Source organism: Streptomyces sp. NPDC093111, assembly GCF_040683955.1.
In the GTDB taxonomy this organism is placed as follows: Bacteria; Actinomycetota; Actinomycetes; order Streptomycetales; family Streptomycetaceae; genus Streptomyces.
The window spans coordinates 1-57,277 of sequence record NZ_JBFBNW010000029.1 but is presented as its reverse complement, the minus strand read 5'-3'; the positions used below and the strand labels follow the sequence as shown (position 1 = coordinate 57,277).

Here is a 57,277-nt window from a genome sequence, read left to right as displayed (position 1 = left end):
AACGCGGGCAAGGAGACCGTCACCGTCCTGCCCGGCGCCTCCTACTTCGACTCCGCTCTCTCCTTCGGCATGATCCGGGGCGGCCACATCGACGTCGCCGTCCTCGGCGCCATGCAGGTCTCCGCCCGCGGCGACCTCGCCAACTGGGCCGTCCCCGGCCGCATGATCACCGGCATCGGCGGCGCGATGGACCTCGTCCACGGCGCCCGCACGGTCATCGTGGTCATGACCCACACCGCCAAGGACGGCTCCCCGAAGATCGTCGAGGAGTGCGACCTGCCGCTCACCGGCCGCGGCTGCGTCGACCGCATCGTCACCGACCTCTGCGTCCTCGACGTCACGGACACGGGCCTCGTCCTCGTCGAGACGGCCCCGGGAGTGACCCCGCAGGAGGTGGCGGAGCGGACGGCGGCGGCGGTACGGGTACCGGATCCGGGATCCGGGGCTGCGGGTCCGGGTGAGGCTGGGCCTACGTCCGGCCCCACGCCCGGGCGCTGACGCGCCGGGCCGGCCCCGCCGTCCGCACCCGCCAGGTCGCGCAGCCCGTCCGCGCCCGCCCGGCCGGCCCCGCCGTCCACACGTGTCCACCCCCACCCCACCCCACCCCCTCCCGCCTACCCCGCCCCATCACCCCAGGAGCCTCCATGGCCGACCTCACCCAGGCGCACATAGACGCCGAGATAGGTGCCCACCAGGACGCCTACGACAAGGCCCTCGCCTCTGGCAGCGCGCCCCGCCATCACCCGCCGCGCGACTACGCCCCGTACCGCAGCTCCCTCCTGCGTCATCCGCGGCAGCCGCTCGTGGCGGTGGGCGGAGTGGGGGACCCCGAGGCCGTCGAGCTGACCGGTCCCGTCTTCGGGGTCACCGACGTCACCGAGACCGACAGCGACCTCACCCGCGCGCCCACCGGCGAGCCCCTCGGTGAGCGGATCACCGTGTCCGGGCGTCTTCTGGACCGCGAGGGCCGCCCCGTGCGCGGCCAGCTGGTCGAGATCTGGCAGGCCAACGCCTCCGGCCGGTACGCCCACCTCCGGGACCAGCACCCCGCCCCGCTGGACCCCCATTTCACCGGCGTGGGACGCACCCTGACGGACGATCAGGGCCGGTACGCCTTCACCACCATCAAGCCCGGCGCCTACCCCTGGCGCAACCACACCAACGCCTGGCGCCCCGCCCACATCCACTTCTCGGTCTTCGGCACGGCGTTCACGCAGCGGCTCGTCACCCAGATGTACTTCCCCGGGGACCCGCTCCTCGCGCTCGACCCGATCATGCGCTCGGTCACCGACGGCGCCGCGCGCGAGCGGCTCGTCGCCCGCTACGAACACGGCCTGTCCGAGCCGGAGTTCTCGCTCGGCTACGCCTGGGACATCGTCCTCGACGGACCCGCCGCCACCTGGACCGAGGAAGGACGCTGACCCATGCCCCTGCCGCTCACCCCCTCCAGCACCGTCGGACCCTTCTACGGCTACGCCCTGCCCTTCCCCGGCGGCGAACGCATCGCGCCCGAGGGCCACCCCGACCGCATCACCCTCCACGGGTACGTCCTCGACGGCGCGGGCGAGCCCGTCCCCGACGCGCTCCTGGAGTTCTGGCAGGCCGCCCCCGACGGCTCCCTCACGGGCGCGCCGGGATCGCTGCGCCGGGACCCGGTCACCGGCGGGTTCCTCGGCCGCAACGGCACGGACTTCACCGGCTTCGGGCGCGTCGCCACCGACGCCGACGGACACTACGCCGTGCACACCCTGGCACCCGGCAACCCCGGCCAACCCCACGTCGCCGTCGTCGTGTTCGCCCGCGGCCTCCTGCACCACCTCCACACCCGCGCCTACCTCGCCGACGGCCCCGACCCGCTGCTCGACCGCCTCCCGGCCGACCGGCGCGCCACCCTCGTCGCCACCGAGGAACCCCACCGCACCCACCGCTTCGACATCCGCCTCCAAGGCGAGGGCGAGACGGTCTTCCTGGAGTTCCCGTGACCGGCGAGACCGGGCCCGCGGCCGCCACCGACCCGGCCGACCTCGACACCGGGCTTCTCGATCCCGTACGGGCGGGCTCGCCCGCCGAGGCCGCGACCGGCGACACCGCGTTCCTGCGGGCCCTCCTGGACGCCGAAGCCGCCCTCGTCCGCGCCCAGGCCACCCTCGGCGCGGCGCCCGCCGAGGCCGCGCGGGCGGTCACGGACGCGGCGGCCGACCCGTACCGCTTCGACGTCCGCTCGATCGCCCTGCGCGCCCGCGCCGGGGGCAACCCTGTGATCCCCCTCGTCGCGGACCTCACCGCGGCGGCAGGGGAGTGGGGCGCGTCCGTGCACCGGGGCGCGACCAGCCAGGACATCCTGGACACGGCCGCCATGCTGGTCGCCGCGCGCACCCTCGGCGAGGTCCTCGCGGATCTCGACCGTACGGAGACGGCGCTGGCCGCCCTCGCCGCCGCGCACCGCGACACACCGATGCCCGGCCGTACGCTCACCCAACACGCCGTCCCCACCACCTTCGGCCTCAAGGCCGCCGGCTGGCGCTCGCTCGTCCTCGACGCGCGGGACCGCCTGCTCGCGGTACGGGACCGGCTGCCGGCCCAACTCGGCGGCGCGGCGGGAACCTTGGCGGCTTTCGTCGACAGCGGAGGCGACAGCGGAAGCGACGGCGGAGGCGACGGCGGAGGCGACAACGGGAGCGTCGACGGGAGCCGCGACGGGAACGACGACGGGAGCGACAACGGCGCCGCGTACGCGGCCGCGCTGCCCGCCGCGTACGCCCGCGAGCTCGGGCTCGCCGCGCCGCTCATCCCGTGGCACACCCTGCGCACCCCGGTCGCCGACCTCGCGGGTGCGCTCGCCCTCGCCACCGGTGCGCTGGGCAAGATCGCCGCCGATGTGCTCACCCTCTCCCGCACCGAGACCGCCGAGCTCGCCGAGGGCGCGGGCGGCGGCTCCTCCGCCATGCCGCACAAGGCGAACCCCGTCCGCGCGACGCTCGTCGCCTCGGCGGCCCGCCGTTCCCCGCACCTCGCGGCGAGCCTCTACGCCTGCCTGCCCGCCGAGGACGAGCGGCCCGCGGGTGCCTGGCACGCCGAATGGGAGCCGCTGCGCGAACTGCTGCGCCTCACCGGCGGCGCCGCCCACCACACCGCCGCCCTCACCGAGGGACTCCGCGTCGACGCGGCGGCGATGCGCGCCCACCTCGACCTCACCGGCGGACTGCTCGTCTCCGAACGGCTCTCCGTCGTCCTCGCCCCGCTCCTCGGACGGGCCCGGGCCCGCGCGCTGCTGACCGGACTCGCCGCCCGCACCCGCACCGAGGGCCGCAGCCTCGCCGCACTCCTCGCCGAGGCGGCCGCCGACCTGCCGGAACTGGCCGGGCTCGACCTGGCCGAGCTCACCGATCCCACCCGTGCCACCGGCCTGGCCGGACACCTCACCGACCGTGCCCTGGAGCGACGTTGACCCCCACCACGAGCCTGTACCACCGTGCCGAGGGCCCGGCCGGCGCGCCCGTCCTGATCCTCGGGCCCTCGCTCGGCACCTCCACCGCCCTGTGGGACGCCGTCGCCCCGGAACTCTCCCTCACCCACCGGGTCGTCCGCTGGGACCTGCCGGGCCACGGCCGCTCACCCGCCGGGCTGATCGGACCCGGGGCGACCGTCGCCGACCTGGCCCGCCTCGTCCTCGACCTCGCCGACGCGCTGGGCGCCGACCGCTTCTCGTACGCCGGGGTCTCCCTCGGCGGCGCGGTCGGACTGCACCTCGCCGCCCACCACCCGGAGCGGATCGAACGCCTCGCGGTCCTCTGCTCCTCCGCCCACTTCGGCGGAGCCGCCCCCTGGGAGGCGCGCGCGGCCACCGTCCGCCGCGAGGGCCTGGCGGAGCTGGCGGCGACGGCCGACGCCCGCTGGTTCACACCGGGGTTCACCGTGCCGCGCCTGGTCGCGGACCACCTGGCCGCCGACCCCGCCGCCTACGCGGCCTGCTGCGACGCCCTCGCCGCCTTCGACCTGCGCGAACGCCTGGCCGACATCACGGCGCCCACCCTCCTGGTCGCCGGCCGCGAGGACCCGGCCACCCCGCCCGCCCATCTGCGCGAGATCGCCGACGCCGTCCCCGGCGCGGCCCTCACCGAACTGCCCGGCGCCTCGCACCTGGCCCCGGCCGAACGGCCCGAGGCCGTCCTCGCCGTCCTGCGCGCCCACTTCGCCGGTACGTCCGCGCGGAGCGGCATGAAGGTGCGCCGGGAGGTGCTCGGCGACGCGCACGTCGACCGGGCCCAGGCGCGGCAGACCCCGTTCACCGCCCGCTTCCAGGACTTCATCTCTCGCTACGCCTGGGGCGAGATCTGGACCGACCCCACCCTCTCCCGCCGCGAACGGAGCCTGGTCACCCTCACCGCCCTGGTCGCCCACGGCCACCACGAGGAACTCGCCCTGCACGTGCGCGCCGCCCGCCGCAACGGCCTCACCCCCGACGAGATCGCCGCCGCCCTGCTCCAGGCCGGCGTCTACTGCGGCGTCCCCGCGGCGAACGCGGCCTTCGCCGTCGCCCAGCGCGTACTGCAGGAACTGGAAGAACAGGGGGAACCGGAGGCATCGAAGGGAGACCTCAGTACGCCGGAACCCGGGCGAACCGCTCCGTGACGTGCAGGTCCGCCTCGATGCCGTCGATCGCCCGCGCCAGCTCCGGCAGCACGTCGGCCACGCACTCCTCGCGCGACCTGCGGGCGCTGTGCAGGGCCACGTTGACCGCCGCGACGACCCGGCCCGCCCGGTCGCGCACCGGCAGGGCGATCGACCGCAGACCGACCTCCAGCTCCTCGTCGACCAGCGCGTACCCCTGTCGCCCCACCTCCTCCAGGAGGGCGGCGAGCTCGGCGCGGCCGGTCACCGTGTACGGGGTGAGGGCGGCCGGCTCGGTGCGCGCGAGGAGCTCCGCGCGTGCCTCGGGGGCGAGCCCGGCGAGCAGGACCCGGCCCATGGAGGTGGCGTACGCGGGGAAGCGCGTGCCGATGGTGATGTGGACGTTCATGATGCGGCTGGTCTCGACCCGGCCCGTGTACTGGACCTCGTCGCCCACGAGCACCGCCAGCGAGGTCGACTCGCGCACCCGCGCGGCGAGCTCGGCGAGGTGCGGCTGGGCGATCCGGGTGAGCGTGGTCCGCGACAGCGGCGGGAAGCCCAGCGACAGCACCCTCGGCGTGAGCCGGAACGCCCGCCCGTCCACCGCCACGCAGCCCAGGTGCTCCAGCGTGATGAGCGCCCGCCGCGCGGTGGCCCGGGCGAGGCCGGTCGCCTCGGCGACCGCCGTCAGGGGCAGCGTCTCCCGGCCCTCGCCGAACGCGGTCAGCACGGTCAGCCCGCGCGCCAGCGACTCGACGAACTCCCGCCCCAGCTCCTGCTTGGACGCCCCGGTCCAGGAGGCGAGCCCGGCCGCCGCGGCCGGAGCCGCCGGCGGTGCGGGGGGCGCCTCCCGCAGCACCCGCTCCATCCCGGCGGCGGCCTCCCGCAGCCGGGGCAGCAGCACCTCGGGCAGCGAGCCGGCGTCGTGCCGACTGCTGTGGCTGACGGCGCTCAGCACGCACACGATCCGCCCCGCCGGCCCGCGCACCGGCACCGAGAGCGCCACGAGCCCGGGTTCGATCAACTGGTCGTCGACGGCCCAGCCGCGCTCCCTCGCCTCCTCGACCCGCCGTTCGAAGTCACCGGACCCCGCCGTCCCCCGGGGCACGGCGGGGAACCCCAGCTCCCCGGGATCGACGGCCCGCCGCTCCCGCCACCGCGCCCACACGCCGTCGTTCCACTCGGAGGCGAACAACGCCCCGGGCGCGGTGCGTTCGGCGGGCAGCAGATCGCCGATGCGGAAGCTCACGGACATCGCCCGCCGCCGGGTCGCCTGGTGCACGAACCGGATGCCGTCCCCGTCCGCCACCGCCAGTGACACCGACTCGTCCAGCGCGTCGGCGAGCCCGTCGGCCAGGCCGCCGAGCAGGTCCGGCAGGCGTACGGAGGCGAGGTAGGCGTTGCCGAGTTCGAGCAGGCGGGGCGCGAGGACGACGTCCCGTCCCTCGACCCGTACGTACCCCATGCGGGACAGCGTCGCGGTGATCCGGTCGACCGTGGACCGCGCGAGCCCGGCGGCCCGCTCCAGCTCGCCCACCGGCATCCGCCCGCCGGCGTCGGTGAGGCGGCGCAGCACGTCGGCCCCGCGCAGCAGCGGGGTGACGGCCTCGGGCGGCGCGGCTGAGCTCGGGTCGTGCGTCGGTGGCATGCGGTCTCCGTCGTGGATCTTCGGTCCACCGTAGTGAACACGACTGCGGCGGGGCGCGGCGGGCCGTTGACACCGGCACCGGGCCCACGCACACTCACTCACAGCATAGTGAAGATCTCTTCACTATGCGAACAAAGCGCGACGACGAGGAGACCCCATGCACACCACCGTCGGCATCATCGGCGGAGGCCCCTCCGGCCTGCTCCTGGCCCGGCTGCTCCACCGGGCGGGCATCGACAGCGTCGTCCTGGAGAGCCGCGACCGCGCCTACGTCGAGCAGCGCCAGCGGGCCGGCATCCTCGAACAGGCCACCGTCGACGCCCTCCGCGCCGCGGGCGCGGGCGGTCGCCTCGACGCCGAGGGCCTCCCGCACGACGGCATAGAACTGCGCCACGACGGGCGCGCCGCCCGCATCGACTTCCCCGAACTCACCGGCGGGCGCCGGGTCTGGGTGTACGCGCAGACCGAGGTCGTCAAGGACCTCATCGCCCTCCAGCTCGCCGAGGGCGGCCCGCTCCTCTTCGAGGCGGAGGTCACCGCCGTCGAGGGCGCCGACACCGACCGGCCGCTCGTCCGCTACACCCACGAGGGCCGCGAGCAGACCCTCACCTGCGACTACGTCGTCGGCTGCGACGGCTTCCACGGCGTCACCCGCACCGCCGTCCCCGAGGGCGAACGGCGCACGTACGAGCGCACCTACCCGTACTCCTGGCTCGGCATCCTGGCGGACGCGCCGCCCGTGTACGACGAGCTGATCTACGCGCACTCCGAGCGCGGCTTCGCCCTCGCCAGCATGCGCTCGCCCTCGGTCAGCCGCCTCTACCTCCAGGTCCCCAACGGGACCGACCCGGCCGACTGGCCCGACGAGCGCGTCTGGGACGAACTCGACGCCCGCCTCTCCCTCCGCGCCGACCCCGCCTGGCGCCTCAAGCGCGGGACCGTCACGCAGAAGTCCGTGCTCCCCATGCGCAGTTCGGTCACCGAGCCGATGCGCTACGGCCGCGTCCTCCTCGCCGGCGACGCGGCGCACATCGTCCCCCCGACCGGTGCGAAGGGCCTCAACCTGGCCGCCGCCGACGTCATCGTCCTCGCCCGCGCCCTCACCCACCTCAAGGAGACCGGCTCGACCGAGCTCCTCGACTCCTACTCCGACACGTGCCTGCGCCGCGTCTGGCGAGCCGAACACTTCTCGTACTTCATGACCACGACCCTCCACACGGACCCGTCCCAGTCCCCCTTCGACACCCGCCTCCAGCAGTCCCAGCTGGACCGGATCGCCGCCTCACACCACGCGGCGGCCGAACTCGCGGAGAACTACACGGGGCTGCCGCTCGACCTGTAGGGCACGAGGCAGCTAGCCGCCCGACCGGGGCGCAGGCACCGGGTCCCCGTCAGGGCCGGGGCCACGGCCGTCCGTCGAGGCGTTCGATGTCGCGGTTGAAGCGCTGGAGGGCGGCGGCGAAGTCGGCGACCTCCTCCGGGGTCCAGTGCTCCAGGACGCGGGCCAGGCCCTCCAGGTTGAAGGTGCGGTCGGCGTCGAGGCGGCGTTCGCCCTCCTCGGTGATGCGGAACTTGCGGGCGATGCCGCCGTCCGGGTCGGGGATGCGTTCGACGACGCCGGCGCGGAGCATCGCGGCCGTCTGCCGGTTGAGGGTGGAGGCGTCCAGGCCGAACGCCTCGGTCAGCTGGCTGATCGACATGGGGCCGGCCATGCGGATCCGGCTGAGCAGCACGTACGCGCTGCGGTCCAGCTGGGCGCCGGCCCCCCGCGAGCGGGGGGCGTACAGGTGGGAGTGGCGTCCGAGGAGCATGGTCTCGAACTCGACCAGGTGCGTGGGCTTGTCCATGGGGTCCGTCGGCTCCGTCGGGTCCGTCGCGTTCATGAGGGCAGCATATGCAGCTTGCATCGGTTGTGCATCATGCACATCGTGTGTACTTTGCACACTGAGGGTCCGGGTGTCTGCCTGCCCCGCCGCGCGCCGATCGAGGAGAGCCCATGTCCACCCCCACCCCAGCCGCCCGCCCCGGAGGCACCGGCGGCATCGTCGGCGTGCTCGCCCTGGCCGGCATCGTCGCCGCCCTCATGCAGACGCTCGTCGTCCCCCTCATCGGCGACCTGCCCGAGCTGCTCCACACCAGCGCCTCCAACGCCTCCTGGGTGATCACCGCCACCCTGCTCGCCTCGGCCGTCGCCACCCCCGTCGCCGGACGCCTCGGCGACATGTACGGCAAGCGGCGTCTGCTCCTCGCCTCCACCGTCCCGCTCGTCGCCGGCTCCGTCGTCTGCGCGCTGGCCGGCTCGGTGGTCCCGATGATCGTCGGGCGCGGGCTCCAGGGCCTCGGGATGGGCGTCGTGCCGCTCGGCATCAGCCTGCTGCGCGACATCCTGCCGATCGAGAAGCTGGGCTCCTCGATCGCCCTCATGAGCGCCTCCATGGGCGTCGGCGGCGCCCTCGGCCTGCCGTTCTCCGCCGCCGTCGCCGAGCACGCCAGCTGGCGCGTGCTGTTCTGGGTCGCCGCCGGCCTCAGCCTGGCCGTCGGCGTCCTCGTCTGGCTGGTCGCCCCGGCCGGCCGGATCGCCCCCGCCGCCGGCCGCTTCGACGTCCTCGGCGCCCTCGGGCTCGGCGGCGGCCTCATCGCCCTGCTCCTCGCCGTGTCGAAGGGCTCCGTCTGGGGCTGGGGCAGCGCCACCACGCTCGGCCTCTTCGCCGCCGCGGCCGTCGTCCTGGGCACCTGGGTGTGGTGGGAGCTGCGGACCCGTGACCCCCTCGTCGACCTGCGCGTCACCGCCCGGCCCCAGGTCCTCATGACCAACGCCGCGTCGATCCTCGTCGGCTTCTCCATGTACGCGCAGTCGCTCGTCATCCCGCAGCTCCTGCAGTTGCCCGAGGCGACCGGTTACGGTCTCGGCCAGTCGATGATGGCCATGGGCCTGTGGATGGCCCCGGCGGGCCTGATGATGATGGCGCTCTCCCCCCTCGGCGCCAAGCTGTCCGCCGCCCGCGGCCCCAAGGTCACCCTCGCCGTCGGCAGCCTCGTCATCGCCGTCGGCTACCTCTCCTCGCTGCTCCTCATGGGCAGCACCTGGGGCCTGCTCGTCGTCACCCTCATCTGCAACACGGGCGTCGGCCTCGCGTACGGAGCCATGCCGGCCCTCATCATGGGAGCCGTGCCGCAGGCCGAGACGGCGTCCGCCAACAGCTTCAACACCCTCATGCGCTCCATCGGCAGCTCCGTGTCGGCCGCCGTCATCGGCGTCGTCCTCGCCCAGCTCACCATCGACCTCGGCGGCCACGCCCTGCCCTCCGAGGCCGGCTTCCGCGTCGCCCTGCTGATCGGCGGAGGCGTGGCCCTCGCCGCCGCGGCGGTCGCCGCCCTCATCCCCGTACGCCCCCTCACCGCCCCGGCGGCGACCCCGCAGCCCGCCCCGGCGGCCGGCACAGCGGCCTGACCGGCCCGGCCTCCCCGAACGGGGAGAACAGCCCAGGAGGAGAGAACAGCCCTTGAACGGAGAGAGCACCCCCATGACCCAGCCCCCGGCCCCGCCCTCCCAGGACTTCGCCGGCCGCACCGTCGTCGTCACCGGAGCCGGCTCCGGCATCGGCCGCGCCACCGCCCTCGCCTTCGCCGAACGCGGCGCCCGGGTCCTCGTCGCCGACCTGAACGCCGAGTCCGCCGCCGAGGTCACCGCCCGGATCGAGGAGACGGGCGGAACAGCAGTCCCGGTCGTCGGCGACCTGAGCGACCAGGCTGTCGTCGACCGCCTGGTCGCCACCGCCCTCGCGCCCGCCCACCCCGACGCCGCCCAGGGCGCCGGCGGCACCAGCGGATCCGGCGGCACGATCGATGTGCTCGTCAACAACGCCGGGATCATGGACAGCATGTCCGCGGTCGCCGACGTGACCGACGCCGAGTGGGAGCGGTTGCTGCGGATCAACCTCACCGCGCCGTTCCTGCTGACCAGGGCCGTCCTGCCGCACATGCTCGCCGCGGGCCGCGGCGCCGTCGTCTTCACCGCCTCCGAGGCGGCGCTGCGCGGTTCCGCCGCGGGCGCCGCCTACACGGCCGCCAAGCACGGCATCGTCGGCCTCACCAAGTCGCTCGCCGTGACCTACCGCCACCGCGGCATCCGCAGCAACGCCGTCGCCCCCGGCGGCACGCTCACCAACATCCGCCTCGACATCGACCCGGAGGCCGCCGGACCGCAGGCCCTCGGCGCCTACATGGGCAACGTCGGGCAGCCCGCCGCGGCCGAGACCCAGGCGGCGGCGATCGTCTTCCTCGCCTCCGACGCGGCGAGCAACATCAACGGCGCGGTGCTGCCCGTGGACGGCGGCTGGTCCGCCGTCTGAGGCATACCCCGACGCCCCGGACGGTCAGGACCGCCGGCGCGGCTTCCCGGAGCGCCCGCTCTTGGGAGCCGCGCCCCCGGGCGCCTTGCGCCGCCCGCCCGCGGCCTGGGGCTTCTGCCCCTGCTTCTGGCCGCCCTGCTTCTGCCCTTGCTTCTGTCCCTGCCGGGGCTTCGCCGCGGCCTTCGGGGCTTTCTCGTCGGGTCGCCGGCCGCGCGAGCTGTTCACGGTCCGGCCGCGCACGATCCCGATGAAGTCCTCCACCAGATCGGTGGTGGCCTCCTCCGGCCACGACAGCGCGATCTGCGACTGCGGCGTCCCGTTCAGCGTCCGGTACGTGAGGTCCTTGCGGTGGTGCAGCCGCGCCAGCGACTGCGGCACCACCAGCAGCCCGATCCCCGCCGCCACCAGCTCGATCGCGTCCGCCGTGGTCGCCGGGCGCTCGAACGCGGGACGCCCGGGCGGCCGCTCCCAGTCGAGCGAGTCGTCCTGCGGGTGCAGCAGGATCTCGTCGGCGAGGTCCTCGACGTCCAGCTCGTCCGCCGCCGCCAGCGCGTGGTCCTTGGGGACCACCACGACCGTCGTCTCGACGTACAGGGGGATCGCGCTCAGGTCCGTACGGTCGACCGGCAGCCGCAGGAAACCCGCGTCGGCCTTCCGCTCGCGCAGCAGCCCGGCCACCTCGGCCGCCTCCACCTGGAGGAGCTCCAGCGGGACGTCGGGCAGGCGCTGCTTCCAGATCCCCACCCACTTCGACGGCGTCACACCCGGCACGTACGCCAGCCGGAAGGACGGGGCCGCGGGGGCGGTGGGAGCGGGGCGAGCGGGGGTGTGGGATACGTCCGAGCCTGTCACCTGGCCAGATTACCGGCCGTGGTCGGCGGCGGCGCACCCGACCGATATTCTTGTCACCATGACGCAGCACCAGACCGCCCAGACGATGAAGCCCGCCACCGCGGCGAAGAAGCTGGGTGTGTACCTCGACGCCACCCCCGCCGACTTCCGCGAGGGCGTCGTATCCCGCGCCGAGCTCAGCGCCCTCCAGACCGACCCGCCGGAGTGGCTCATCGAGCTGCGCCGCACGGGTCCGCACCCGCGCCCCGTCGTGGCCGCCAAGCTGGGCATCTCCATCTCCGGCCTCGCGCGCGGCGGTGTCACGGACGCCCTGACCACCGAGCAGATCGAGGTCCTCAAGGACGAGAACCCGGAGTGGCTGCAGAAGGAGCGCGCCACCCAGTCCGAGGTCCGCAAGGAGACCGTCCGCATCAAGGAGATGCGCGCGGAGAAGGCCGAGAAGGCCGCCAAGGCGCAGGAGGACTGACCCCCTCCCGGCGCTCCGGCCGGCGAGACGCCGGCTCCTCCGCCGGCGCGGTCCGGGCCTCGCTCGGCTCCGCCGGCTACGGCGTCTCCACGTACCGGAACTCCGGGCCGTAGGTCCGCTCGCTGCCGTCGGGCAGCGGGTGCTCCATGAGCCACTGGGCCGGGTCCTTGAGCCCGAACATCGCGACGACGGCCTTGCCGAGCAGCTGGCGGGCGGTGGTGCCGTCCTCGGTCGTCCACGCCTGCTCCAGGAAGCTCAGGAGCCGGCTGTACGCGAGGTTGCCGGCCGTGAGGCGCTGCTGGGCGTCGCTGTCGGGCACGATGGCGCCCGAGGCGGCCCAGCCGCCGGGCGGGACGGTCGTCATCGGGCGGGTGGCGGGGAGGGGAACGGGGGCGCCGGTGAAGTCCCAGCGGGGCGGGTCCTCGGAGACCTTGACCAGCTTGCGGCCGTGGTAGATCTCCCGGAAGACGTAGTAGTGGGCGAGTTCGCCGGCGGCTTCGGGGTGCGGGTTCTCCGGTGAGGCGGTCGTGCCCTCGCCCTGTTCCTTGATCACGCCGATGGCCTTCTCGGCGGCGTTCAGGGAGCCGATCGCCACGATGTCGTTGCCCGCGCCGTGGGCGGCCATCTGGCGGACGAGCTGCCGCTGTCCCGTGATCAGGTCCGCGTGCGCGCGGAACGATTCGAGGATCGCCGTGTAGAACGCGCCGATGGACGTGCCCGGCGAGGCGGCCCTCGCCAGCGGCTCGTCGGGCTCCTCGATCCGGGAGAACAGCTCGGCGGTCTTCAGCGACAGGCCGCTGAGCGACACGTTCAGCCCGGGCCGCACACCGCCGGGCAGTGGCCCGGGGTACTCCGGGGCAGTGCTCGCGTGCGCGAGCCGCGGCGTGCCGCCGATGGTGGTGAGCAGGTTCCCGGCGAGGCCCAGGTGGGACATCTCGTCGAAGACGACCCGCTCCAGCGCGGTGGCGACGTCGTCGCTCTCGTCCCGGATCGACCACAGGGCGCACAAGTACGGCGGCAACGTGGCGAGTTCGAGCAGTACGGCCTGCTGGAGCGACTCCTGGAGCCAGTCGGGCCCACGGCTCGCGGCGGGCTCCCGCATCAACTCGACGATCCTGTTGCTTCGGTATCCCGGAAGCGTGGTCATGAGTCTCTTCCCCTCTGCGCGTGCGCACGCCCGAGAGCGCCGGAGTGGTGCGAGCGATCCGAGAGGTACTTCCCACGGTACGCCGACGCCCCCGGGGCGTCTCCCTCAGCGGACCCGGGCTCGGACCCGGACCCGTGACCCGGACGCGGGGGCCCAAGAGCGGGGGCCCGGGCGGCGTGCCCGGGCCCCCGCGGGTCGCGCTACAGCCAGGTGCCGAAGCGCCGGATGTACCGCGTCTTCACCCACTGGGTGAGGGCGCAGTAGGCGAGCAGCACGCCGATCAGCCACGGGAAGTACGCGGCCGGCAGGGCGACGAAGCCGAGGGCTTCCGCGAGGGGGGAGAAGGGGAGGTAGAGGCCGGTCAGGACCGCGAGGACCGTCATCACCATGACCGGCCAGGAGGCGCGGGACTGGATGAACGGGATCTTGCGGGTGCGGATCATGTGGACGATCAGGGTCTGGGACAGGAGCCCCTCGACGAACCAGCCGGACTGGAAGAGTGCCTGCTCGGCGGGGGTGTTCGCCGCGAACACGTGCCACATCACGAGGAACATGGCGATGTCGAAGACGGAGCTGATCGGGCCGATGGTGAGCATGAAGCGGCCGATGCCCTTGGCGTCCCAGTTCCTCGGCTCGCGCAGGTACTCCTCGTCCATGCGGTCCCAGGGCGTCGCGAGCTGGGCGATGTCGTACACCAGGTTCTGCACGAGCAGCATCACGGCGAGCATCGGCTGGAACGGGATGAACGCGCTGGCGACGAGCACCGAGAAGACGTTGCCGAAGTTCGACGACGCGGTCATCTTGATGTACTTGATCGTGTTGCCGAAGGTCGTACGGCCCTGGATCACGCCCTGTTCGAGGACGGTGAGGTCCTTCTCCAGGAGGATGATGTCGGCGGACTCCTTGGCGATGTCGACGGCGGTGTCCACCGAGATGCCGACATCGGCGTCGCGCAGCGCGGCGGCGTCGTTGATGCCGTCGCCGAGGAAGCCGACCGTGTGCCCGTCCGCCTGCAGCGCCCGCACGATCCGGGCCTTCTGTACGGGGTTGACCTTGGCGAACACGGTGGTGCGGGCGCCCAGTTCGCGCAGCCGGACGTCGTCGAGGGCGTCCAGCTCGGCGCCCGTGACGACCTGGCCGACGTCCAGGCCGACGTCCGCGCAGACCCGCGCCGCCACCAGCTCGTTGTCCCCGGTGATGACCTTGACCGTGACGCCCTTGTCCGCGAGCCCGCGCAGCGCCTCCGCGGCGTCGGCCTTCGGCGGGTCGAGGAAGGCGAGGAAGCCGACCAGGGTGAGGTCCGACTCGTCGGCCACGGTGTAGCCGGCCCGCGGCGACGGCAGCGTGCGGGTGGCCACGGCGAGGACACGCAGTCCCTCGCGGTTGTTGGCCTCCGCGACATGGGTGACGTGCGCCCGCAGCTGCGCGGTGAGGTCGACGGTCCGGCCCCGGTCCCGCACGCGGGTGCACAGGGCGAGGACCTCCTCCACCGCTCCCTTCGTGATCAGGACGTGCTCGGGCTCCCCGGCCGTGCCGAGCAGGCCGTTGCGGTTGAGGACGACGGACATGCGCCGGCGCGCGAAGTCGAAGGGGATCTCGTCGACCATCGAGAACCGTGCGTCGACGACAACCTCCTCGGCCTCGTCGACGCGGTCGACGACCGCCTGGTCCATCAGGTTCCTCAGGCCCGTCTGGAAGTGCGCGTTGAGGTAGCCGTACTCCAGGACCTCCCGGTCCTCGTGCCCGTGCACGTCGAGGTAGCGGTCGAGGACGATCCGGTCCTCGGTGAGCGTGCCCGTCTTGTCCGTGCACAGCACGTCCATCGCGCCCAGGTTCTGGATCGCGTTGAGCCGCTTGACGACGACCTTCCGCTTCGCCATGGCGACCGCCCCGCGCGCCAGGTTGGCGGAGACGACCATCGGCAGCATCTCGGGCGTCAGACCGACCGCGACGGCGACCGCGAACAGGAAGGCCTCGTCCCAGTCGCCCTTGGTCAGACCGTTGATCGCGAAGACGACCGGCACCATCACCAGCATGAACCGGATCAGCAGGAAGCTGACCCTGCGCACCCCGGTGTCGAAGTTGGTCTGCGGACGCTCACCGACCAGCGAGCCGGCCATGGAGCCGAAGTACGTGTCGGAGCCGGTCGCGACGACGACCCCGGTGGCCGTCCCCGAGGTCACCGACGTACCCATCAGGCAGAGGTTGCCGGCCTCGACCGGGTCGCCCGTCGCCCGCTGCCCGTCGTCCACGCCCCGGATGTCGTCCTTGCCGACCGGCAACGACTCGCCCGAGAGGGCGGCCTGGGAGACCATCAGGTCCTTGGCGGCGATCAGCCGCAGATCGGCCGGAACCAGGTCCCCGGCGGCCAGCTTCACCAGGTCGCCGGGGACGACCTGGTCCATACCGACCTCGACGGGCGCCGGCCGGTCGGCGCGGCCGGACCTCCGCAGCACGGCGGTGGTCGTCGTGACCAGCCGCTTCAGGGCGTCCGCGGCACGGCCGGAACGGTACTCCTGCCAGAACCGCAGCGCCCCGCTGATCAGCACCATCGCGGACAGGATGACGACGCCGGGGTCCGCCGGGTCCTGCCAGAACATGACCGCGGCGAGGAACACCAGTACGGCGATGAAGGGGTTCGCGTACGCCTTCGCGAGCTGGACGTACCAGCGCGGCGCGCGTTCCTGGGCCACCGTGTTCGGACCGTGGCGCTCCAGGCGGGCGGCGGCCTCGGCGTGGGTGAGGCCGTTACGGGTGGCGGAGAGGTCCCGCAGGACGAGGTCGCCGGGGCGGGCGGCGATCTCGACGAGCCGCTCGCCGACCCGGCGGGTCCGCGCCTCCAGCTCGGCGGCCTTGCGCTCGCGGCGGGTACGGACGCCCCGGCCGGGCGGAGCCAGCTTCTCAGGGGTGAGCATGGTCATGACGAATCCTCCCTCCGCGTCTCCGGGCACGTCGAAACGACACCGGGAGGCACGGAGCGGTCGTGGACGCACGGGCGGCACGGGGCCCCCGGGCGACGGAAGGGGTGAGGTGGGTCCGCACGCGGACGTCCGACGTGCACGGGTATGCGTTCGAGCACGAGTGCGAGCACCAGGACTAGCGCGAGCACTAGTACGTACGAGTACGAGCACGCGTACGGGTGCCGACACGCGTACCGGTACGGGCACCGGCGCACGCGTCAGCGGCGCACGTCAGAGGGGTTCACGTACGGGAGGCGCGGCAGCGGGGCGGCGCCTGGGAGATGCCGGAACGGGCCGGAAGCGGCGGGCGTCCGGGCGACGTCGGGACGTCGCCGGGGTCAGCCGGCCGGCAGGGTGCGGCAAGGACTTCCTTCGGGACTCATCCCGAACACCTCCTCGCCTCGCACCGACAGAACCGTCACCCACCGCACAGGACGTGCGGCGCGGGAGCCCGAAGGCTCGACCTCGTGGCGACACCCCGACCGTACCCCATTCCGCGCGGTGGACGATCAGGACGAAAGTCCCGTCCGGCGCGGGCCCTAGGTCGGGAGTGACCCTACGGCCCGCGCCTTCGGGCGGGGGGCTCAGTGCTCCGTGAGCATGGGGAGCGAGGACAGGTACTCCTCCGGGACCAGGAAGGCCTCCGTCAACTCCGGGAGGTACGGGGCGAGTCGGGCCGTCAGCTCGCGTACCGTGCCCGGGAGCGCGACGACCTGGCTGGCCGTGAGTGCGCCCTCGGCGAGCAGCGTTCCCGCGCGCGGCTCGATCCGCTCCAGCAGGAACAGCGCGCACAGCTCGCGGAGCACCGCGCGGGTGGCGGTGTGCGGCACGCCCGCGCACGCGGCGGTGAAGGCGTCCGCCGCGCGCCCCACGGCGTGCGCCTCGACCATCCGCAGCGCGGAGGCGGACGCGGCGTTCCACCGTCCGAGCGGGTCGCCGCCCGGCGCGGAACGCAGCTCGTCCCGCGCGCTCGCGTGCCACCGGCGCTCGTCGGCGGCGACCAGGCGGCGCAGGAAGGCCGGATCGGTCAGCGGTTCACGCCCCGTCGCGCGCCCGGCGGCCGGAGCGAGGTCCTGCCCGAACAGCATCGCGGAACCGGCCTTGCACCAGACCGCCAGGTTGTCGCCCTCCGCGGTGATCGCCCCGTCGACGTTCGCCGGGTACTCGGCGAGACCGTTGACCGGGAACATCGCGCGGGCCCCGCAGCGCTCCCGGGCCTCCAGGGTGATCCCGCGCGCCTGCCAGGTGATCCAGCCCTTGGCCACGGCGACCAGCCGCTCGGCCTCGGCCCGCTCCTCCGCCTCGTGCGCCAGCCACCGCTCCGTCACCGCACGGTGCAGGAAGGTCATGGCGTACGCGGTGGCCACGCCCCGCAGCAGCGGGGCCTGGTGGGTCCGGTGCGCGGCCAGGACGACCCGTTCGCCGAGGACCGGGCCGGAGATCGTACGGGTGTGGGCGTAGCGCACGGCCACGGTCAGCGCCGCCCGCGCGCCGCCCAGGGTCGCCGCGCTCATGCACAGCTTGCCGACCGTGACCCGCCCGATCGCGTGCAGGATCCGCCGCCGCGGGCTGCGGACGGCGCCGGTCACCCGGCCGTCGGGGTCCATCCGCCCGTGGGCGCCCTGGAGGAGTGCCGTGCGGGGGAGCCGTACCCGGTCGAAGGAGGTGACGCAGTGGTCCACCGGGCTGCCGACGCGTTCGGGCAGCGCGCTGACGCGGACGCCGGGAAGGAGGCCGTGTGCGTCGCGGAGCGGCACCAGGAAGAGGAACACCCCGTGGTCCTGGGCGTCGACGAGGAGCCGGGCCGCGACGAGCGCGGTCTTCGGGCCGCCGGCGGGCCCGGTGTTCGGCATGAACTTCGCCGCGCCCTCGTGCGGGGTGTCCAGCGTGAACTCCGCGCGCTTGCGGTCGTATCGGGCGACGGTCTCCAGCGCGGCGACGTCGTTGCCGTGCGCGCGTTCCGTGCAGAGGAAGGTGCCGACGTGGTCGAGCGAGAGGTAGGGGCGCAGGTCGCGCGGCGGGGAGACGGTGTCGTCGAGGAGGCTGCCCAGGAAGAGGTTGTAGTGGATTCCCGCGACGGTGGACGTCGCGGCGTCGACGACGGCGGTCCACTCGTGCAGCGCGGCGAGCCCGCGCGGGTCGGCGGCCAGCCGCTCGGGCGCGGCGAGTTCGGCGTTGACTGCCCGCAGACGTTGGTAGGAGAGCCGACGGCGGTCCTCGGGAGAGGCGTCGGTGCGGGGAGCGAAGAGATCCGTGGAGATCAGCTTCCGCCAGTGCCCGTGCGTGGTGTCCCAGGTGTCCCAGGAATCCCAGCGGCCCGTGGTCCGTCCCTCGGCGCCGTCGTGGAACAGCGGCTTCGAGAGGGTGAGGACGTCGGGTGGGGCGAGCGGGCCGGTGTGCGCGGGGTCGGCAGGGCCATCGGTAGGAATCGACATGATCTTTTCAACGACACCGTGCGCCCTGGGCAACCACCAGGCGCACAACGGCGCTTGACGCTTATCCGAATTGCGCCGGGCCGGGTGCCGTCGGTGACCCGTCCAGCACCGCCGGTACGGAGTCGCGCAGGGCGCGGGTGAGCGCGGCGACCGCCGGGTGCGGCCCCGCGCCGCCCCGGAAGGCGATCCTGGTGCGGCGGCGCACCGGCAGCGCGGTGAGGCGCACGCCCGGCGGGGGCGCGAGCGCGCCCAGCTGCGGGACCACGGCCACGCCCTGACCGGCGGCCACGAAGGCCAGCACGGTGGCGAACTCGTCGACCTGGTGACGCACCCGGGGCGCGAACCCGGCGGCCCTGCACACCCGTTCAGTCACCGCGCGGCAGAGGGTGTCGGGAGCCGACACGATCCAGGGGGCGTCGCGCCAGGGCGCGAGCACGGAGAGGCCGGCGGCTCCGCCTCCCGCGCCGCCGTCCAGGTCTTCGCCCGGCCCTTCGCCCGGCCCTTCGCCCGGCCCTGCGTCCTGGCCGTGCGACGGGCCGGGTGATGACGTGGGCGTGGCGAGGTACATCGCCTCCTCGCACAACGGCTCCTCCGCGAGGCCCGGTTCGAGGGCGGCCGGCACCAGGTCGTAGCCGTGGACGAGGGCCACGTCGAGATCGCCCGCGCGCAGGGCGTGTGCCACGGCGGCCGGGTCCACCTCCGAGACCATCGGTTCGAGCGCCGGGTGCCGGGCGGCGAGCAGGACGAGCGCGCCCGGCACGATCGTGCGGGTCGCGGTCGGGAAGGCGCCGATGCGGAGCGGTCCGGCCGGGCCGTCGCGCGACTCGGCGAGTTCGGCCGAGGCCAGTTCGAGGCGTTCGAGGACCGCCTCGGCGTGGCGGACCAGCCGCTCCCCGGCGGGCGTCAGGCGCACCCGGCGCCCGGTCCGTTCGAGCAGCGGCACCCCGGCCTCCCGCTCCAGCGTGGCGAGCTGCTGCGACACGGCCGACGGGGTGAAGGCCAGGGCTTCGGCGACCGCGGCGATCGTCCCGCGCAGGGCCAGTTCGCGCAGCAGGCGCAGACGTCGTACATCGAGCATAAGCTCAGCTTACGGTTCGGATCGGAAAAGCGAACTGGACCTGAGGAGTGCTGGGCGCCCACCCTCGGAGGTATGGCACACGCACCGGACTTCACCCCGTACGGCATCCACGTCCCCCTCGTCACCCCCTTCGCCCGCGACGGGCGCCCCGACCTCGACGCCCTGGCGGGCCTGGCCCGCTCCGTCCTCGACGACGGCGCCACCGGCCTCGTCGCCCTCGGCACGACCGGGGAGGCGGGCGCCCTCGACGCCGACGAGCGCCGGGCCGTCGTCGACACCTGCGCCGGGGTCTGCCGCGAGCGCGGGGCCCAGCTCGTCGTCGGCGCGGGCGGCGGCGGTACGGACGCCGTCGGCCGGGAGCTCGCCGCGCTCCGGCGGTGGCCGCAGGCGCGCGCCGCGCTGGTCACGGTGCCCGCCTTCGTCCGGCCCTCGCCGGAGGGGGTGCTGGCCCACTTCGCGCGGCTCGCCGCCGACAGCCCCGTACCGCTGGTCGTCTACCACATCCCGTACCGCACCGGCCGGCCGCTCGACGCCGCCACCCTGCGCGCGCTGGGGAGCGTTCCGGGCGTCGTCGGGGTCAAGTACGCCACCGGCTCCGTCGACGACGCCGCCATCACGCTCCTCGGCGACCCGCCGCGGGACTTCGCCGTCCTGGCGGGCGACGACGTCGTCGCCTCGCCGATGCTCGCGCTCGGCGCGCGCGGCGCCGTCCTCGCCTCGGCCCACCTGGCCACCGGCCGTTTCGTGGAGCTCGCGGAAGCATGGCGCGCGGGCGACACGGCACGCGCCCGCGCGCTCGGTCATCGCCTGGCGCGGCTCTCCTCGCTCCTGTTCGCCGAGCCGAACCCCGCCGTGGTCAAGGGGGTCCTGTACGCCCAGGGCCGCATCCCGACACCGGACGTGCGGCTGCCGCTGCTCCCGGCGGGCGAGGAGTCCGTGACGGCGGCCCTGCGAGAGCTGGAGGCGCTGGGCGAGCCGGGGGCGGCGGACGGCGGGTAGCCGCGCTCCCCTCACACGCCGTCGGCGGGCAGCCGGCCCCTCCTGTCCAGCGTGGCCAGCGTGGTGTTGACGACCGCCACGCCCGCGAAGGCGAGCGCCCAGGCCGACCCGGCCAGGGCGTACAGCGCGCCCGCGGCGGCGCCGAAGACCAGGGTCTTCACGGCGAGGACGCCCGCGAGGGGGGCGCGGATCCGGGCCTTCGGGGCGGCGAAGAGGCCCCACAGGGTGGCCGCCGCGGCGGGGGCGGCCACGGCGAGGAGGAGGCGGGCGACGGTGGACTCCGGGGTCTGCCAGCCCCAGCAGGCCAGGAGGGCCAGGGCCGCGAGTTCCAGGAGGAACGCCAGGGCCTCGTTCAGGACGCGCAGGGGCGCGGGCAGCTTCATGGTGGTCCATTCTGCGCCAACAGCGGCCGAATGTTGTCAGATTGCTGTCACGTCAGATCAACAACGTGTAACGAAAAAAGACTTGTCAGACAGAATCCTTCCCTCCGGTACCTGTGGCCTGGGATCTTGCGTCCACCCCACACATCACAGGACCCGGTCGGCGCCACCAGCGTCTCCGGGCCATCGGAGGACGCATTGTTTTCCCACATATCCAGCAGGCTGAGACTCACGATCGCGGCCGCTGCCGTCGTCAGCGCCGCCGTCGCCCTCGCCGCCCCCGCCCAGGCCGCACCGACCGGCATCGACCCCCCGGCCCCCGCCGCGGCGCCGAGCACCGCCCGCGCGGTGACCGCCCCGCAGGCCGCCACCGGCACCTGGGCCGCCGGCACCCGCGCCTACCTGGTCATCACGGCGCCCGGTGCCACCGCCCCCGCGCAGACCGCCGTGACCGCCAACGGCGGCACCGTCTTCGCCGCCTATGACGCCATCGGCGTCATCGTGGCCCACTCCACCAGCGCCTCCTTCGCCGCCACCATGCGCGGCGTCTCCGGTGTGCAGCAGGTCGGCGCGACGCGTACCTCCGACGTCCCCGCCGACGCCTACGCCCCGGCGCTGCCCGCGAACCCGACGCAGGCCACGACGACGCTGACCGAGTCCAACCGCTGGGACATGACCCAGATCAAGGCCGACCAGGCCTGGGCCGTCAGCACCGGTTCCGCCTCGGTGAAGGTCGGTGTGCTGGACACCGGCGTCGACGACCAGCACCAGGACATCGCGCCCAACTTCAACGCCGCCGACTCCGCCTCCTGCGCCTACGGCAAGGCGGACACCCGCGCCGGTGCCTGGCGTGACGTCGGCACCCACGGCACCCACGTCGCCGGCACGATCGCCGCCGCCAAGAACGGCAAGGGCGTCATCGGCGTCGCGCCGGGCGTGAAGATCTCCTCGGTCCGCATCGCGGAGCCCACCAGCAGCCTGTTCTTCGCGGAGAACACCATCTGCGGCTTCGTCTGGGCCGGTGACCACGGCTTCAAGGTCACCAACAACAGCTACTACACGGACCCGTGGCAGTTCAACTGCCCCGACAACGTGGACCAGGCCGCCATCATCGAGGGCGTCCGCCGCGCCCAGGCGTACGCCGAGGGCAAGGGTTCGCTCCAGGTCGCCGCCGCCGGCAACTCCAACTACGACCTGGCGAACAAGACGACCGACTCGGAGAGCCCGAACGACTCCACCCCGGTCACCCGCACGATCACCAACGCCTGCATCGACATCCCGACCGAGCTCCCGGGTGTCGTGACCGTCGCCGCGCAGGCCAGCGGCGGCGCCAAGGCCTCGTACTCCAACTTCGGCAACGGCGTCATCGACGTCGCCGCGCCGGGCGGCGACGGCGCCACCCAGGTGTACTCGACGCTGCCGGGCGGCAAGTACGGCAACATGAGCGGCACCTCGATGGCCTCCCCGCACGTCACCGGCGTCGCGGCGCTCATCGCGAGCGCCAACCCGACCTACACCCCGGCGGACATCCGCGCCGCGCTCGCCACCCAGGCGAACGACAAGGCCTGCCCCTCGGACACCCGTTGCCAGGGCACCACGGCCAAGAACGGCTTCTTCGGCGAAGGCGCGGTCGACGCGCTGAAGGCCGTCGGCGGCGGCACCACGCCCACCGGCCCGTACTTCGAGAACCTGAACGACGTCACCATCGTCGACAACGCGACCGTCGAGAGCCCGATCACGGTCTCCGGTGTCACCGGCAACGCCCCGGCGACCCTCAAGGTCGGCGTGGACATCAAGCACACCTACCGCGGTGACCTCGTGCTCACGCTCGTCGCCCCCGACGGCACGGTGTACCCGCTGGAGGACTTCTCCAACAGCGACAGCGCCGACGACGTCCTCAAGACGTACACCGTCAACGCCTCCTCCGAGGTGGCCAACGGCACCTGGAAGCTGCGCGTCCAGGACATCGCCACCCAGGACACCGGCCGCGTCGACGCCTGGAACCTCACCTTCTAGGCGGCGCGCTCCCGGCTCCGCCCGGACCGTCCGACGCCCCGCCCCCACCGTGGACTCCACGGCGGGGGCGGGGCGTTCGGCGTTCCGGGCCCGGGATCAGTCGAGCGGGTCCAGCGTGAGGAACGCCTGGCGCGGATCGGCGTCGTGGACGAGCGACTCGTGCGCGCCGACGTCGTCGAAGGCGAACGCGTACGCCTTCCCGTCCGCCATCCGGTCGTGGACCGTCCGCGCGTAGTGGTCGGTCACCGCGTCCTGGTAGAAGCCCGCCGCCGAGGTGTCCGGCTGGTGCGCGTTGGTGAGCAGGGTCGAGCGGTGGTAACCCGCGCACAGCGTACGGGAGATGGGGCCGCGCACCTGGTCGTTCGGGGCGTCCAGCAACTTGTGGCAGCCGAACACGCTGTCCGAGTCGGGCTTGCGGAAGGACGTCACGACGGTCCCCGAGGCGTCGGTGAAGTTCATCGTGTCACCGGACACCCGCCCGTAGTAGACGACGGACGGGCGGTCCGCGAAGGGCGTGACGGTCAGCGTGGAGCTCGCGTACTTGGCCCAGACGCGGTCGACGTAACCGGCCAGGACGTCCCGGGGCAGCGCACCGGCCTCGATGCCGTGGCCCGGCGCGAGCGCGCGCAGGAGGGTGCCGTCGGACCGGGTCCGGATCAGCCCCGACCAGCCGCCGGCCTGCCCGCGCAGCGCGTCGAAGAAGCCGCGGTAGCCACCCGGCTTGAGGTGACCCGTGGTGGCCACGCCGCCGTCGGGCCGCTTGACGCCGACGGCGTACGGGGCGGAGAACATGTCCACCTGGGTGCTGTTGATCCACAGTCCGGCGCCGTTGAGCGTGTACTCGGACCAGTTGAAGAGGATGTCCCGGTTGGGGTCGCTCGGGTTCTGGACGGCCGGCTGCACGAGTCCGCCCGTGGCCACCTGGAAGACCAGCTTCCGGCCGTAGCTGAAGTACACCCGCCCCGAGAACTGCGGCATCCGGATCGTGAGGGACTGCCCCGCGGCCGGCCCCGTGATGGAGGCGTCGGGCGCGGGCGAGGGGACGGGTCCGCCGGCCGGCCACGGATGGAAGGTCCCGCCCGCGTCGGCCCAGCCCTGCCGGCCGGTGGAGAGCTCGGTGCCGAGGTTGTAGAGGTAGACCGGCTCGGCGCGGCGGGAGTCGTTCTTGACGGTGAGCGGGATGGTGGCGGGCACGGCGGCGGGGGCCGGCGCGGGCGCCGCGACGGCCTGGACGGTGGGGGAGGGGACGAGCAGGGCCGCGACGGCGGCCAGGGGGGTGAGGGCGAGCAGGGTACGGGGGATCCGGCGCCGTCGCCGGCGCCGGTGACCGATGGAGGGCACGGGTGGCTCCTTGGGGACCGTGGGGGGGAGTGGGGGGAATCCGTTCTGAGAGCGCTCTCAGAATGTGAGCGCACCGCCGCCCTGTCAACCCTTCGGGAGGAGTGACGGATCCCCGAACGCGGCCCGGAGGAAAGGCAGTTGGACTGGGCGTGTCAGCGCCAGGCGGGGTGGCCCTCCGGCGCGCTGCCGGTGGTCAGCCTGCGCTCGCCCGTGCCGTCCGCGCGCACGGCCCAGACGACCGGCCGCTCGTACGGGCCACGGACGAAGGCCAGCCAGTGCCCGTCCGCCGACCACGCCGGATCCATCTCGTGGGCGCCGGTCGCCACCAGTGGCCGGTCCCCCGACCCGTCCGTGCCGACCAGCCGGATGTCGCCCTTGGTGGCGCCCTTGTACGTGCCCGCCGTGTACGCGAACGTACGCCCGTCCGGCGACCACACCGCGTCCAGCGCCGGGTGCGGCAGGCGGGTCACCTGGCGGGGGGCGCTCTCGGGTGCGGCGGGGTCCACGACGTGGATCTGCCAGTCGCCCGGGGCGGCCTCCAGGGAGACGGCGATCCGGGTCCCGTCCGGCGACCAGGCCGGGTCCTCCACCCGCCGCGTACCGCTGGTGAGCCGACGGGCCGAACCGTCGGAGACGTCCACCGCGAACAACTGCTGCACCCCGGCCTCCTCGCGCAGCACGGCGAGCCGGCTGCCGTCCGGGGACCAGGAGACGCGCCCGCCCGCGATCGCGGCGATCCGCCGCTCGCCGGAGCCGTCCGCGTTCGCCGTCCACACGGCCGAGCCCTCGGGCGTCACCCGCGTGAACGCGAACGACCGCCGGTCCGGAGCCCACTGCGGCAGCACGTCACAGGTCCCGTCGGGCAGCAGCCTGCGTGGCCGGTCCGCCGTCGCCGCGCGCACGGCGATCACGCCGTGGCAGGACCGGGGCCAGCCGGGCGCGGTGTCCTCGCGGACGAGCAGCGGAGCCGTCGGGAACGCGGCGGGGGACCGGCTCGCGGACGACGAGCCGCCCTTCGGCTCGTCCCCGGTGCCGGGCACGCCCTCCCACGGACGCCAGGCCAGCAGACCCCCGGCGGCGGCGACGGCGCACACGAGGAGGGCGGCGCCGACGGCCGTACGCCGGGCCGGGCGCCGGCGCTCGGGCCGTCCGACGGCGGCGGTGCCAGGGAGGGGCGGGAACGGATCCGGCAGGGGCTCGGGAAGCGGCAGGGGCGGCGGTGGCGGTGGCGGGGTGGGGACGCTTGCCACGGTCCGCTCGACGGCGACCTCGGCGCCTGGCCCTGCCGGGCCGCCCGCACCGGCCCGCCCGAAGGTGTCGGCCGCGCCGGCCTGCCCGAAGGTGTCGGCCGCGCCGGCCTGCCCGAAGGTGTCGGCCGCGCCGCCCGGCCCTGCGGTGTCGCCCGCGCCGCCCTCCGGGCGTACGGTCGCGGTGGCGGGGCGCTCCGGCGGTTCGGCGGCGGACGCCGGTGCGTTCCGCGGTGCCTCCGGGGCCTTCCGGGTGTGGAGCAGCCGCGTCGCCTCGTCGGGCAGCCAGCCGCCGTCGGCGGGGTGCCGGACGGTGAGGGTGCGGAGGAAGGCGGTGGGGGTGGGCCGGTGGCGCGGGTCCTTGGAGAGGCAGGCCGCGAGGGCGTCCCGCAGTGACGGCGGGACGGTGCTCAGGTCGGGTTCCTCGTGGACGACCCGGTACTGCCAGGCCGCCGACGGGCCGTCGCCGTACGGCGAGCAGCCGGCCGCCTGGGCGAGCACCACCCCGAGCGCGAACATGTCCACGGCCGGGGTGATGCCGCCGCCCGTGAGCTGCTCGGGCGCGAGGTAGCCGGGCGTGCCGACCTGGAAGCCCGTCCGGGTCAGGGCGGCCGTGCCGTCCAGGGCCCGCGCGATGCCGAAGTCGATGACGCGGGGGCCGTCCTCGGCGACGATGATGTTGGCCGGCTTGAGGTCGCGGTGGACCACCCCGGCCCGGTGGATCGCCTCCAGGGCCTCGGCGAGGCCCGCGGCCAACACGGTGAGGCTGTCCTCGGGCAGCGCCCCGACCCGGTCCAGGACCGCCCGCAGGGTCGGCCCGGGGACGTAGGCGGTCACCAGCCAGGCGGGGTCGCCGTGGGGGTCGGCGTCGACGACGGGAGCGGTGTGGAAGCCGCCCACCTGCCGGGCCGCCCGCACCTCGCCGGCGAACCGGCGCAGGAACTCCGGGTCGGTGCTCAGCTCGGGCCGTACGACCTTGACCGCGACCGCCCGCCCCGACCGGGACCGGCCGAGGTAGACGACGCCCATGCCGCCCTGCCCGAGCCGCCCGACCAGTCGGTACCTGCCCTCGCCGACCGACTCCGGGTCGTCCGACTCCAGCGGCTTCATGGTGCCCCCTCGCGCGATGTACCGGGACAGGATCGCGCCCGGTGGGGCTATCAGTCCAGGGAGTGCTCCTCCCAGGTCTCGTCGTCGGGGTCGAACTCGGTGTGCGCGGACTCCCAGGTCGCCGAGGCGAGCTCGACACCCGGGACGGCGCCGAGGAGGGCGACCGGGTCGATGAAGTGGGCGAGGGAGCCGGACGGGTCCACGTCTATGGCCTCGATGGCCTGGGCGCGCTCGTCCTCCTCCAGGTATTCGTCGTCCCGGACCTGGGTGAGGGCGGCGGCCTTGAGCGCGTCCTCGTCGGTGATCTCGGCGACGAGCTCGATGGTGACGCGCACGTAGCGCGGCTCGGACTCGATGGGGTCGGTGCTGGTCATCAGGGCAGCTTAGGCGACCCGCGCCGTCCGTGCGTCCCTGGGAGCCCATCCCTCCGCGGGCGGGCCGCCGGGCCCGTACGGACGTCCCGGCCGTCCCGGCTCCACGAGCGCCTCGCGGCGCCGGGACCGGGCGGGGCTCAGCCCTGGGCCTCGCCGGGCAGGGGGCGGGCCACGACGCCCTGAGGGGCTTCCTGGTGCCCGCCGGAGGCGAGGACGCGCACCTCGTCGCGGTCGCTGATCTCGGCGCGGATGATGCCGGTCGGATCGGCGTAGACGGGATGCCCGCCGGGCCCCTTGGCGGCGGTCCGCTCGACGACCACGAGGTCCTCCGCGGGGCCTTCGCCGCCGGAGAACACCAGCTCGTACCTGCGTGCGCTCACCCGCCTCATTTTACGCTTCGCGCGCCTTCGGGCCTCCGGACGCCCGGGACGCCGGGGGCATCGGGAGGTCCTGGCCGCTCACGGCGTCGACCAGCTCGGCCAGGGCGGCGCCCAGGGCCCGCACGCCCGGGCCCGCCGGACCGCCCGGTTCGGTCATGTACCCGTCGCGGCGGATCTCCACCATGAGGGCGCTGACGCGCGGGTCGCGGCCGTAGTGGGCCAGGGGCACGTAGGTGCCCGCGAAGGGGCTGTCCGTGCCGACCTCGCCGAAGCCCGCGAACGCCTTCCGCGCCGCCGCGAGCAGCGCGGGCGGGGTGTGGAAGGCGTCGGTACCGAGGCAGACCGGCGGGCGGGGGCCCGTGCCGTGCAGTTCGTACGGGAGGGTCTGCGTCGGGTACGAGTGGACGTCGACGATCACGGCGCGCCCGGCCGCCGCCAGGCGTGCGGCGACCGCGTCGGTCATCGCCCGCGCGTACGGGTCGAAGTAGCGGGCGAGGAGCGGTGCCGGGTCGAAGCCGGCCGGGCGGAGCTCGGCGCGGTGGGTGGTGCGGGTGTAGACCGCGCCCATGCCGACGGACAGCATCTCCTCGCGCTCGTCGGGGAACCGCTCGGGGTCGACGACCAGGCGGGAGAGCCGGTTGACGAACCGCCAGGGCTTCGCGCCGGCGTGCGCCGCGGCCTCGGCGGCGATGTCCTCGGTGTACGCGTCGGTGATGTGGTCCAGCTCGCGCGCCAGCTCCTCGTCGCCGAGCACGATGCCGGCCCGCACCTCCGCCGGGACCGTGCGGGAGGAGTGCGGCACGTGCAGCAGGACGGGCGAGTCCGGCGCGCCGGGCAGGAGCTGGTAGGAGGCGGCGGGGTGCGGCGAACGGGCGGTCATGCGGCCTTTTCCGGGCGTGAGTTCGGCGAGGTCTGATGTGCGGTCACCCGGCCAGCCTGCCACAGGCCGTGCGCTGCCCCACAGGCCGTTCACGGCACCCGCCGGGCCGCCCGTGTACGCCCGCCACCTCCCCGTCCCTCCGCCCCCCCCGACTCCCCGTCCCCCCACCCGTCCGGCCGGGCCGCTCAGCTGGGCCGGACGGGCGTCTCGGTGTCGCGCTTCAGCGCGGCCTCGCCCTCGGTGTCCAGGTGCGGCAGCAGGCGGTCGAGCCAGCGGGGTGTCCACCAGGCGCGGGGGCCGAGCAGGGTCATCACCGCGGGGACCAGGAGCAGACGCACGATCGTGGCGTCGATGAGGACGCTGGCCGCGAGGCCGAGGCCCAGCATCTTGACGACGATGTTGTCGGAGATGATGAAGGCCGCGAACACGCTGACCATGATCAGCGCGGCGCAGGTGATCACCCGGGCGGTGATCTCCAGCGCGTGCGCGACGCTCGCCTTGGAGTCGCCGGTGCGCAGCCACGCCTCGCGCACCCGGGACAGCAGGAAGATCTCGTAGTCCATGCTCAGGCCGAAGACGATCGCGAACATCATCATCGGTACGTAGCTCTCGACGGGCACCTTGCCGGAGACGCCGAGCGCCGGACCGCCCCAGCCCCACTGGAAGACGGCGACGACCACCCCGTACGAGGCGGCGATCGACAGCACGTTGAGCACGGCCGCCTTGACCGCGACGAGGAGGCCGCGGAACACGGTCAGGATGACGAGGAAGGCGAGCCCGACCACGACGGCGATGATCACCGGCAGGCGGCTGGAGACGATGTCCAGGAAGTCGACCTGCGCGGCGGTGGTGCCGGTGACGTAGGTCTGGGCGTCGGTGCCGGCGACGCCCTGCGGCAGGACGTCGTCGACGAGGTGGTCGGTGAGCTGGGTGGTGCGCTCGTCCTGCGGGGCGGCGACCGAGTAGGCCGTGCCGACGAGCACGTCACCGTCGGACGTGGTCCTCAGCGGGGTGATGGACGCCGCGTCGGGGACGTTCGTGAGCGCCTTCTGGAGCTGGGTGGCGAGCGCGGCACGGTCGGCCTGTGGCACGGACGTCTGGTCCACCACGAGCGTCAGCGGGCCGTTGGCTCCCGGCCCGAAGGCGGTAGAGATCAGGTCGTAGGCGCGCCGGTCGGTGAAGGACTTGGGGTCGGCGCCGTCACCGATGTGCCCGAGCTGGATGAAGAACAGCGGGATCGCGAGGATGACGAGGGTCACGACTCCGCAGGTCAGGAAGGTCCAGGGGCGCCGTTCGACGCGCTGGGCGTAGCGGTGCCAGGTGCCGTGCGCGGTGGCTCCCGGCTCGGCGTCGGTCTCGGCGACGGGCTTGCGGACGTGGTAGCGGTCGATGCGGCGGCCGACGAGGCCCAGCATCGCCGGGACCAGGGTCAGCGCCGCGAGGACGGCGGTGACCACGGTGAAGGCCGCCGCGAGCCCCAGTTTGCCGATGAAGGTGACGCCGGAGACCCACAGGCCGGACAGGGCGATGATGACGGTGCAGCCGGAGACCAGGACGGCCCGGCCGCTGGTGGTCGTGGCCAGACCGGCGGAGTCGGCGGGATCGTGCCCGTCCATGAGGTTCTGGCGGTGCCGGGTGATGAGGAAGAGGGCGTAGTCGATGCCGACGCCCAGGCCGATCATGGTGGCCAGGGTCGGTGAGACGGTGCCGAAGGTGAACGCCGCCGCCATCAGGCCGAGCAGCGCGAGCCCGCAGATCGCTCCGATCAGGGCGGTGACGAGGGGGAGGACGGCGGCGATGACGCTGCCGAAGCCGATCAGGAGGACGACGATGGCCACCGCGAAGCCGATGGCCTCGCTGGTGCGGTCGTCGGGGGCCGGCCGGGCCAGTTCGCCGAGGGTGCCGCCGTACTCGACGGTGACGCCCGCGTCGCGGAGCGGCTTCACGGCGGTGTCGACGCCGTTGAGGTATTCGGTGCCGAGCGTGGACGGCGGGACGCTGAACCGGACGGTGATGTAGGCGGTCTTGCCGTCGGTGGACAGCGGCCCGGTGTTCGGCACCGAGGACGGGGTCGTGGGCGGGGGAGTGCCCGGCGGCGGCAGCGGGTTCTGGGCGCTGAGCACGTCGGGCAGTTTCTGCAGCGAGGCGACCGCCGAGTTCACGGCGGACGCCTCCTTGGTGAGCGGCTGCGAGGGGTCGTTGAGCACGATCTGGGCGCCGTATCCGCCCGCGGCGGGGTCGTGCGCCTCCAGGACGGCGAGCCCGTCGGCCGACTGCACACCGGGAAGGGTGAAGTTGTCGGAGTACTGCCCGCCGACCGCCCGGTTGGCGAACTGCAGACCCACGAGGGCCGCCAGCCACAGGACGATGACGACGACGAACCGTCGGGCGCACCAGTGCCCGAGCCGGTAGAGGGCACTCTTTCGCGGTGCGAGCCCGCCCGTGGCGGGGTCCTGTGCGCTCATGACGTGGCCACGTTCCGGTAGGGGGGTCCCCGAGCGGAGGCGGCGGCTACAGCACGTCCTGCCGTACGGCCTCCTTGGCTCGTGCCTCCTCAGCCAATTGTTCGCCCTCGTGGGCGGGTCGGCATCTCGGGCCCGGCCGGCCCCGCCTCACGGCCGTGCGGGTCCCCGGAACGGCAGCGTCTGGCTGTAGACGACGCTGGTGGTCGTGGAACCGAAGCCCGCCAGTTCGTCCATGAGGGTCTCCAGGTGCGCCATCGAGGTCGCGGCCACCTTGAGCGTGTAGCAGTCGTCGCCGGTGGTCCGCAGGCACTCCAGGATCTCCCGCCGCTCGGCGAGCAGGCTGCGCAGCGGCTGGTGGCGGTTGCCCGGGTACTTCAGGCGGACGACGGCGAGCACCGGATAGCCGACCTTCGACAGGTCGACCGTCGCGTGGTAGCCGGTGACGACCCCCAGCGCCTCCAGTTGGCGCACCCGCTCGGTGGTGGCCGAGGGGCTGAGGCTCACCCGGCGCCCCAACTCGCTGAGCGAGACCCGGGCTTCCTGTTGCAAGTGGGCGATGATCGCCCAGTCGACGTCGTCGAGGTTCGCGGTCATGGCGCGACCCTACCGGGAAATCCACGGGAGACCGTCCCCAGCGCAGGGAGAACGGTCTTCAGCGGTCCATGATCGCCGGGATAGCCTCCGCTCATGCAACTAGGCGTCAACGTACCGAACTTCGGACCCGGGACCGACCCCGGGATGCTGCGCGACTGGGCCAGGGTCGTCGAGGGCCTCGGCTTCGACCTGCTCATGGTCTCCGACCACGTGGCCGTCACCCCGGACGTGGCCGAGCGCTACCCGGAGCCGTTCTACGAGCCGTTCACCACGCTGTCCTGGCTGGCCGGTGTCACCACCCGGGTGCGGCTCGGCACCACGGTGCTGATCGTGCCCTACCGGCACCCCCTCCTGGTGGCCCGCATGGCCGCCAACCTGAACGCGCTCAGCGGGGGGCGCCTCGTCCTCGGCGTGGGCGTCGGCTGGGCCCGGCAGGAGTTCGAGGCGCTCGGGGTGCCGTTCGCCCGGCGCGGCCGGATCACCGACGAGAGCCTCGCCGCCCTGCGCGAGGCCGGCATCGGCCCCGTACCCCTGTGGGTCGGCGGCAACAGCGAGGCGGGCGTCCGCCGCGCCGTCCGGTTCGGCGACGCCTGGCACCCGCTGCGGGGCACCCTGCCCTGGATGCGCACGGTCGTGCGGAGCCACGAGCTGCCCGGGTTCGCGCCCCGGATCGCGCTGCGGCTGACCGCCGCCCCCGTCGAGGACCCCGAGCGGCTCGCCGGGGTCGGCACCCTCGAACAGGTCCTCGACGACCTCGAACAGCTGCGCCTGCTCGGCGCCGGGACCGTCGTGCTCGACCCTTACCACCAGGACCCCGAGGCCACCCGCCGGCCGCACACCGCCTGGCGGGACCTCACCACCCTTGTCGCACACCGGAGGACAGCACCGTGATCAGCCCCGCAGACGAGAAGCTGCTGCGCCGCGCCGTCGAGCTCGCCGCCCGCGCCGTCACCCTGGGAGACGCCCCCTACGGCTCCCTCCTCGCCGGACCCGACGGCACCGTGCTCGCCGAGGCCCACAACACGGTGCGGCGCGACGACGACATCACCGCCCACCCCGAACTCAAACTGGCCCGCTGGGCGGCGAGCGAACTCGACCGGGAGACGGCCGCCCGCACCACCCTGTACACCAGCTGCCAGCCCTGCGGCATGTGCTCCGGAGCCCTGGTGCGCTCCGGCGTCGGCCGGGTCGTGTTCGCGCTGGCCACCGAGCAACTGATCGCGCTCAACCCGGAGTCGGGCGCCTGGCCGACCGTCCCGCAGGACGGTCCGGCCCTGTTCGACGAGGCGCGCCGCCCGATCGAGGAGTACTACGCGGCGAAGGACTGAGCTCCGGACAGGCCGCCGGAAAACCGATGTCCCCCCGGGCCCGCTTCTCCCTACACTCCCCGAAGCGGGCCGACAGGTCCGACCCGTCACGACCGTAGAGCCACGAAGGGAGCCGGCCATGCGTGCCCATGTCACCACCACCGCCGTCGTCTCCCGCGCCCGGTACGACGTGATCCTGGCCTCTTCGTCCGTCCGGTGCCGGCTGCGCGGCCGGCACCGCTGACCCGCGACGAAGACGGATCCACGCACCTCCCACACCCCTTCCGCGTGCCCGCCGTCACGGGAATCGCGCTGCCCAGCAACCGCTCCGCAGCGAAGGAAACACCACCATGCGTACCACCCGCATCGCCCATACCTCCCGTACCTCTCGCACCTCTCGCACCTCTCGCACCTCTCTCCGTAACCTGGGCATCCTGGCCCACGTCGACGCCGGCAAGACGACCCTCACCGAGCGGTTCCTCTTCCTCACCGGTGCCGTGCACAAGCGCGGCGAGGTCCACGAGGGCACCACCGTCACCGACTTCGACCCCCAGGAACGCGACCGCGGCATCACCATCTCCGCCGCGGCCGTCAGCTGCGACTGGGCCGGGCACCGGCTGAACCTGATCGACACGCCCGGACACGTCGACTTCTCCGACGAGGTCGAACGAGCGCTGCGCGTCCTCGACGGCGCCGTCGCCGTCTTCGACGGCGTGGCGGGCGTCGAGCCGCAGAGCGAGTCGGTGTGGCGCCAGGCCGACCGGCACGGGGTCCCGCGCCTCGCGTTCGTCAACAAGCTGGACCGCGCGGGCGCCGACCTCGACACCGCCGTGCACTCCCTGCGCACCCGGCTCGGCACCGTACCGCTGCCCGTCCAGCTCCCCATCGGCCGCGAGGCCGCCTTCACCGGCGTCGTCGACCTGGTCCGCATGCGGGCGTACGAGTGGGCCGACGGGGCCGACACGTACACCGAAGGTCCCGTCCCAGAGGACCTGCGCGAGGAGGCCGCACGCCGACGCCGGCAGCTGACGGAGACGGTCGCGGAACTGCACGCCGCCGCCCTGGAGGAGTACTGCGCGCACGGCACGCTCTCCGACGCCACCCTGGTCGCCGCGCTGCGGGACCTCACCCTCTCCGGCGAGGCCGTCGTCGTGCTCTGCGGCTCCGCCTACCGCAACCGCGGGATCGAACCGCTGCTCGACGCCGTCGTCGCCTACCTGCCGGCGCCGACGGACCTGCCGCCGGTCCGCGGGGAACACCCCGCCGACCCGGAGGCGCCGTTCACCGCGCTCGCGTTCAAGGTGAGTGCCACGCCCACCGGCCGCCTCACCTACCTCCGCGTCTACGCCGGAACGATCCGCAAGGGGGACACCGTGCTCGATGCCACCGCGCGCCGCACCGAACGCATCGCCCGGATCCTGCGGGTCCAGGCCGACCGGACGACCGAGGCCGACCACGCCGAGGCCGGTGACATCGTCGCCGTCGTGGGCCCCAGGTCCGCCCGTACCGGCGCCACGCTCTGCGCCCCCGACGCGCCGATGCTGCTCGAACCGCCGGTCTCCGCCGATCCGGTCGTCTCCGTGGCCGTCGAGGCCCGGCGCGGCCTCGACACCGAACGGCTCGCCACCGCGCTGGCCCGCCTCACCGAGGAGGACCCGTCGCTGGTCGTGCGCACCGACCCCGAATCGGGCCAGACCGTCCTCTCCGGCCTCGGCGAACTGCACCTGGAGGTGGCCGTCGAGCGGCTGCGCCGCGCCCAGGGCCTGGAGGTCACCGTGGGCCGGCCCCGCGTCGCGTACCGGGAGACCGTCGCCCGGGGCGTCACGGGCCTCGTGTACCGGCACGTCAAACAGGACGGCGGCGCGGGCCAGTTCGCCCAGGTCGTCATCGATGTCGCACCCCTGGAGGACGCGGCGGGGCAGGAGACGGGGGAGCGGCGGGGATCCGGGGCGGCGGAGTTCGTCTTCCGCTCGACGGTCACGGGCGGGCGCGTCCCGCAGGAGTTCGTCCGCGCGGTCGAGGCCGGCTGCCGTGACGCCCTGGCCGAGGGCCCGCTCGGCGGACATCCCGTGACCGGCGTCCGCGTCACGCTCACCGACGGGGCGACCCACGTGAAGGACTCGTCCGAGCTCGCCTTCCGGGCCGCCGGCCGCTTCGCCCTGCGCGAGGCGCTCCGCACGAGCACGATGACGCTGCTCGAACCGGTCGCGGAGGTCACCGTGACCGTGCCCGACACGGCGGTCGGCACGGTCCTGGGCGACCTGTCCGCCCGGCGCGGCCGGGTCACCGACTCGACCACCCGGGGCGGTACGGCGGTCCTGACGGCGACGGTCCCGCTCGCCGAACTCTTCGGCTACGCGTCCCGGCTCCGTGGCCGCACCCAGGGCCGCGGCACCTTCACGACCCGCCCGGCGGGTTACGCGCCGGCCGGCTGACCGGAAGGGGGGTGCGGGCCGGGCGGGCTCCGGGCGGGCCGACCGGAGCCCGCACCGAGGCCGGCGGCCCCGCCCGTCCGCCACAGGGACGCCGAAAGACCGGCCCGACGCCATGAGCGTCGGGCCGGTCTCCCGGATGGTGCGGGGCCGTGCGGGCCGGTACGGGTCAGTCCGTGCCGGACTCCATCGCGGCGCGGTCGAGCAGCTCGTCCTCCGCCGAGACCTCGCCGCGCGAGGCGATGGCCTCGGCGCCGCCCTCGGGCATCTCCGGCATGGTGCCGATCAGACCGGTCGCGGCGGCCTGGGCGGCGCCGATCACGGGGCTGCCGCCGCCGATCAGGCCGAGCCCGACGTACTGCTCCAGCTTGGCGCGCGAGTCGGCGATGTCGAGGTTGCGCATGGTGAGCTGGCCGATGCGGTCCGTGGGGCCGAAGGCCGAGTCCTCGGTGCGCTCCATGGACAGCTTGTCCGGGTGGTAGCTGAAGGCGGGGCCGGTGGTGTCGAGGATCGAGTAGTCCTCGCCGCGCCGCAGCCGCAGGGTCACCTCGCCGGTGACGGCCGCGCCGACCCAGCGCTGGAGGGACTCGCGCACCATCAGCGCCTGCGGGTCCAGCCAGCGGCCCTCGTACATGAGCCGGCCGAGGCGGCGGCCCTCGTTGTGGTACTGGGCGAGGGTGTCCTCGTTGTGGATGGCGTTGACGAGCCGCTCGTACGCGGCGTGCAGCAGCGCCATGCCGGGGGCCTCGTAGATGCCGCGGCTCTTGGCCTCGATGATCCGGTTCTCGATCTGGTCCGACATGCCCAGGCCGTGGCGGCCGCCGATGGCGTTGGCCTCCATGACCAGGTCGACGGCGGAGGAGAACTCCTTGCCGTTGATCGTGACCGGGCGGCCCTGGTCGAAGCCGATCGTGACGTCCTCGGCGGTGATCTCGACCGACGGGTCCCAGAACCGGACGCCCATGATCGGCTCGACGGTCTCGACGCCGGTGTCCAGGTGCTCCAGGGTCTTGGCCTCGTGGGTGGCGCCCCAGATGTTGGCGTCGGTGGAGTACGCCTTCTCGGTGCTGTCCCGGTAGGGGAGGCCGTGGGCGAGGAGCCACTCCGACATCTCCTTGCGGCCGCCGAGCTCGGTCACGAAGTCCGCGTCGAGCCAGGGCTTGTAGATCCGCAGGTGCGGGTTGGCGAGCAGGCCGTAGCGGTAGAACCGCTCGATGTCGTTGCCCTTGAAGGTCGAGCCGTCGCCCCAGATCTGGACGTCGTCCTCCAGCATCGCCCGGACGAGCAGCGTGCCGGTGACGGCGCGGCCGAGGGGGGTGGTGTTGAAGTAGGCGCGGCCGCCGGAGCGGACGTGGAACGCGCCGCAGGCGAGCGCGGCCAGGCCCTCTTCGACGAGCGCGGCCCGGCAGTCGACCAGACGCGCGATCTCGGCACCGTAGGCCTGGGCGCGGCCGGGCACCGACGCGATGTCGGGCTCGTCGTACTGGCCGATGTCGGCGGTGTAGGTGCAGGGCACGGCGCCCTTGTCGCGCATCCACGCGACCGCGACCGAGGTGTCGAGACCGCCGGAGAAGGCGATGCCGACGCGCTCGCCGACCGGGAGGGAGGTGAGGACCTTAGACATGGCAATATTATGCATCAAGACGCATGGTCATGCAAAGCCCGTCTCTGAATCCCACCCTCCGGGCCGTCGCGGGTCCCGCGTGTCCGGAAAACAGGGGTGCGGGTGGTGCGTCTCCTCCCTGCTCCCCGATAGTCGTCGACGGGCAGCAGCGCCGGACCCGACGGACTGGGGAGCACGTGGACGCACAGGACGCGCGACAGCAGGTCATCACCTCCGAGGGCGGGCCCCGTGACGCCGGCCCGGCCGCCGGCCCGGCGCGCCGCCTCAGAGCGACCGCGGTCGGCGGCGTGGCCGTGCTGCTGTGGGCCTCGCTCGCCCTCTTCACCACGCTCACCGGGCGGATCCCGCCCTTCCAGCTCACCGCGATGGCCTTCGCCGTCGGCGGTCTGATCGGACTGCCGAGGGCCCTGCGCGGCGGTGCCGCCCTGGCGCGCGGGCTGCCCGCGGGCGCCTGGGTACTGGGGGTCGGCGGACTGTTCGGCTACCACTTCTTCTACTTCCTGGCCCTGCGCAACGCCCCGCCCGTCGACGCCGGCCTCATCGCCTACCTGTGGCCGCTGCTGATCGTCGTGCTCTCCGCGCTGCTGCCCGGCGAGCGGCTGCGCTGGTGGCACACGGCCGGCGCGCTGCTCGGCCTCGGCGGCACCTTCCTGCTCGTGACCGGCGGGCAGGGCGTGCACTTCCGCGGCGCGTACCTGCTCGGCTACGTCGCCGCCGCCGTCTGCGCCGTGGTGTGGTCGGTGTACTCGGTCGCCAACCGGCGCTACCCGCAGGTCCCGACCGACGCGGTGGCCTTCTTCTGCCTGGCCACCGCCGCCCTCGCCGCCGTCGCCCACCTGCTCTTCGAGACCACCGTCCGGCCCGAGGGCTGGCAGTGGCTCGCCGTGCTCGCCCTGGGCGTCGGGCCGGTCGGCGGGGCCTTCTACGTCTGGGACCACGGCACCAAGCACGGCGACATCCGGCTCCTGGGCACCGTGTCCTACTTCGCCCCGCTGCTGTCCACCGGTCTGCTGGTGGCGACGGGACGGGCCGCCGCGAGCTGGCCCGTCGCCGTCGCCTGTGTGCTGATCACCGGCGGCGCGATGCTGGCCTCGGCCGAGGCCCTGCGCTCCGCGCGCCGCCGGGGATAGCGGGCCGGTGGCCGGTCAGGCGTCCACCGGCCACGTCCCCCTGCGGACCATTTCGGTCACCTTGTCGGCGCCGTTGGCCCGCACGAGGAGTTCGAGGCGCATCCGCTCGATGTCCTCCGCGCTCCACTTCTCCGTGGCCATCGTCGCCTTCTCGTGCGACCACCCGTTGTCGTAGTGCCGGACGACGTAGTCCTTCTGGAAGTCCCACATCTTGGTGCCCGGCAGCGGGGTGACGATGAACGGGTTCGCGTACGCCATGCCGTGGCCCATCAGCGTCACCGCGTAGTCGATGGTCTTCTCGATCTGCTCCAGCGACTCGATGTACGGTTCGGCGCCGGGCCGTTCGGGCGGATTGACGAAACCGAGCATGAATCCGCCGGTGACCTGGATCCCGTACTCGGTGAACATCTCGACGATCTCGCCGGTGGCCTGCTGGAAGGCGTTGAGCCGCGGCTTGCCCGACTGCTCCAGGCTGTCCTCGTTGGCGCTCTCCACCGCGAGGTACACGCTGTAGCAGCCGCCGTCCGCCATCGCCTTGATGAGGTCCCGGCAGGTCAGCCCGCCGCGCATCGCGGCCAGCACGTTGCGGAAGTTGGGGTTGCGCCGCTCCGACTCGGCCATGGTCGCGGCGAACTTCTCGCCCAGGTGCAGCAGCACCAGGTTGAACAGGCTCAGGCCGCCCTCCTCGACCCACGGCAGGTCGTGCTTGCGGAGCAGCTCGAAGACCCGCATCGCGTACAGCGGGTCGTGCAGCAGGTGGTCGTCCTCGATGAGCACCTCGGTCACGCCCTGCTTGCGGATCTCCCCGAGGTGCAGGTCGAACCAGTCGGTGCCGAGCGCCCGCCACGGCCCGTTCACCATCGGGATGTAGCAGAAGTCGCAGCCGACGTTGCAGCCGATCGTCGAGAAGATCTGCGCCCATGAGCCGTGCGGGCGGACCCGCTTGCCTGAGGAGTGGTACGCCTGCTCGTACTGGCTCATGTCCAGCAGCCCGAAGTCGGGCAGCGGCATCATGCCCAGCCGCTGGTCCAGCCCCTGGCGCTTCGGAAGGATCCGCATGTACGGGGAGGAGGCCGTCGTCCGGACCACGGCGCCGTCCGCGCGGCGGTAGGCGAGGCCCGGTACGGCGTCGATGTCGCCGCCCTCCTCGGTCAGCGCCTGCAACAGGGCCGTGAACGTCTGGTCCGCCTCGTTGATGACCACGTGGTCGAAGGGGGAGTCGGGCACCGAGTAGCGCCAGTCCCCGCTGGGATGCGCCCCGCCGGTGACCGTCACGATCGACGGGTCGATGTCCTTGACCAGGTCGGCGAGGGCCCGCGCGTTGCCCCACTGGACGGTGTAGATGCACTGGACGCCGACCACGTCCGGGTCGAACTCCTCGATGATCGCGCGGAGTTGTGCGTCGTCGAGGCCGTAGCGGACCAGGTTGCTGCCGCCCCCGAGGTCGACCAGGTGGCGTTCCTGCTCCCAGCCCGCGAAGGGCGAGTCGACGATCTTCACGTCGAAGCCGGAGAGCCGGGCGTTGGTGGCGATGCGCAGCAGGCCGATCGGGGTGCCGGCCCGCTTCATGACCTCGAAGGTGTCCAGGCCGAGGGCCCGGAAGCTGCTCCGTTCCGGAGAGGGCTCCACGACCCGCGTGTACGAGGGCACGAGCAGCAGGACCCGCGGTGACTCGCCGCGGGCGCGCCGCCGGGTGCCGGAGACCGACGTGCGCAGGGAGGGGCGGCCCAGGTGCCGCAGCGGCCGGCGCTGCGGGGCGCTGGAGAAGGTGACGGAGGGATTTTCGATGAGCACGGGCGAAGGGGAAACGTTTCGCGACACGAGCGCTCCATCTGTCCGATGCGAATGGACAATGAGCTCAGATCGTGACCGCCCGCGGACCTTCGGGTCGGTGTTTCCGCGTTCAATGGCGTGAATTCACGCGCCTGCCGCCCTCCGCGTCCGAATCCGACGGAAAGTCCGGCACGGGACGTGACGCCGCGGCCACCCCAGGTGAAACGGAGCTCCATCCCTGAATTCCCGGTGCCCGAGCGCGAATGGTCGCCACTGGGGGTTGGGTCTAATGTCGAGATATGGCCAGAGGTGCGCCCGCGCCCCCGCGGTCTCGGAAGGCGGAATCGCGCGGCGTGCGAAAGGAGCCTCCCATGACCCGTACATTGCGCGCCGCGATAGCCCTGGCGGGGACCGCGGCCCTCTCCCTGGGAGTGGTGTCGACCAGCGGAGCCCTCCCGTCCGCGCCGACGAAAGCCGAAGAGGTCAAGATCGGTCTGCTGCTCCCGGAGAGCAAGACCACCCGGTACGAGAAGTTCGACCGGCCGTACATCGAGGCGAAGATCCAGCAGCTGGCGCCGGGCGCCCATGTCGACTACTACAACGCCGCCGAGAGCGCCACCACCCAGCAGCAGCAGGTCAACACCGCGCTCGCCAAGGGCGACAAGGTGCTGATCCTCGACGCGGTGGACGCCAAGTCGATCCAGTCCTCCGTGCAGAAGGCCCATGACGCGGGCGTGAAGGTCGTGTCGTACGACCGCCTCGCGCAGGGCCCGGTCGACTCCTATGTCTCGTACGACAACCACGAGGTCGGCAGGCTGCAGGGCAAGGCGCTGCTCGACGCGCTCGGCGCCAAGGCGCAGAGCGGCGAGATCGTGATGCACAACGGGTCGCCGACCGACCCCAACGCGGCCGAGTTCAAGGCCGGCGCGCACTCCGTGCTCGACGGCAAGGTGAAGATCGGCAAGGAGTACGACACCCCCAACTGGGACCCGAACAACGCCAACCAGCAGATGTCCGGTGCCATCAGCGCACTCGGCAAGGACAAGATCGTCGGCGTCTACTCGGCCAACGACGGTCTGGCCGCCGGCATCTCCACCGCCCTCAAGGCGGCGGGCATGAACGTGCCGTTGACCGGCCAGGACGCCCAACTCGACGCCATCCAGCGGATCCTGCTGGGCACGCAGACCATCACCGTCCAGAAGCCGTACAAGCCCGAGGCCGACATCGCCGCGACCATGGCCGTCGACTTCGCCCAGGGCAAGTCGCTGCCCGCCGACCTGACTCCGGTCACGGTGACCAGCGGCAGCGGCCAGAAGGTGCCGTCCAACCTGCTCAAGCCGGTCGTCGTCAACAAGGACAACATCAAGGACACGGTCGTCAAGGACGGCATGTACACGGTCCAGGAGATCTGCACACCGACCTATGCGGCAGCGTGCAAGCAGGCCGGCCTGATGTAGGCGGAGGCGGTGGAATTGCCGGAAGCACCTGTGCTGACACTGCGGGGGATCTCCAAGCGCTTCGGCGCGGTCCAGGCCCTGTCGGGGTTCGACCTGGAGGTCCACGCCGGCGAGGTCGTCGCCCTGGTCGGTGACAACGGCGCCGGGAAGTCGACCGCCGTCAAGACGGTCGCCGGGGTCAACCCGCCCGACGAGGGCGTCATCGAGTGGCAGGGGCGGCCGGTCTCGATCAGCCGCCCGCACGACGCCCAGAGCCTCGGCATCGCCACCGTCTACCAGGACCTCGCCCTGTGCGACAACCTCGACGTGGTCGGCAACCTGTTCCTCGGCAGGGAGCTGCGCCACTTCGGCGTGCTCGACGAGGTCCGCATGGAGCAGCGCTCCCGCGAACTGCTCGACACCCTGTCCATCCGCATCCCCAGCGTCCGCATCCCCGTGGCCTCGCTGTCCGGCGGCCAGCGCCAGACCGTGGCGATCGCGCGGTCCCTGATCGGCGACCCCAAGGTCGTCATCCTGGACGAACCGACCGCCGCGCTCGGCGTGGAGCAGACCGCCGAGGTCCTCGACCTCGTCGAACGGCTCCGTGTCCAGGGCCTGGGCACCATCCTCATCAGCCACAACATGGTCGACGTGATGGCCGTCGCCGACCGGATCGCGGTGCTCCGGCTGGGCCGGAACAACGGGTTCTTCGACAAGCGCTCCACCACGACCGAGGAGATCATCTCCGCGATCACCGGAGCCAGCGACAGCGCCGTCACCCGCCGCCAGGCCCGGATCCGCGAGGAGCGGGAGGCGCGCGGCGAACGCGGTGGGCCCGGTGGCCGCCGGGAGGAGGAGCGATGAGGCGCGCCGGAGACCCCGAGGACCGGGACCGCCGGTTCGACGGCCCGGCGGGCGGCGGTGAACGCGCCGCCGACGACGCCGCGCAGCGGACCGCTCCCGAGGCGATGCCCGCCGTCGACAGCCGGCTGATCGTCCGTGAGGAGGGACTGCGCGGTTACGCCGCGGAGTTCCGCCGCAAGCTGCGCAGCGGCGAACTGGGCTCGCTGCCCGTCGTCGTGGCCGTCGTCATCATCTGGACGGTGTTCGGCAGTCTCAACAGCGCCTTCCTGTCGGCGCAGAACCTGTCCGACCTCAGCCAGCAGATCGTCGGCACCGGCATGATCGCCGTCGGCATCGTCTTCGTCCTGCTGCTCGGCGAGATCGACCTCTCCGTAGGCTCGGTCAGCGGCCTGTGCGCCGCGATCTTCGCCGTGCTGAACGTCATCAACGGCATGAACCAGTGGCTGGCGCTGCTGGTCGCGCTCGTCGGGGGAGCGGCCGTCGGACTCATCCAGGGCTTCTTCTTCGCCAAGGTCGGCGTGCCCGCCTTCGTCGTCACCCTGGCGGGCAACCTCGCCTGGAACGGCCTCATGCTCCAGGTGCTCGGCAGCAGCGGCACCGTCAACATCCCGAGCGAGAGCATCGTCGCCAAGCTGTACTCGACGATCTTCCACAGCCCCGCGACCGCGTACGTCGTCGCGGGCGTCGGTGTCGGCCTGTTCCTGCTCGCCTCGCTGCTCGACGCCAAGCGCCGGCAGGCGGCCCGGGTGCCGTTCCGGCCGGTCGCCGAGATCGTGCTGCGCACCGTCGTGATCGGGGCGATCGCCTTCGCCACCGCGTACATCCTCAACCAGTACCAGGGCCTGCCGCTGGCGCTGCTGATCTTCCTGATCCTGCTGGTCGTCGTCGACTTCGTGCTGCGGCGCACCCGGTACGGGCGCCAGGTCTTCGCGGTCGGCGGCAACATCGAGGGTGCCCGGAGGGCCGGCATCAGCGTGCCGTTCATCCGGATGAGCGTCTTCACGGTCTCCGGTCTGATGGCGGCCGTCGGCGGGCTGTTCCTGGCCGGCCAGATCCAGTCCGCGAGCCAGACCTCCGGTGGTGGCAACCTGCTGATGAACGTCATCGCCGCGGCCGTCATCGGCGGCACCAGCTTGTTCGGCGGCCGGGGTTCGGTCTGGTCGGCGCTGCTGGGCTCGCTGGTCATCGGCTCGATCCAGTCGGGCATGAACATCATGGGTGTCAGCAATGCCGTCCAGTTCATGATCACCGGTTCGGTGCTGCTCGCCGCCGTGGTCGTCGACTCGCTGTCCCGGCGCAGCCAGAAGGCCGCGGGACGCGCCTGACGAGGGGTCGTCCCGGGCGGGGACCCCGCCCGGAATTCCAAGATCATCTCGTGCAGAATGAGCCGTATGACCCTGACGAACATACCCAGGACGGCCACGGTCGACGACGCTGCACTCATCAGCGCCCTTCTGACCAGCGCCTTCGACGACGACCCGATGATGCGCTGGTTCTTCCCGGCGGACGCCTCCCGCGCGGCCTCGCTGAGCCGCTACTTCGGCACGATCTTCACCCGCCAGTACGTCCACCACGGCGTGTGCGAGCGCACCGACGCGGCCGTCGCGTTCTGGGTTCCCGCCGAGGCGCAGGAGAAGGCCGTGCCGGACGCGGACACGATCGAGGAGCTGAAGAGCATCCTCGGCGACCGCGTCGCGCAGTTCGGTGCGGCCGTCGAGACCGCCGCCGCGCACACGCCCCAGGAGCCGCACTGGTCCCTGTCGCTCATCGGCGCCGACCCGGCCGCCCAGGGCCGGGGCCACGGCGCCGCCCTGCTGCGCTCGGGTCTGGCCCAGGCGGACGCGGCCGGCATGCCGGTGTACCTGGAGTCCTCGAAGGCGGCCAACCTCCCCGTCTACGAGCACTTCGGCTTCACCGTGCGCGAGGAGGTGCCGCTGCCCGGCGACGGCCCGATGCTCTGGGGCATGTGGCGCGAGCCGCGCCGCCCGGCGGGCGCGTAGCGGGAACGGCGAACGCCCCGGAGCCCTCGTGGGCCTCCGGGGCGTTCCCGTGCGCTACGGGACGAGCCGCAGCAGACGGTTCGGGGAGCCGCTGCCCGGGGCGGTCACCTTGTTCGGCGTGGCGCCGTTGACCAGGGCGGTGGCGACCTGTGCCGGAGTGGCGGAGGGGTGACCGGCGAGGTAGACGGCCGCGGCACCCGCCACGTGCGGGGTGGCCATCGAGGTGCCGGAGATGGTGTTGGTGGCCGTGTCACTGGTGTTCCAGCCCGCGGTGATCGAGACGCCCGGGGCGAAGAGGTCGAGCACCGAACCGTAGTTGGACCAGCTCGCCTTGGCGTCCGCGCTGTCGGTGGCGCCGACGGTGAGGGCGGCGGCGACCCGGGCCGGGGACGAGGAGGACGCGTTCGCACCGGAGTTGCCGGCGGCGACCGCGTAGGTGACCCCGTCCGCGATGGACTTCTTCACCGCGTTGTCGAGCGTGGTGGAGGCGCCCCCGCCGAGCGAGAGGTTGGCGACGGCCGGCGCGCCCGCGGCGTGGTGGGCCGTCACCCAGTCGATGCCCGCGACGACCCCGGCGGTGGTGCCGGAGCCGTTGTTGTCGAGCACCCGGACGGCCACGATCTTCGCGGCCTTCGCCACGCCGTACGTCGTCCCGGCGATGGTGGTGGCGACGTGCGTGCCGTGCCCGTTGCCGTCCTGCGCGACGGAGTCGCCCTCGACCGCGTCGTACCCGTTCACGGCACGCCCGGCGATCTCGGCGTGGCCGATCCGGACGCCGGTGTCGATGACGTACGCGGTGACGCCCGCGCCCGCGCTGTCCGGGTAGGTGTAGGTGCCGGAGAGCGGCAGGTCCGCCTGGTCGATGCGGTCCAGGCCCCAGGGGGCGTTGGACTGCGTCGCGTCGGCGCGGACCACCTGGTTCTGCTCGACGGACGCGACGGCCGGGTCGGCGGCGAGGCGGCGGGCCGCGCCGGCGTCCAGCCGGGCGGTGTAGCCGTTGAGCGCCGCGCCGAAGGTCTTGCCGACCGTGCCGCCGTAACCGGCTATCAGGCCACGGCCCTTGGCGGAGCCGGCCGTGAAGCCGGCGCCCTCCTTCAGGGTGACGAGGTAGCTGCCGGGCACCGCGTCGGCCGAGCCGGCGGCGAGCACCACGCCCTCGGCGGGGGCGGCCTGGGCGGGGAGGGCGGCGAAGGTGCCCAGGAGGGCCGCCGCGGTGGCGGCGGAGAGGGTCACGGCCAGGCGGGTCCTGGAGTGCTGGGGAAGTGACATGACGGGGGAGTCCTCCTCTTGGCGGCGCACCGGGTGGGTGGCGCGACGATGGGGGCGGCGTGCGCTCGCACGCACCGCCGGAAGCGGCTGTCGCGTTTCCCGGCGTGAGCAGCAGCCTGGCCGCGCTACGGGGTGTGGCTCAAGGGAGTTGGGGTCTTGTCATGCATCCGCCATGCCGCCGCAATCGAAGCCCCGATGAACACGGATGAACCGGACAGTGAATGGTCGAAGCCCGGCCAGTGGCCGTAATCCGCCGACGGGGTGGAAGCGGCGGACCCCCGGCCCCCGGGGGCACTCCCGCGCGTGCCGCGCCGTGAGTCGGGGCAAACGGGACATACCCCTATGCCTGCGGTATGCCTTTCCCATGGATCCCCACCGGCAGGCCTCCGCCGTCCCCCGCCTCTCCCGGCGCGGCGGCCGACTGCTGCTCGCCGTGCCGTTCGCGATCATCGCGGTGGTCACCGTCGTGGACGTCCTGGCCCCGCCCGACGTGCACCTGGGGCCCTTCCTCATCGCCGCCCCCGCCGTGACGGCCTCGTTCGCGGGCGCGCGCATGACCGCCTTCGTCGGCGCGGTCGCGGTCGTCGCCCAGTCGGTGGTGGCGCTCGCGCGGACCAGCATCACCGACCTCAATCACACCTACCAGATCATCGCGCTGGTCCTGATCTCGGTCATCGTGACCTTCTTCGCCCACCTGCGCGAACGGGACGAGGAGAGGGTGCGGCGGCTGCGCTCCATCGCCCATGCCGCGCAGAGCGTCGTCCTGCGCCCCCTGCCGCACCGCGCCGGACCGCTGCACATCGCCTCGGTCTACCTCGCGGCGGAGGAGGAGGCCCAGATGGGCGGCGACCTGTACGCGGCGGCCCGCACCGCGGACGGGACCCGGCTGCTGATCGGCGACGCCCGGGGCAAGGGCCTCGACGCGATCGGCGAGGCATCCCTGGTCCTGGGCGCCTTCCGGGTCACCGCCCGCCGGGAACGGGAACTGCCCGACCTCATCGGACATCTGGAGGCGGGCGTCGGCTCGGCCGAGGGCACCGAGGAGGAGCAGGGCACCGGCGCCGAGGAGGCCGACGACACCTCGGACGAGGCATTCGTCACCGCGCTGGTCCTCGACATCCCCGACCGCGAGCCCGTCGTACGGCTCGTCAACTGCGGGCACCCGCCGCCGCTCCTGCTGCGCCAGGGCCGGGTGATCCCCCTCGACGCCGCCGACGCGAGCCCTCCACTGGGCCTGTCCGACGTCCTCGCGCCCGCCGTCACCGTGGAGACCTTCCCCTTCGACGTCGGCGACGTGCTGCTCCTCTACACCGACGGCGTCGTCGAGGCCCGGGACACCTCCCGCGCCTTCTACCCGCTGACGGAACGGCTCACGGCCTGGCTCGGGGACGACCCGCCGACCCTGCTCGGGCGGCTGCGCGCCGACCTCCAGGCGTACGCGGGCGGCCACCTCGGCGACGACGCCGCGCTCGTCGCCGTCGAACGCCTCGCCCCGGATCCGTAGCCGAACGCGCCGCGCACCCGTGGCCGATGAGGCCGCGTCCGGCTCAGACCTCGGGGAGCGAGGGGTGCGGCGTGAACGGCGGCGGCGCGGTGACGGCCCAGCGCTCGTGGTCCCGCCAGCCCCCGTCGATGTACAGGTAGGCGGGCGACATCCCCTCGTACCGGAAGCCGAGCCGCCGGGCCAGGGCCAGCGACGGCTCGTTCCCCGGCTGGATGTTGGCCTCCAGCCGGTGCAGCCGCAGCTCGGTGAAGGCGTGCTCCAGGACGAGGGCGATCCCCTCGGACATGTACCCCTGCCCCGCGGACGGCGCGAAGGCCGCGTACCCGAGGGACGCACCCTGGTAGCGCCCCCGGATGATCGAGTTGATGTTGACCGTGCCCGCCGCGGCACCGGTCTCCCGGACCCGGATCAGGAACCCCCGGTTCGAGGTGTCCTCGAAGCGGCGCATCCAGACCCGGAACTCCTCCACGGACCCGGGCAGCTGCATCCACGGCCCGTGCAGCTCGGCGCTGGCGCGCACCAGCGCGCAGAACTCGTCCTCGTCGGACAGGGTGAGCGGGTGGAGTTCGACCCGCGGCGGAAAGTTGACCATGAACCCACGTTAAGGGACCCGCTCGTACGCGGTACCGCCCCCCGACGCGTACCGTTCGGACCCACCCGCGCCCGCCGGCGCGCCGGAGGAACGTCCCGGCCCACCGGCGTGGTTACGGTGGGCCGATGCGACACGTACCCCGGTGGGCCCTGATCTCCTCGGGGTGCGCCCCGGTCCTCCTGATCGGCGGCTGGACGATCGCGGGCCTGCTCCAGGGGCCGGGCTACGACCCCGTCACCCAGACCATCAGCGTCCTCGCCGCGTACGGGGCGCCGGGATCGTGGGTGATGACCGGCGCCCTCCTCGGCCTGGGAGTCTGCCACCTGTTCACCGCCTGGGGGCTGCGGGCCGCCGCGCTCGCCGGGCGCGTCACCCTGGCCGCCGGCGGCGTGACGGCACTGGTCGTCGCCCTGCTCCCGGTTCCCCTCAGCGGAGGCTCCCTGCGGCACGGCTCGGTCGCGGCCCTCGCCTTCGCGCTGCTCGCCGTCTGGCCCCTCCTCGCCGCCGAGCGCACCGGACCGGCGCCGTGGGGACTGCGGCCCGTGCCCGCCGTCGGCGTGACGGCGCTGATGGGGCTCGGGGCGGGCTGGTTCCTCGTCGACATGCGGCGGCACGGCGCCGTGGGCGTCGCCGAACGCCTGGTGACCTGCGTGCAGGCGGTCTGGCCGCTGGTGGTCGTGGTCTCCTGCCTCCTGTACGCGAAAGGCGGACACCGGCCCCCTCGGGGCCCGGTGTCCGCCTCCTGATCCGGTCGGGTCAGGTCAGGCCGGGGCGCGTGTCACTCCGCGTCCCGCACCGTCCCCGTGACCACCGGGCCCGGGATCGGCTCCCAGTTCGCGTCGTACGTGGTCAGCTGACCCCGCAGCGACTCGGCCGGCTCGGCGATCCCGTCCTTGACGGTCGGGATCCGCAGCTCCGCGCTCGTCTGCCCGGCCGGGACGTTCACGCCCAGGTACAGGCCGCTGCCCTCCATCGCCCGGGACAGCGCCACCGGCGGGTCCGGCACCTGACCGAGCTGCTCCTCCAGCCAGGCCCGGTCGACGTCCGCCGTGGACAGCTCGGCGCCACCGGTCACCGGCTCCAGGACGACCGCCCCCATGATGTCGACGTCGGCGGGCTCCGAGAGCGTCATCCGCCAGGTCAGGGCCGCGCCCTCGGTCACGTCGTCCGCGACGGGCGTCAGCGTCACCTTCGGCATGGGGTCGTCGTTCCGGGCGGTCACCCCGCCGCGGTGGGCGCCGACCACGACGCCGCGCACCGCCTTCACGAACGCGTCCTGCGACAGGTCGTAGCCGAAGCGGGTGTTGCCCCGCACGGTGACCGGGACGACGATGTCCTGCCGTCCGGGGCGCACCGTCACCAGACGGGAGGTCACCTGGTCGCTGTCCGGCTTCGGCACGAACAGGCGGACCTGGCCGCTGCCCTGGCCGGTGACCCGGACCGGGACCCGGTAGGTGCGGACCCCCGAGTCGCCCTCCTTGACCGACAGACGCCCGATGTCGACGCGCGCCAGCGCGGCCGGACGGACCGCCGGAGTACCCGGGCGCCAGCCCCACGCGTCCATCAGCCAGGCACGGCCGGCGCGGCTGCGCGGGATCAGTTCGAGCGAGGCGATCCGCTTCAGGTCGAGCCGGGCCCGGGACGCGGCGGACAGCGGTACGCGGATCTCACGCGCCCACGAGGACGCGGTCCGGGGGGTGCCCGGCATGCCGTCGACACGGGTGCGGCCGAGGACGGCGCGCTTCCCGGCGGCGTCGGTCACGGCGATGTCCAGCTCGGTGCCGGTGCTGTTCGGCGGCACGATCAGGCGCAGCGCCAGGGACTCGGAGCCGGCCAGCGAGACCGGCCGCTTCGAGCGGACGGTGACGGGCGCGCCCGGGTTGGTCCAGCGCAGCGCGACGGCGTCACGGCCCGGTTCGGGCGAGGCCTCCCAGTACGCGAAGTGCGGCGAGCCGCCCTCCTCGGGCGGCAGGCAGGAACGGGCGGCGTCCGGGTCGATCTGGGCGCACAGCCGTCCGCCGCTGCCGGACACCGTGACCGAGGAGCCCGGCACGAAGGCCGCCGTGCGCCGCGCGCCGACGGCGTGGGTGACGACCTGCGCCGGATCGGCCGAGGGGGCGCGCCGTCCGGTGCCGTCGAGGAGCGGCCGGACCTTGTCGTCGCCGCCGACGAACAGGCGGGCGGCGGCCGCGATGTAGGTGGCGCCCGCGGCCTGCTGCTGGTTCGCGGTCAGCCGGGTCCGGGTGCCGGGGCTGCAGAGCGGGTCGGTGCCGTCCTCGGACGAGAAGTCGTCGTAGGCGAACGCCTTCGCCTGGCCCGGGGTCCACTCGCTGTTGAAGTAGTTGTGGTTCGCGCCGACCATGTAGACCGCGCTGTGCAGCGCGGAGCCCTGGCTGACGCCACGGGTGCCGTCGACGTAGATCTGGCCCTGGAGGTCGGACACGTCGCCGTCGCAGCCCGGCAGGATCGTCGTGGACGGCACGTCGGGGGCCGGGTTCTGGCCGAAGATCGTGGGGCCGATCAGGACGTTGCCGCGGATCTTCCAGCGCACCGGGCCGCGGTAGCCGTCCTGGTCGGCGGGGGCCGGGTAGAGGCTGTCGAGCGCCGCCCGGTTGACGCCCTCGCCGCCGCGGGAGTGGCCGACGAGCAGGACGCGGGAGAGGTCGGCGGGCGCGGTGCCGCGGACGACGGCCGGCGCGGAGGGCCGGTTCGCCGCCCAGGTGGCCCAGCGGGCGAGGTGCTGGCGCACCAGGGAGGAGCGGGCCTGTGCGCCGCCGTCCTCGGCCTGCCAGTCCTGCCCGTTGATGCCGTTGGCGGAGATGGACATCGTCACGTACCCCTGCGAGGCCAGCAGCTTCTGGGCCTTGAGGTACCCCTGGTGGCTGGGGATCGGCAGGGTGCCGGGGGCGCACGGCCACTCACCGGTCATGTCCTCGGTGCCGGGCTTGTAGCAGGTGGCGTGGCGGCCGTGCAGGAACAGGGCCACCGGGCGCCGGCCCGGGGCGTTCGTCGGGCCGACGACCATGGCGCGCATCTCGACGGGCTTGTCGAAGCCCGGCAACGAGACGGAGCGCAGGGCGTATTCGCCGCTGGTCGTCCGGTACGGGCCGGCCTTGCCCGGGTCCACCTGGTTCGCGGGCAGCGGGGCCTGCGGCCTGGCCGCCGGGGCCGACGGGCGCTGGTGGGCCGAGCGGGCGGGGGCGGCGGCGTCGAGCCGCCGGCCGCCGGCCGTCACCCGCAGGTCGGATTTCCGGTCGATCCGGAGGTCGCCGAGGGGCAACCGGAAGGTCCGGCCGTCCCGTTGGGCCTCCGGAAGGCCGAGCAGCCGGTCCCCGGCGCGGAACTCGACCCGGGCGTCGCCCATGCGGACGGGCTCGGGCGAGGTCCACACCAGGTGGCTGTCGGCGCCGGTGCCGGATATGCGCCAGCCTTCGGGGAGGGCGGAGTCGGCGGCCCCGTTCCCGGGCGACGCCGACGGTGATCCGGGTGACGGCTGCGCGTACGCCGGCAAGGGCGACGCGGCGGCCATGGCGAGCAGCGCCACGGCGGTGGTCACGCCGCGTGTGACACGTATCAAAGCGGTCTTCCTCACGGTCGGTCTCGTGAGAGCACCCGCGGTGTCCCGGTCCCCCGGGCATCCCCCGTCCCTGGTGCCCCCCTCGTTCCGTGAGGACGGTGGGAGGAACCTGTGGGTTGCCTCAAGGGGGCGTCAAAAACCCGCCAGGGAAAGGGAAAGACTTCGGTCAGAAGCGGAAGGCCCGGCCGTCCAGGGTCCAGTGCGGGTCCGGGGCGATGCCGAGGGAGGTGTAGACCTGGGCGGCGACATCGGCGTGGTGGAGCGGCTCCGACGGGGCCTTCCCGGCGGGCAGACCGGGGCCGCACGCCGCGATCCAGGCGGTGCGTTCGAGCGTGCTGCGCCCGCCGTGCCCGCCCTCGTCCCGGTGCCCGTGGTCGGTCACCGCGATCACCGTCCACTCCTCGCCCGCGCGCTCGCGCCGCCCGCGCACGGCGTCGAGGACGCGGCCGAGCCGCCGGTCCGCGGCCTCGACCGCGGCCCGGTACTCCTTGCCGCAGCCGAGGAAGTGGGCGGTCTCGTCGACGGCGCCGAGGTACACGAAACCGGCGTGGAGCTCCTCGTCGAGGCCCAGGAGGTGCTCCGCCTCCGCGGTCACCCGCTCGTCGACCTCCTCCCATGCCTCGGGGGTGTCCTCGGCCGGGGCGACGTACCCGAGGCGGGTCGGCGCCACGAACAGCGGTCCGCCCTCCCGGGCGAGGAACAGCGGCGCCCAGCCGCCGACCGCGAAGGTCCGGCGGCCGCAGTCGGCGGCCAGGCGGGTGGTGAAGTCCGGGAAGACGTCGAGGCGGTTGCCGTCGAGCCGGTTGCCCCAGACGCCGTGCTTGGTGACGCCGACGCCGGTGACGATCGTCGTCCAGCAGGGGCCCGACATCGTCGGGGTGGTGGCGTCCACCTCGACGGGTGCGAGGAAGCCCGCGCGGGCGATCCCGTCGAGGTGCGGGGTGTCCAGCTCCGGAAGCAGATCGAGGCGTACGCCGTCGATGCCGATCACCAGAACGCGGGAGGTCTCCATGGGTGGTCCAAAGGGTCGTGGGCGGGGCGGGGGCGGGGCGGTCGCCGGGCGGCTGCGGGAGCCGCCCGGCGACGGGGCCGATCGGGGGGACGAGCAGGGGATCGGGGACGTGCAGGGGATCGGCGGGCGGGGCCGGGCGGGGTACGGACAGGGGGGTACGTGCAGGGGTGCGTACAAGGGGGTACGCGCAGGGCGCGCGGCGGAACCGCCGCGTCCCGTGGTGGGACTATGGCGTGCGCGCGCTCAGGCGGGCGTGACGCGGCGCAGCCGGATCAGCCGGCTCGCGTGGTCCCCGTCGGGCAGGTGCGGGTCGAGGCCCTGGTGGACCAGGACGGCCCCGCTGTGCACCTCGTCCCGGTCCGGGTCCAGGTAGTGCGCCGACGGGTCGAGCGCGGGCAGCCGCACCGGGGCGGGCGGGTGGCCGAAGCGGGTCGTCGGGCGCCAGACGAGGAGCACGTGGTCGCCGCCGTCGGGTGCCGCGTAGTGGACGGCGTGGACCGGGCCGGGCGGGGTGACGTGGTGCTGGATCCCGCGCTGGACGAGCGGGCGGATCTCCTTGTACTCCGCGACGAGTTCGGCGGCCTCCGCCAGCTCCTCCTCGCTCCACTCGGTGAGGTTCCCGCCGATGCCCAGCGCCCCGGCCATGGCGACGTGGAAGCGGAAGCGCAGGGGGGTGTGCCGGCCGGTGGTGACGTTGGGGCTGTCGGTGACCCAGGCGGCCATGGCCCGCGCGGGGAAGAGCTGGCCGAAGCCGTGCTGGATGCCGATGCGGTCGACCGGGTCGGTGTTGTCGGAGACCCAGGCCTGGTCCGTACGGGAGAGGATGCCGAGGTCGACCCGGCCGCCGCCGCCCGCGCAGGCTTCGATCCGCAGCCCGGGGTGGGCGGCCCGCAGCCGGTCCATGATCCGGTAGACGGCCCGGGTGTGGTCGATCCAGAGGCGGTCCGGGTCGGGATGACCGGCCCATCCGGCCTCGGTGAAGGCCCGGTTGGCGTCCCACTTGAACCAGTCGACCCGGTGGGCGCGGACCAGCCCGTCGAGGGTCCGCCAGGCCCAGGACTCCACCTCGGGGCGGGCGAAGTTCAGCACCAGCTGGTTGCGGAGCTCGGTGGCGTCCAGCTCGGGGGAGTGGAGGACCCAGTCCGGGTGCGCGCGGTAGAGCTCGCTGTCGCGGTTGACCATCTCCGGCTCCACCCAGAGCCCGAAGTCCATGCCGAGGCGGTGCACCTCGTCGGCGAGCGGTCGCAGGCCCTCGGGGAAGGCCTCGGGGCGGGGGGTCCAGTCGCCGAGCCCGGCCTCGTCGCTGCGGCGGGCGCCGAACCAGCCGTCGTCCAGGACGAACAGCTCGGCCCCGATCCCGGCGGCGAGCCGGGCCAGCCGGATCTGCCCGGCCTGGTCGACGTCGAAGCCCGTCGCCTCCCAGGAGTTGTAGAGCACCGGCCGGTCCCGCCCGGGCTCCGGCAGGACGTGCCGGCTCAGGTGCTCGTGCCAGCCGCGGCTGGACGCGCCGAAGCCGTCCGGCGTGTACAGCCCGGCGTACGTCGGCGTGCGCAGCGTCTCGCCCGGGCGCAGCGTCCAGCCGAGCCCCTCGTGACCGAAGCCGCCGGTCCAGGTGGTGCGGCCGACGGGGTCGCGGTGCACGGTGACGCGCCAGCTGCCGCTCCAGGCGAGGGCGGTGCTCCACACCTCGCCCCGCTCCTCGGTGGCGGTGCCGTCGTCCAGGGCCAGCCACGGATTCGCGTGGTGGCCGGTGAGCCCCCGCCGGCTGGTCAGCACGGTCTCGGCGACCGGGAGGCGGTCGCCGTGGAGCTGGAACTCGCTGTTCCAGCCGCCCACCAGGTGGCTCAGCCGGTAGTCGGCCAGCGCGGGCGCGGTCCAGGAGGCGGAGTCCAGGCGCTCGACGGTGACGGGCCGCGCCGGATCGGCGTCGGGCTCGGTGTGGGTGAGCTCGGTCCAGCGCTCGATGACGTCGCTGTCGGGGCGGACCCGGTAGCAGAGCTCGGTGCGCAGCGGGCGGCGCCGGTCGTCGAGCAGCAGCCGCAGTTCGCCGCCGTCGACACGGGCGCCCGCGAAGCGCCACTGGACGCCCCGGGTGCCGTCCGCGAAGCGGACCTGGAGACCGGCGGGACCGAACCGGGCGCCGCTCTGGGGCGCCAGCTCGTCGGCGGCCGCGTCGGCCTCGAAGCTGCTCGCGGCGGGCGACACCGCCTCCGGGAGCGCGGCGAGGACGGCGGCGTCGAGCGGACGCCCCCAGTACAGGTGCCGCGGGCTGCCGTCGGCGCCGATGAGCACCGCGTACTGGCTGTTCGGCGTGCGCAGGACCGCGAGGCCGAGCGCGGGGTCGAACGTGACGGGCGGGAGCGTGTCGAGCACGGGTGAGTCCCCTTGACGTGCGGAGAGGTACGGGGGTGGTGCCGGGCCGGCGCGGCGTGGACGCACCCTCGGCGAAGGCCCCTTGGCGGAAGGCACGGAGGCGGCCACGAGCGTAGGGCGAGCCCTGACAGGAAATCAATACTGGAAGAAGTTATTTATTTGCTCTACGTTTCACCCGTGTTTCGACATCGCTCCCAGCCTCTCGTCAGCGCACCCGCCGAAACCGCGGTCCTCGCCCTCCTGTTGGCGGAGGGGCCGCTCAGCAGGGTGGAGCTGGCGCGGCGCACCGGACTCTCCTCGACGGCCGTCACGAAGGCGGCCCGGCCGCTCATCGACGACGGCTACCTCTACGAACTCCCGCCGGAGCGCACCGCTCCCGGCGCCGGACGGCCCGTCAACCCCCTGGCGGTCGCCCCCGACCGGGAGTTCTTCGTGGGCGTCAAGGTCAGCCCCGACCACCTCTTCGGCGCGGTGTGCGACCTGCGGGCCGGCATCCGCGTCACCGCCTCCCTGCCCCTGGACGACTGCGAACCCGGCACCGTCGCCGAGGTCTTCGCCGCACTTCTCGATCAACTACTTGACAGCGAGCCCGAGTTCCGCGACCGTACCCGGCATGTCGGGGTCGCCGTCTCCGGCGACGTCGACCGCGAGAGCGGCCTGGTCCGCCACTCCGGCCTCCTCGGCTGGAGCGACGTCCCGCTCTCCGCACTGCTCACCGCCGCCACCGGCCTCGCCGTCACCGTCGAGAACGACGTACGGGCCCTGACCGTCGCCGAGCACTGGTTCGGCGAGGGCATCGGCACCGGATACTTCGCGCTCGTCACCATCGGCGCGGGCATCGGCTCCGCGCTCGTCGTCAACGGAGAACTCCTCCGGGGCGCCTACGGCGTCTCCGGCGAGGTCGGCCACATCTGCGTCGACCAGACCGGACCGCGCTGCCGATGCGGCGCGAAGGGCTGCGTCGAGGCCCTCGCCTCCACCGAGGCGATCCTCCGCGCGGTCCGCGAGGCCACCGGACGACCCGGGCTGACCTTCGAGGAGGTCGTCGAACTCGCCCGCGAGGGCGACCCGGCGGCCCGCGAGACCTTCGCCCGGGCCGGCCGCGCCATCGGCGTCGGCATCGCCACCCTGGTCAACCTGGTCGGCCCGGAACGCGTGGTGGTCAGCGGCGAAGGGCTCGCCGCCTACGACCTGTTCGGCCGCCACATCAAGGAAGCCTTCGCCGCCCACGCCTTCGGCGCGGCGTCCCGGTGCCCGCTGCTGCTCCGCCCGCTGCCCTGGGAGGAATGGTCCCGCGGCGCCGCCGCCGTCGCCATCCAGGCGCTCTTCCCGCAGTACGCGGCCACCGCCGCGACCGGCTCCGGCTGACCCGCCGGACCGCCACCACGGCCCGCGTGCGGCCCACCCCGTTCGCGCGCGGCCGACCCGTACGACTCCCTGGCCGGCGCCCTCCACTGCCGGCAAGCACTGTCGAAGACACCGGCCAGGTAGCACAACCACCCCGCCCCACCCTCCAAGAAGGATGCGACATGAGCGCACGCAGAACCGAGCTTAGCCGACGGGGATTCCTCACCGGATCGCTGCTGGTCGCCGCCGGAACCGTCCTGACCAGCGCCTGCAGCACCGACCCCACCGGCGCGTCCGGTTCCGGCGCGAAGACCACCCTCAACGTCTGGTACCACGCCTACGGCGAGGCCGGCACCCAGCAGGCCGCGCTCCGCTACGCCACCGCCTTCACCAAGGCCCACCCGGACATCGCCGTGAAGGTGACCTGGGTCCCCGGCGACTACTCCGGCAAGCTCAACGCGACGCTGCTCACCGACGCCGCCCCCGACGTCTTCGAGATCGGCGACTTCAGCGAGGGCATGGCCCGGCGCGGCCAGCTCGCCGTCCTGGACGACGTGTACGGCACCGCCAAGACCGACTTCAACAGCACCGCGATCGACTCGGTCACCGTCGACGGCAAGCTGTACGGCGTCAAGATGATCGACGACGTCATCATGATGTACTACCGCAAGAGCGTCCTGGCCAAGGCCGGCATCACCCCGCCCACCACCTTCGACGGCCTCGCCGCCGCGGCGAAGGCCCTGAGCACCTCGAAGAGCAAGGGCCTGTTCGTCGGCAACGACGGCATCGGCGACTCCGCGAGCAACGCCGTCTGGTCCAACGGCGGCGAACTCGTCAGCCGGGACGGCAAGGTGGGCTTCGGCACGCCCCAGGCCCTGGAGGCGCTGACCGCGCTGCGGCGCCTGCACGACGACAAGTCGCTGCTGCTCGGCTTCACCACCGACTGGTGGGACCCGGCCGCCTTCAACCAGGGCGTCGTGCCGATGCAGTGGTGCGGCCTGTGGGCCATGCCCGCCGTCAAGGACGCCCTCGGCGACGACTTCGGCGTCATCCCGTGGCCCGCCTTCAAGGCCGGCGGCACGCCCGTGGTCCGGGTCGGCGGCTGGACCAGCTGCGTCAACGCCAAGAGCGCGAAGATCGACGCGGCGAAGAAGTTCGTCCAGTGGCTGTGGGTCCAGCAGGCCGACCTGCAGAAGGACTTCGCCGAGAGCTACGGCTTCCACGTGCCGCCGCGCAGGTCCGTGGCGGCCACCACCAGGAAGCTCTCCGACGGCACCGCCAAGGAGACCGTCACCCTCGCCGACCGGTACGGCAAGCACAACCCGGGCACCTGGGACACCGCCGTCAGCAGCGCCTTCAACGCCGCCGCCGTCAAGATCGCCGCAGGCGAGGGCGACCCCGCCGCCCTCCTCGCCGAGGCGGTCAAGAAGGCCCAGGGCGAGATCGACAAGCAGCGCGGCTGATGGAACCGGCTCCGGAACTCACCCTTCCGTCCGCGCGTGCCGGGCGCCCCGCGCCCGGCACGCAGGGAGCGGACCGCACCCGCCGTCCCGGCGCCGGCCGACCGAGCGGCGGCCGGCGCCGGGCCGGCCGGCCCCCCGCCCACCGGCCCCGCCCGGGCCGGGCCCGCAGGGGCGCCGACGCCCGGCGGACCGCGCCCCAGCAGGGGGGCCAGGCGAACTTCAAGTACGGCGCGATCGGC

The 57,277-nt window shown here is 73.6% G+C and carries 45 protein-coding genes and 1 pseudogene (1 of these 46 cut by a window edge); 24 read left to right on the top strand and 22 right to left on the bottom strand.

The window, feature by feature from the left end; all coding sequences use genetic code 11:
• The 5 genes from AB0Q96_RS35495 to pcaD form a co-directional block, all read left to right on the top strand.
• Positions 1–498, top strand: partial view of a CoA transferase subunit B gene (locus tag AB0Q96_RS35495; RefSeq protein ID WP_365332824.1) — the 3' portion only. The gene continues 201 nt to the left of window position 1, outside the view; 498 of the gene's 699 nt are visible here — the last part of the coding sequence; its start codon lies off the left edge, out of view; its stop codon occupies positions 496–498.
• Between the two features lie 146 nt (positions 499–644).
• Positions 645–1,421, top strand: coding sequence for a protocatechuate 3,4-dioxygenase subunit beta (gene pcaH / locus AB0Q96_RS35490; protein ID WP_365332823.1), 777 nt, complete (start codon positions 645–647; stop codon positions 1,419–1,421).
• A gap of 3 nt (positions 1,422–1,424) precedes the next feature.
• Positions 1,425–1,982 (top strand): protocatechuate 3,4-dioxygenase subunit alpha, encoded by a 558-nt coding sequence (gene pcaG, locus AB0Q96_RS35485; RefSeq protein ID WP_365332821.1) that lies wholly within the window; start codon positions 1,425–1,427, stop codon positions 1,980–1,982.
• Entirely contained in the window at positions 1,979–3,448 is a 1,470-nt protein-coding gene (pcaB, locus tag AB0Q96_RS35480) for a 3-carboxy-cis,cis-muconate cycloisomerase (protein WP_365332819.1), read from the top strand. Before pcaG ends, pcaB begins: the two co-directional genes overlap by 4 nt.
• Positions 3,445–4,632, top strand: a complete 1,188-nt coding sequence (gene pcaD, locus AB0Q96_RS35475) for a 3-oxoadipate enol-lactonase (RefSeq protein ID WP_365332817.1) — start codon at positions 3,445–3,447, stop codon at positions 4,630–4,632. The genes pcaB and pcaD overlap by 4 nt, the downstream gene beginning before the upstream one ends.
• Here the strand turns inward: pcaD and AB0Q96_RS35470 are convergent.
• A complete protein-coding gene (locus AB0Q96_RS35470) occupies positions 4,598–6,259 on the bottom strand; it encodes an IclR family transcriptional regulator C-terminal domain-containing protein (protein WP_365332816.1) in 1,662 nt (553 codons plus the stop codon). The two genes, pcaD and AB0Q96_RS35470, sit on opposite strands and share 35 nt — an antisense overlap.
• 157 nt (positions 6,260–6,416) lie before the next feature.
• Between AB0Q96_RS35470 and AB0Q96_RS35465 the strand changes: the two genes are divergently transcribed.
• The gene (locus AB0Q96_RS35465; RefSeq protein ID WP_365332814.1) at positions 6,417–7,601 is read left to right on the top strand and encodes a 4-hydroxybenzoate 3-monooxygenase; all 1,185 of its coding nucleotides are present in this window, start codon (positions 6,417–6,419) and stop codon (positions 7,599–7,601) included.
• Positions 7,602–7,650: 49 nt separating this feature from the next.
• Here the strand turns inward: AB0Q96_RS35465 and AB0Q96_RS35460 are convergent, their stop codons facing one another.
• Entirely contained in the window at positions 7,651–8,106 is a 456-nt protein-coding gene (locus AB0Q96_RS35460; protein WP_365332890.1) for a MarR family transcriptional regulator, read from the bottom strand.
• A gap of 149 nt (positions 8,107–8,255) precedes the next feature.
• Between AB0Q96_RS35460 and AB0Q96_RS35455 the strand changes: the two genes are divergently transcribed.
• Positions 8,256–9,710 (top strand): MFS transporter, encoded by a 1,455-nt coding sequence (locus tag AB0Q96_RS35455; RefSeq protein ID WP_365332812.1) that lies wholly within the window; start codon positions 8,256–8,258, stop codon positions 9,708–9,710.
• Positions 9,711–9,783: 73 nt separating this feature from the next.
• Entirely contained in the window at positions 9,784–10,611 is an 828-nt protein-coding gene (locus AB0Q96_RS35450; protein ID WP_365332810.1) for an SDR family NAD(P)-dependent oxidoreductase, read from the top strand.
• A gap of 24 nt (positions 10,612–10,635) precedes the next feature.
• Here AB0Q96_RS35450 and AB0Q96_RS35445 read toward each other — a convergent pair whose 3' ends face one another.
• Positions 10,636–11,463, bottom strand: a complete 828-nt coding sequence (locus AB0Q96_RS35445) for a LysR family substrate-binding domain-containing protein (RefSeq protein WP_365332808.1) — start codon at positions 11,461–11,463, stop codon at positions 10,636–10,638.
• 58 nt (positions 11,464–11,521) lie between these two features.
• Between AB0Q96_RS35445 and AB0Q96_RS35440 the strand changes: the two genes are divergently transcribed.
• Entirely contained in the window at positions 11,522–11,929 is a 408-nt protein-coding gene (locus tag AB0Q96_RS35440) for a DUF5997 family protein (RefSeq protein WP_365332807.1), read from the top strand.
• A gap of 76 nt (positions 11,930–12,005) precedes the next feature.
• Here AB0Q96_RS35440 and AB0Q96_RS35435 read toward each other — a convergent pair whose 3' ends face one another.
• From AB0Q96_RS35435 to AB0Q96_RS35420, 4 genes are all read right to left on the bottom strand, one after another.
• Positions 12,006–13,076 carry a ferritin-like protein gene (locus tag AB0Q96_RS35435; RefSeq protein WP_365332805.1) on the bottom strand — a complete coding sequence of 357 codons (1,071 nt, stop codon included), beginning with the start codon at positions 13,074–13,076 and terminating at the stop codon, positions 12,006–12,008.
• 200 nt (positions 13,077–13,276) lie between these two features.
• Positions 13,277–15,997 carry a magnesium-translocating P-type ATPase gene (mgtA, locus tag AB0Q96_RS35430; RefSeq protein WP_365332803.1) on the bottom strand — a complete coding sequence of 907 codons (2,721 nt, stop codon included), beginning with the start codon at positions 15,995–15,997 and terminating at the stop codon, positions 13,277–13,279.
• A gap of 623 nt (positions 15,998–16,620) precedes the next feature.
• A complete protein-coding gene (locus AB0Q96_RS35425) occupies positions 16,621–18,471 on the bottom strand; it encodes an acyl-CoA dehydrogenase (RefSeq protein ID WP_365332801.1) in 1,851 nt (616 codons plus the stop codon).
• A 61-nt stretch (positions 18,472–18,532) separates the two neighbouring features.
• Positions 18,533–19,549: a LysR substrate-binding domain-containing protein gene (locus AB0Q96_RS35420; RefSeq protein ID WP_365332799.1), complete on the bottom strand. Its 1,017-nt coding sequence runs from the start codon at positions 19,547–19,549 to the stop codon at positions 18,533–18,535.
• Positions 19,550–19,621: 72 nt separating this feature from the next.
• Here AB0Q96_RS35420 and AB0Q96_RS35415 point away from each other — a divergent pair, with 72 nt between their 5' ends.
• Positions 19,622–20,548: a dihydrodipicolinate synthase family protein gene (locus AB0Q96_RS35415; RefSeq protein ID WP_365332797.1), complete on the top strand. Its 927-nt coding sequence runs from the start codon at positions 19,622–19,624 to the stop codon at positions 20,546–20,548.
• A gap of 11 nt (positions 20,549–20,559) precedes the next feature.
• Here AB0Q96_RS35415 and AB0Q96_RS35410 read toward each other — a convergent pair whose 3' ends face one another.
• Positions 20,560–20,931 (bottom strand): YrdB family protein, encoded by a 372-nt coding sequence (locus AB0Q96_RS35410; RefSeq protein ID WP_365332795.1) that lies wholly within the window; start codon positions 20,929–20,931, stop codon positions 20,560–20,562.
• Positions 20,932–21,126: 195 nt separating this feature from the next.
• On the opposite strand from AB0Q96_RS35410, the gene AB0Q96_RS35405 reads away from it, so the two are divergent.
• Positions 21,127–22,944 (top strand): S8 family serine peptidase, encoded by a 1,818-nt coding sequence (locus AB0Q96_RS35405; protein ID WP_365332794.1) that lies wholly within the window; start codon positions 21,127–21,129, stop codon positions 22,942–22,944.
• Between the two features lie 96 nt (positions 22,945–23,040).
• Here AB0Q96_RS35405 and AB0Q96_RS35400 read toward each other — a convergent pair whose 3' ends face one another.
• The 7 genes from AB0Q96_RS35400 to AB0Q96_RS35370 all read right to left on the bottom strand — a co-directional run bounded on the left by AB0Q96_RS35400 (position 23,041) and on the right by AB0Q96_RS35370 (position 31,335).
• Positions 23,041–24,198, bottom strand: a complete 1,158-nt coding sequence (locus tag AB0Q96_RS35400) for a glycoside hydrolase family 64 protein (protein WP_365332888.1) — start codon at positions 24,196–24,198, stop codon at positions 23,041–23,043.
• A 239-nt stretch (positions 24,199–24,437) separates the two neighbouring features.
• Complete coding sequence (locus AB0Q96_RS35395; RefSeq protein WP_365332792.1) at positions 24,438–26,642, bottom strand: protein kinase; 2,205 nt, start codon at positions 26,640–26,642, stop codon at positions 24,438–24,440.
• Between the two features lie 50 nt (positions 26,643–26,692).
• Positions 26,693–27,016, bottom strand: coding sequence for a hypothetical protein (locus AB0Q96_RS35390; RefSeq protein WP_365332790.1), 324 nt, complete (start codon positions 27,014–27,016; stop codon positions 26,693–26,695).
• A 137-nt stretch (positions 27,017–27,153) separates the two neighbouring features.
• On the bottom strand, positions 27,154–27,405 hold the full coding sequence (locus AB0Q96_RS35385; RefSeq protein ID WP_365332788.1) for a DUF6296 family protein: 252 nt from the start codon (positions 27,403–27,405) through the stop codon (positions 27,154–27,156).
• Between the two features lies 1 nt (position 27,406).
• Entirely contained in the window at positions 27,407–28,276 is an 870-nt protein-coding gene (locus AB0Q96_RS35380) for an N-formylglutamate amidohydrolase (RefSeq protein ID WP_365332786.1), read from the bottom strand.
• A 185-nt stretch (positions 28,277–28,461) separates the two neighbouring features.
• Positions 28,462–30,741, bottom strand: a complete 2,280-nt coding sequence (locus AB0Q96_RS35375) for an MMPL family transporter (RefSeq protein WP_365332784.1) — start codon at positions 30,739–30,741, stop codon at positions 28,462–28,464.
• A 147-nt stretch (positions 30,742–30,888) separates the two neighbouring features.
• Entirely contained in the window at positions 30,889–31,335 is a 447-nt protein-coding gene (locus AB0Q96_RS35370; RefSeq protein WP_365332783.1) for an Lrp/AsnC family transcriptional regulator, read from the bottom strand.
• A 93-nt stretch (positions 31,336–31,428) separates the two neighbouring features.
• On the opposite strand from AB0Q96_RS35370, the gene AB0Q96_RS35365 reads away from it, so the two are divergent.
• The 3 genes from AB0Q96_RS35365 (at position 31,429) to fusA (ending at position 35,077) form a co-directional block, all read left to right on the top strand.
• Positions 31,429–32,226, top strand: coding sequence for an LLM class flavin-dependent oxidoreductase (locus AB0Q96_RS35365; protein ID WP_365332781.1), 798 nt, complete (start codon positions 31,429–31,431; stop codon positions 32,224–32,226).
• Complete coding sequence (locus AB0Q96_RS35360) at positions 32,223–32,663, top strand: nucleoside deaminase (RefSeq protein ID WP_365332779.1); 441 nt, start codon at positions 32,223–32,225, stop codon at positions 32,661–32,663. The genes AB0Q96_RS35365 and AB0Q96_RS35360 overlap by 4 nt, the downstream gene beginning before the upstream one ends.
• 329 nt (positions 32,664–32,992) lie before the next feature.
• Positions 32,993–35,077, top strand: coding sequence for an elongation factor G (fusA, locus tag AB0Q96_RS35355; RefSeq protein ID WP_365332776.1), 2,085 nt, complete (start codon positions 32,993–32,995; stop codon positions 35,075–35,077).
• A 166-nt stretch (positions 35,078–35,243) separates the two neighbouring features.
• Here the strand turns inward: fusA and argG are convergent, their stop codons facing one another.
• Positions 35,244–36,698: an argininosuccinate synthase gene (argG, locus tag AB0Q96_RS35350; RefSeq protein ID WP_365332773.1), complete on the bottom strand. Its 1,455-nt coding sequence runs from the start codon at positions 36,696–36,698 to the stop codon at positions 35,244–35,246.
• A gap of 176 nt (positions 36,699–36,874) precedes the next feature.
• Between argG and AB0Q96_RS35345 the strand changes: the two genes are divergently transcribed.
• Positions 36,875–37,828 carry an EamA family transporter gene (locus AB0Q96_RS35345; RefSeq protein ID WP_365332771.1) on the top strand — a complete coding sequence of 318 codons (954 nt, stop codon included), beginning with the start codon at positions 36,875–36,877 and terminating at the stop codon, positions 37,826–37,828.
• 15 nt (positions 37,829–37,843) lie between these two features.
• Here the strand turns inward: AB0Q96_RS35345 and AB0Q96_RS35340 are convergent, their stop codons facing one another.
• A complete protein-coding gene (locus tag AB0Q96_RS35340) occupies positions 37,844–39,622 on the bottom strand; it encodes a radical SAM protein (protein ID WP_365332770.1) in 1,779 nt (592 codons plus the stop codon).
• Between the two features lie 350 nt (positions 39,623–39,972).
• Here AB0Q96_RS35340 and AB0Q96_RS35335 point away from each other — a divergent pair, with 350 nt between their 5' ends.
• The 4 genes from AB0Q96_RS35335 to AB0Q96_RS35320 all read left to right on the top strand — a co-directional run bounded on the left by AB0Q96_RS35335 (position 39,973) and on the right by AB0Q96_RS35320 (position 43,901).
• Entirely contained in the window at positions 39,973–41,058 is a 1,086-nt protein-coding gene (locus AB0Q96_RS35335) for a substrate-binding domain-containing protein (protein ID WP_365332768.1), read from the top strand.
• A gap of 15 nt (positions 41,059–41,073) precedes the next feature.
• On the top strand, positions 41,074–41,901 hold the full coding sequence (locus tag AB0Q96_RS35330; protein ID WP_365332766.1) for an ATP-binding cassette domain-containing protein: 828 nt from the start codon (positions 41,074–41,076) through the stop codon (positions 41,899–41,901).
• A 104-nt stretch (positions 41,902–42,005) separates the two neighbouring features.
• Positions 42,006–43,226: a sugar ABC transporter permease gene (locus AB0Q96_RS35325; protein ID WP_365332886.1), complete on the top strand. Its 1,221-nt coding sequence runs from the start codon at positions 42,006–42,008 to the stop codon at positions 43,224–43,226.
• A gap of 66 nt (positions 43,227–43,292) precedes the next feature.
• Positions 43,293–43,901 carry a GNAT family N-acetyltransferase gene (locus AB0Q96_RS35320; RefSeq protein ID WP_365332764.1) on the top strand — a complete coding sequence of 203 codons (609 nt, stop codon included), beginning with the start codon at positions 43,293–43,295 and terminating at the stop codon, positions 43,899–43,901.
• Between the two features lie 54 nt (positions 43,902–43,955).
• On the opposite strand, the gene AB0Q96_RS35315 is transcribed toward AB0Q96_RS35320, so the two are convergent.
• On the bottom strand, positions 43,956–45,170 hold the full coding sequence (locus AB0Q96_RS35315) for a S8 family peptidase (protein WP_365332762.1): 1,215 nt from the start codon (positions 45,168–45,170) through the stop codon (positions 43,956–43,958).
• A gap of 364 nt (positions 45,171–45,534) precedes the next feature.
• Between AB0Q96_RS35315 and AB0Q96_RS35310 the strand changes: the two genes are divergently transcribed.
• Entirely contained in the window at positions 45,535–46,674 is a 1,140-nt protein-coding gene (locus tag AB0Q96_RS35310; RefSeq protein ID WP_365332761.1) for a PP2C family protein-serine/threonine phosphatase, read from the top strand.
• Positions 46,675–46,717: 43 nt separating this feature from the next.
• On the opposite strand, the gene AB0Q96_RS35305 is transcribed toward AB0Q96_RS35310, so the two are convergent.
• Positions 46,718–47,266: a GNAT family N-acetyltransferase gene (locus AB0Q96_RS35305; RefSeq protein WP_365332759.1), complete on the bottom strand. Its 549-nt coding sequence runs from the start codon at positions 47,264–47,266 to the stop codon at positions 46,718–46,720.
• A 125-nt stretch (positions 47,267–47,391) separates the two neighbouring features.
• Between AB0Q96_RS35305 and AB0Q96_RS35300 the strand changes: the two genes are divergently transcribed.
• The gene (locus AB0Q96_RS35300; protein WP_365332757.1) at positions 47,392–48,012 is read left to right on the top strand and encodes a DUF998 domain-containing protein; all 621 of its coding nucleotides are present in this window, start codon (positions 47,392–47,394) and stop codon (positions 48,010–48,012) included.
• 32 nt (positions 48,013–48,044) lie between these two features.
• Here AB0Q96_RS35300 and AB0Q96_RS35295 read toward each other — a convergent pair whose 3' ends face one another.
• The 3 genes from AB0Q96_RS35295 to AB0Q96_RS35285 form a co-directional block, all read right to left on the bottom strand.
• Positions 48,045–50,843: a hypothetical protein gene (locus AB0Q96_RS35295; protein WP_365332755.1), complete on the bottom strand. Its 2,799-nt coding sequence runs from the start codon at positions 50,841–50,843 to the stop codon at positions 48,045–48,047.
• A 166-nt stretch (positions 50,844–51,009) separates the two neighbouring features.
• Entirely contained in the window at positions 51,010–51,855 is an 846-nt protein-coding gene (locus AB0Q96_RS35290) for an alkaline phosphatase family protein (RefSeq protein WP_365332753.1), read from the bottom strand.
• A 243-nt stretch (positions 51,856–52,098) separates the two neighbouring features.
• On the bottom strand, positions 52,099–54,228 hold the full coding sequence (locus AB0Q96_RS35285; RefSeq protein WP_365332751.1) for an alpha-galactosidase: 2,130 nt from the start codon (positions 54,226–54,228) through the stop codon (positions 52,099–52,101).
• A gap of 177 nt (positions 54,229–54,405) precedes the next feature.
• On the opposite strand from AB0Q96_RS35285, the gene AB0Q96_RS35280 reads away from it, so the two are divergent.
• The 3 genes and pseudogenes from AB0Q96_RS35280 to AB0Q96_RS35270 form a co-directional block, all read left to right on the top strand.
• Entirely contained in the window at positions 54,406–55,596 is a 1,191-nt protein-coding gene (locus AB0Q96_RS35280) for an ROK family transcriptional regulator (RefSeq protein ID WP_365332749.1), read from the top strand.
• Between the two features lie 161 nt (positions 55,597–55,757).
• The gene (locus tag AB0Q96_RS35275) at positions 55,758–57,038 is read left to right on the top strand and encodes a sugar ABC transporter substrate-binding protein (protein WP_365332747.1); all 1,281 of its coding nucleotides are present in this window, start codon (positions 55,758–55,760) and stop codon (positions 57,036–57,038) included.
• Positions 57,038–57,277 (top strand): annotated as a pseudogene (locus AB0Q96_RS35270) (hypothetical protein); the annotation flags it as partial. The gene AB0Q96_RS35275 and the pseudogene AB0Q96_RS35270, both read left to right, overlap by 1 nt.

Excerpts from the sequence above, each read along its gene's own strand:
- AB0Q96_RS35425 (WP_365332801.1), bottom strand. The coding sequence starts at position 18,471 with ATGTCGATTCCTACCGATGGCCCTGCCGACCCCGCGCACACCGGCCCG.
- AB0Q96_RS35325 (WP_365332886.1), top strand. The coding sequence starts at position 42,006 with ATGCCCGCCGTCGACAGCCGGCTGATCGTCCGTGAGGAGGGACTGCGC.
- AB0Q96_RS35310 (WP_365332761.1), top strand. The coding sequence starts at position 45,535 with ATGGATCCCCACCGGCAGGCCTCCGCCGTCCCCCGCCTCTCCCGGCGC.
- AB0Q96_RS35420 (WP_365332799.1), bottom strand. The coding sequence starts at position 19,549 with ATGCTCGATGTACGACGTCTGCGCCTGCTGCGCGAACTGGCCCTGCGC.
- AB0Q96_RS35375 (WP_365332784.1), bottom strand. The coding sequence starts at position 30,741 with ATGAGCGCACAGGACCCCGCCACGGGCGGGCTCGCACCGCGAAAGAGT.
- AB0Q96_RS35470 (WP_365332816.1), bottom strand. The coding sequence starts at position 6,259 with ATGCCACCGACGCACGACCCGAGCTCAGCCGCGCCGCCCGAGGCCGTC.
- AB0Q96_RS35300 (WP_365332757.1), top strand. The coding sequence starts at position 47,392 with ATGCGACACGTACCCCGGTGGGCCCTGATCTCCTCGGGGTGCGCCCCG.
- mgtA (WP_365332803.1), bottom strand. The coding sequence starts at position 15,997 with ATGACCATGCTCACCCCTGAGAAGCTGGCTCCGCCCGGCCGGGGCGTC.
- AB0Q96_RS35275 (WP_365332747.1), top strand. The coding sequence starts at position 55,758 with ATGAGCGCACGCAGAACCGAGCTTAGCCGACGGGGATTCCTCACCGGA.
- AB0Q96_RS35415 (WP_365332797.1), top strand. The coding sequence starts at position 19,622 with ATGGCACACGCACCGGACTTCACCCCGTACGGCATCCACGTCCCCCTC.
- AB0Q96_RS35320 (WP_365332764.1), top strand. The coding sequence starts at position 43,293 with ATGACCCTGACGAACATACCCAGGACGGCCACGGTCGACGACGCTGCA.
- AB0Q96_RS35315 (WP_365332762.1), bottom strand. The coding sequence starts at position 45,170 with ATGTCACTTCCCCAGCACTCCAGGACCCGCCTGGCCGTGACCCTCTCC.
- AB0Q96_RS35460 (WP_365332890.1), bottom strand. The coding sequence starts at position 8,106 with ATGGACAAGCCCACGCACCTGGTCGAGTTCGAGACCATGCTCCTCGGA.
- AB0Q96_RS35440 (WP_365332807.1), top strand. The coding sequence starts at position 11,522 with ATGACGCAGCACCAGACCGCCCAGACGATGAAGCCCGCCACCGCGGCG.
- AB0Q96_RS35380 (WP_365332786.1), bottom strand. The coding sequence starts at position 28,276 with ATGACCGCCCGTTCGCCGCACCCCGCCGCCTCCTACCAGCTCCTGCCC.
- AB0Q96_RS35335 (WP_365332768.1), top strand. The coding sequence starts at position 39,973 with ATGACCCGTACATTGCGCGCCGCGATAGCCCTGGCGGGGACCGCGGCC.
- AB0Q96_RS35385 (WP_365332788.1), bottom strand. The coding sequence starts at position 27,405 with ATGAGGCGGGTGAGCGCACGCAGGTACGAGCTGGTGTTCTCCGGCGGC.
- AB0Q96_RS35435 (WP_365332805.1), bottom strand. The coding sequence starts at position 13,076 with ATGACCACGCTTCCGGGATACCGAAGCAACAGGATCGTCGAGTTGATG.
- AB0Q96_RS35305 (WP_365332759.1), bottom strand. The coding sequence starts at position 47,266 with ATGGTCAACTTTCCGCCGCGGGTCGAACTCCACCCGCTCACCCTGTCC.
- AB0Q96_RS35395 (WP_365332792.1), bottom strand. The coding sequence starts at position 26,642 with ATGAAGCCGCTGGAGTCGGACGACCCGGAGTCGGTCGGCGAGGGCAGG.
- argG (WP_365332773.1), bottom strand. The coding sequence starts at position 36,698 with ATGTCTAAGGTCCTCACCTCCCTCCCGGTCGGCGAGCGCGTCGGCATC.
- pcaH (WP_365332823.1), top strand. The coding sequence starts at position 645 with ATGGCCGACCTCACCCAGGCGCACATAGACGCCGAGATAGGTGCCCAC.
- AB0Q96_RS35365 (WP_365332781.1), top strand. The coding sequence starts at position 31,429 with ATGCAACTAGGCGTCAACGTACCGAACTTCGGACCCGGGACCGACCCC.
- pcaG (WP_365332821.1), top strand. The coding sequence starts at position 1,425 with ATGCCCCTGCCGCTCACCCCCTCCAGCACCGTCGGACCCTTCTACGGC.
- AB0Q96_RS35390 (WP_365332790.1), bottom strand. The coding sequence starts at position 27,016 with ATGACCAGCACCGACCCCATCGAGTCCGAGCCGCGCTACGTGCGCGTC.
- AB0Q96_RS35450 (WP_365332810.1), top strand. The coding sequence starts at position 9,784 with ATGACCCAGCCCCCGGCCCCGCCCTCCCAGGACTTCGCCGGCCGCACC.
- AB0Q96_RS35290 (WP_365332753.1), bottom strand. The coding sequence starts at position 51,855 with ATGGAGACCTCCCGCGTTCTGGTGATCGGCATCGACGGCGTACGCCTC.
- AB0Q96_RS35455 (WP_365332812.1), top strand. The coding sequence starts at position 8,256 with ATGTCCACCCCCACCCCAGCCGCCCGCCCCGGAGGCACCGGCGGCATC.
- AB0Q96_RS35410 (WP_365332795.1), bottom strand. The coding sequence starts at position 20,931 with ATGAAGCTGCCCGCGCCCCTGCGCGTCCTGAACGAGGCCCTGGCGTTC.
- AB0Q96_RS35370 (WP_365332783.1), bottom strand. The coding sequence starts at position 31,335 with ATGACCGCGAACCTCGACGACGTCGACTGGGCGATCATCGCCCACTTG.
- fusA (WP_365332776.1), top strand. The coding sequence starts at position 32,993 with ATGCGTACCACCCGCATCGCCCATACCTCCCGTACCTCTCGCACCTCT.
- AB0Q96_RS35465 (WP_365332814.1), top strand. The coding sequence starts at position 6,417 with ATGCACACCACCGTCGGCATCATCGGCGGAGGCCCCTCCGGCCTGCTC.